The organism is Pseudomonas sp. LBUM1669 (genome assembly GCF_059695705.1).
In genome coordinates this window covers 4,999,929-5,055,630 of sequence record NZ_CP166784.1, presented here as the reverse complement: position 1 = coordinate 5,055,630, position 55,702 = coordinate 4,999,929, and the positions used below count along the sequence as shown (strand labels likewise).

Annotated in this window: 56 protein-coding genes (2 of these 56 only partly in view); 22 read left to right on the top strand and 34 right to left on the bottom strand. The window is 58.5% G+C overall.

The genetic code is table 11. The features are described from left to right. The 6 genes from ACA051_RS23495 to ACA051_RS23470 all read right to left on the bottom strand — a co-directional run. Positions 1-409, bottom strand: the 5' portion of a protein-coding gene (locus ACA051_RS23495; protein WP_219094577.1) for an amino acid ABC transporter ATP-binding protein. 326 nt of this gene lie to the left of the window's left edge; 409 of the gene's 735 nt are visible here — the first part of the coding sequence; its start codon is at positions 407-409; its stop codon lies beyond the left edge, outside the window. Continuing rightward, positions 406-1,077 carry an amino acid ABC transporter permease gene (locus ACA051_RS23490; RefSeq protein WP_497305110.1) on the bottom strand — a complete coding sequence of 224 codons (672 nt, stop codon included), beginning with the start codon at positions 1,075-1,077 and terminating at the stop codon, positions 406-408. Before ACA051_RS23490 ends, ACA051_RS23495 begins: the two co-directional genes overlap by 4 nt. Next, entirely contained in the window at positions 1,077-1,823 is a 747-nt protein-coding gene (locus ACA051_RS23485; protein ID WP_497305109.1) for an amino acid ABC transporter permease, read from the bottom strand. Before ACA051_RS23485 ends, ACA051_RS23490 begins: the two co-directional genes overlap by 1 nt. 193 nt (positions 1,824-2,016) lie before the next feature. Then, positions 2,017-2,931 carry a glutamate/aspartate ABC transporter substrate-binding protein gene (locus tag ACA051_RS23480; RefSeq protein WP_497305107.1) on the bottom strand — a complete coding sequence of 305 codons (915 nt, stop codon included), beginning with the start codon at positions 2,929-2,931 and terminating at the stop codon, positions 2,017-2,019. A gap of 287 nt (positions 2,932-3,218) precedes the next feature. After that, positions 3,219-3,629 carry a DUF4440 domain-containing protein gene (locus ACA051_RS23475; protein ID WP_497305105.1) on the bottom strand — a complete coding sequence of 137 codons (411 nt, stop codon included), beginning with the start codon at positions 3,627-3,629 and terminating at the stop codon, positions 3,219-3,221. Then, the gene (locus ACA051_RS23470; RefSeq protein WP_497305104.1) at positions 3,610-4,977 is read right to left on the bottom strand and encodes an MFS transporter; all 1,368 of its coding nucleotides are present in this window, start codon (positions 4,975-4,977) and stop codon (positions 3,610-3,612) included. The genes ACA051_RS23475 and ACA051_RS23470 overlap by 20 nt, the downstream gene beginning before the upstream one ends. A 105-nt stretch (positions 4,978-5,082) precedes the next feature. Here ACA051_RS23470 and ACA051_RS23465 point away from each other — a divergent pair, with 105 nt between their 5' ends. Next, entirely contained in the window at positions 5,083-5,970 is an 888-nt protein-coding gene (locus ACA051_RS23465; RefSeq protein ID WP_497305102.1) for a LysR family transcriptional regulator, read from the top strand. A gap of 76 nt (positions 5,971-6,046) precedes the next feature. Here the strand turns inward: ACA051_RS23465 and glpD are convergent, their stop codons facing one another. The 4 genes from glpD to ACA051_RS23445 all read right to left on the bottom strand — a co-directional run bounded on the left by glpD (position 6,047) and on the right by ACA051_RS23445 (position 11,179). Continuing rightward, complete coding sequence (gene glpD / locus ACA051_RS23460) at positions 6,047-7,585, bottom strand: glycerol-3-phosphate dehydrogenase (protein ID WP_497372107.1); 1,539 nt, start codon at positions 7,583-7,585, stop codon at positions 6,047-6,049. A gap of 311 nt (positions 7,586-7,896) precedes the next feature. Next, positions 7,897-8,652: a DeoR/GlpR family transcriptional regulator gene (locus ACA051_RS23455; RefSeq protein WP_010457697.1), complete on the bottom strand. Its 756-nt coding sequence runs from the start codon at positions 8,650-8,652 to the stop codon at positions 7,897-7,899. Positions 8,653-8,746: 94 nt separating this feature from the next. Then, positions 8,747-10,252 carry a glycerol kinase GlpK gene (gene glpK / locus ACA051_RS23450; RefSeq protein WP_497305099.1) on the bottom strand — a complete coding sequence of 502 codons (1,506 nt, stop codon included), beginning with the start codon at positions 10,250-10,252 and terminating at the stop codon, positions 8,747-8,749. Positions 10,253-10,327: 75 nt separating this feature from the next. After that, positions 10,328-11,179: an MIP/aquaporin family protein gene (locus ACA051_RS23445; RefSeq protein WP_497372105.1), complete on the bottom strand. Its 852-nt coding sequence runs from the start codon at positions 11,177-11,179 to the stop codon at positions 10,328-10,330. Between the two features lie 370 nt (positions 11,180-11,549). Between ACA051_RS23445 and ybaK the strand changes: the two genes are divergently transcribed. Continuing rightward, on the top strand, positions 11,550-12,020 hold the full coding sequence (ybaK, locus tag ACA051_RS23440; protein ID WP_497305096.1) for a Cys-tRNA(Pro) deacylase: 471 nt from the start codon (positions 11,550-11,552) through the stop codon (positions 12,018-12,020). A 15-nt stretch (positions 12,021-12,035) separates the two neighbouring features. Next, positions 12,036-12,818 carry a PhzF family phenazine biosynthesis protein gene (locus ACA051_RS23435; protein ID WP_497305094.1) on the top strand — a complete coding sequence of 261 codons (783 nt, stop codon included), beginning with the start codon at positions 12,036-12,038 and terminating at the stop codon, positions 12,816-12,818. A gap of 181 nt (positions 12,819-12,999) precedes the next feature. Here the strand turns inward: ACA051_RS23435 and ACA051_RS23430 are convergent, their stop codons facing one another. Together ACA051_RS23430 and argF are read right to left on the bottom strand one after the other, a co-directional pair. Then, positions 13,000-14,109 carry an ABC transporter ATP-binding protein gene (locus tag ACA051_RS23430; RefSeq protein WP_497305093.1) on the bottom strand — a complete coding sequence of 370 codons (1,110 nt, stop codon included), beginning with the start codon at positions 14,107-14,109 and terminating at the stop codon, positions 13,000-13,002. After that, a complete protein-coding gene (gene argF / locus ACA051_RS23425) occupies positions 14,106-15,026 on the bottom strand; it encodes an ornithine carbamoyltransferase (RefSeq protein WP_497305091.1) in 921 nt (306 codons plus the stop codon). Before argF ends, ACA051_RS23430 begins: the two co-directional genes overlap by 4 nt. A gap of 447 nt (positions 15,027-15,473) precedes the next feature. Between argF and ACA051_RS23420 the strand changes: the two genes are divergently transcribed. The 5 genes from ACA051_RS23420 (at position 15,474) to grxD (ending at position 19,123) form a co-directional block, all read left to right on the top strand. Next, a complete protein-coding gene (locus tag ACA051_RS23420) occupies positions 15,474-15,680 on the top strand; it encodes a hypothetical protein (RefSeq protein WP_094470898.1) in 207 nt (68 codons plus the stop codon). Then, the gene (locus ACA051_RS23415) at positions 15,661-15,996 is read left to right on the top strand and encodes a hypothetical protein (RefSeq protein WP_497305089.1); all 336 of its coding nucleotides are present in this window, start codon (positions 15,661-15,663) and stop codon (positions 15,994-15,996) included. The genes ACA051_RS23420 and ACA051_RS23415 overlap by 20 nt, the downstream gene beginning before the upstream one ends. A 156-nt stretch (positions 15,997-16,152) precedes the next feature. Further along, entirely contained in the window at positions 16,153-16,443 is a 291-nt protein-coding gene (gene plzR / locus ACA051_RS23410) for a PlzR type 4 pili assembly inhibitor (protein WP_497305087.1), read from the top strand. Positions 16,444-16,575: 132 nt separating this feature from the next. Beyond that, entirely contained in the window at positions 16,576-18,684 is a 2,109-nt protein-coding gene (locus tag ACA051_RS23405) for a molybdopterin oxidoreductase family protein (protein WP_497372103.1), read from the top strand. 97 nt (positions 18,685-18,781) lie between these two features. Further along, positions 18,782-19,123 (top strand): Grx4 family monothiol glutaredoxin, encoded by a 342-nt coding sequence (grxD, locus tag ACA051_RS23400; protein WP_497305083.1) that lies wholly within the window; start codon positions 18,782-18,784, stop codon positions 19,121-19,123. A 174-nt stretch (positions 19,124-19,297) separates the two neighbouring features. On the opposite strand, the gene bfr is transcribed toward grxD, so the two are convergent. Next, complete coding sequence (gene bfr, locus ACA051_RS23395; RefSeq protein WP_064679481.1) at positions 19,298-19,771, bottom strand: bacterioferritin; 474 nt, start codon at positions 19,769-19,771, stop codon at positions 19,298-19,300. Positions 19,772-19,970: 199 nt separating this feature from the next. Next, the gene (locus ACA051_RS23390; RefSeq protein ID WP_497305082.1) at positions 19,971-20,189 is read right to left on the bottom strand and encodes a bacterioferritin-associated ferredoxin; all 219 of its coding nucleotides are present in this window, start codon (positions 20,187-20,189) and stop codon (positions 19,971-19,973) included. A gap of 315 nt (positions 20,190-20,504) precedes the next feature. Here ACA051_RS23390 and ACA051_RS23385 point away from each other — a divergent pair, with 315 nt between their 5' ends. Further along, the gene (locus tag ACA051_RS23385) at positions 20,505-21,107 is read left to right on the top strand and encodes a peroxiredoxin (protein ID WP_109634439.1); all 603 of its coding nucleotides are present in this window, start codon (positions 20,505-20,507) and stop codon (positions 21,105-21,107) included. A 76-nt stretch (positions 21,108-21,183) separates the two neighbouring features. Here the strand turns inward: ACA051_RS23385 and rnt are convergent, their stop codons facing one another. After that, on the bottom strand, positions 21,184-21,861 hold the full coding sequence (rnt, locus tag ACA051_RS23380; RefSeq protein WP_064679478.1) for a ribonuclease T: 678 nt from the start codon (positions 21,859-21,861) through the stop codon (positions 21,184-21,186). Next, the gene (gene pyrC, locus ACA051_RS23375; RefSeq protein WP_497372101.1) at positions 21,858-22,904 is read right to left on the bottom strand and encodes a dihydroorotase; all 1,047 of its coding nucleotides are present in this window, start codon (positions 22,902-22,904) and stop codon (positions 21,858-21,860) included. The genes rnt and pyrC overlap by 4 nt, the downstream gene beginning before the upstream one ends. A 157-nt stretch (positions 22,905-23,061) precedes the next feature. Here pyrC and ACA051_RS23370 point away from each other — a divergent pair, with 157 nt between their 5' ends. Together ACA051_RS23370 and ACA051_RS23365 are read left to right on the top strand one after the other, a co-directional pair. Further along, entirely contained in the window at positions 23,062-23,970 is a 909-nt protein-coding gene (locus ACA051_RS23370; RefSeq protein ID WP_497305078.1) for a flagellar protein MotY, read from the top strand. 129 nt (positions 23,971-24,099) lie between these two features. Next, on the top strand, positions 24,100-25,317 hold the full coding sequence (locus tag ACA051_RS23365; protein WP_088422930.1) for an argininosuccinate synthase: 1,218 nt from the start codon (positions 24,100-24,102) through the stop codon (positions 25,315-25,317). 185 nt (positions 25,318-25,502) lie between these two features. On the opposite strand, the gene ACA051_RS23360 is transcribed toward ACA051_RS23365, so the two are convergent. Then, complete coding sequence (locus tag ACA051_RS23360) at positions 25,503-26,069, bottom strand: hypothetical protein (protein ID WP_497372099.1); 567 nt, start codon at positions 26,067-26,069, stop codon at positions 25,503-25,505. Positions 26,070-26,667: 598 nt separating this feature from the next. Here ACA051_RS23360 and ACA051_RS23355 point away from each other — a divergent pair. Beyond that, positions 26,668-27,294: a response regulator transcription factor gene (locus tag ACA051_RS23355; protein WP_007943575.1), complete on the top strand. Its 627-nt coding sequence runs from the start codon at positions 26,668-26,670 to the stop codon at positions 27,292-27,294. A gap of 91 nt (positions 27,295-27,385) precedes the next feature. Here the strand turns inward: ACA051_RS23355 and ACA051_RS23350 are convergent, their stop codons facing one another. The 8 genes from ACA051_RS23350 to metG form a co-directional block, all read right to left on the bottom strand. After that, positions 27,386-27,565 (bottom strand): PA3496 family putative envelope integrity protein, encoded by a 180-nt coding sequence (locus ACA051_RS23350; protein WP_339556444.1) that lies wholly within the window; start codon positions 27,563-27,565, stop codon positions 27,386-27,388. Between the two features lie 107 nt (positions 27,566-27,672). Beyond that, complete coding sequence (gene nth / locus ACA051_RS23345; RefSeq protein ID WP_497372097.1) at positions 27,673-28,311, bottom strand: endonuclease III; 639 nt, start codon at positions 28,309-28,311, stop codon at positions 27,673-27,675. A gap of 25 nt (positions 28,312-28,336) precedes the next feature. Then, positions 28,337-28,846 (bottom strand): Rnf-Nqr domain containing protein, encoded by a 510-nt coding sequence (locus ACA051_RS23340; RefSeq protein WP_497372095.1) that lies wholly within the window; start codon positions 28,844-28,846, stop codon positions 28,337-28,339. Beyond that, positions 28,839-29,450, bottom strand: a complete 612-nt coding sequence (locus tag ACA051_RS23335; protein ID WP_497372093.1) for an RnfABCDGE type electron transport complex subunit G — start codon at positions 29,448-29,450, stop codon at positions 28,839-28,841. The genes ACA051_RS23340 and ACA051_RS23335 overlap by 8 nt, the downstream gene beginning before the upstream one ends. After that, on the bottom strand, positions 29,447-30,430 hold the full coding sequence (locus ACA051_RS23330) for an RnfABCDGE type electron transport complex subunit D (RefSeq protein WP_497372091.1): 984 nt from the start codon (positions 30,428-30,430) through the stop codon (positions 29,447-29,449). Before ACA051_RS23330 ends, ACA051_RS23335 begins: the two co-directional genes overlap by 4 nt. Next, positions 30,417-31,433: an electron transport complex subunit RsxB gene (gene rsxB / locus ACA051_RS23325; RefSeq protein ID WP_497372089.1), complete on the bottom strand. Its 1,017-nt coding sequence runs from the start codon at positions 31,431-31,433 to the stop codon at positions 30,417-30,419. Before rsxB ends, ACA051_RS23330 begins: the two co-directional genes overlap by 14 nt. Then, the gene (locus ACA051_RS23320) at positions 31,430-31,999 is read right to left on the bottom strand and encodes an Rnf-Nqr domain containing protein (RefSeq protein WP_497372087.1); all 570 of its coding nucleotides are present in this window, start codon (positions 31,997-31,999) and stop codon (positions 31,430-31,432) included. The genes rsxB and ACA051_RS23320 overlap by 4 nt, the downstream gene beginning before the upstream one ends. Before the next feature lie 143 nt (positions 32,000-32,142). After that, the gene (metG, locus tag ACA051_RS23315; RefSeq protein ID WP_497372085.1) at positions 32,143-34,194 is read right to left on the bottom strand and encodes a methionine--tRNA ligase; all 2,052 of its coding nucleotides are present in this window, start codon (positions 34,192-34,194) and stop codon (positions 32,143-32,145) included. Between the two features lie 368 nt (positions 34,195-34,562). Here metG and apbC point away from each other — a divergent pair, with 368 nt between their 5' ends. Continuing rightward, positions 34,563-35,657, top strand: coding sequence for an iron-sulfur cluster carrier protein ApbC (gene apbC, locus ACA051_RS23310; RefSeq protein ID WP_497372083.1), 1,095 nt, complete (start codon positions 34,563-34,565; stop codon positions 35,655-35,657). A 131-nt stretch (positions 35,658-35,788) separates the two neighbouring features. Here apbC and ACA051_RS23305 read toward each other — a convergent pair whose 3' ends face one another. Then, the gene (locus ACA051_RS23305; protein WP_077749886.1) at positions 35,789-36,547 is read right to left on the bottom strand and encodes an SDR family oxidoreductase; all 759 of its coding nucleotides are present in this window, start codon (positions 36,545-36,547) and stop codon (positions 35,789-35,791) included. 166 nt (positions 36,548-36,713) lie between these two features. Here ACA051_RS23305 and ACA051_RS23300 point away from each other — a divergent pair, with 166 nt between their 5' ends. From ACA051_RS23300 to groL, 4 genes are all read left to right on the top strand, one after another. Further along, a complete protein-coding gene (locus tag ACA051_RS23300; protein ID WP_497305060.1) occupies positions 36,714-37,445 on the top strand; it encodes a HugZ family pyridoxamine 5'-phosphate oxidase in 732 nt (243 codons plus the stop codon). A 66-nt stretch (positions 37,446-37,511) separates the two neighbouring features. Next, on the top strand, positions 37,512-37,988 hold the full coding sequence (locus ACA051_RS23295) for an FxsA family protein (RefSeq protein ID WP_010457646.1): 477 nt from the start codon (positions 37,512-37,514) through the stop codon (positions 37,986-37,988). 247 nt (positions 37,989-38,235) lie between these two features. Beyond that, a complete protein-coding gene (locus tag ACA051_RS23290; protein ID WP_007948593.1) occupies positions 38,236-38,529 on the top strand; it encodes a co-chaperone GroES in 294 nt (97 codons plus the stop codon). 49 nt (positions 38,530-38,578) lie between these two features. Next, a complete protein-coding gene (gene groL, locus ACA051_RS23285) occupies positions 38,579-40,222 on the top strand; it encodes a chaperonin GroEL (RefSeq protein WP_162439429.1) in 1,644 nt (547 codons plus the stop codon). Positions 40,223-40,391: 169 nt separating this feature from the next. Here the strand turns inward: groL and ACA051_RS23280 are convergent, their stop codons facing one another. Continuing rightward, complete coding sequence (locus ACA051_RS23280; protein ID WP_497372081.1) at positions 40,392-41,135, bottom strand: phosphatase PAP2 family protein; 744 nt, start codon at positions 41,133-41,135, stop codon at positions 40,392-40,394. 218 nt (positions 41,136-41,353) lie between these two features. On the opposite strand from ACA051_RS23280, the gene colR reads away from it, so the two are divergent. The 5 genes from colR to ACA051_RS23255 all read left to right on the top strand — a co-directional run bounded on the left by colR (position 41,354) and on the right by ACA051_RS23255 (position 45,078). Continuing rightward, entirely contained in the window at positions 41,354-42,037 is a 684-nt protein-coding gene (colR, locus tag ACA051_RS23275) for a two-component system response regulator ColR (RefSeq protein WP_054045155.1), read from the top strand. Then, positions 42,027-43,301, top strand: a complete 1,275-nt coding sequence (locus ACA051_RS23270) for a sensor histidine kinase (protein ID WP_497305057.1) — start codon at positions 42,027-42,029, stop codon at positions 43,299-43,301. The genes colR and ACA051_RS23270 overlap by 11 nt, the downstream gene beginning before the upstream one ends. 160 nt (positions 43,302-43,461) lie before the next feature. Continuing rightward, positions 43,462-44,130: a class I SAM-dependent methyltransferase gene (locus tag ACA051_RS23265; protein ID WP_304816620.1), complete on the top strand. Its 669-nt coding sequence runs from the start codon at positions 43,462-43,464 to the stop codon at positions 44,128-44,130. Between the two features lie 4 nt (positions 44,131-44,134). Beyond that, positions 44,135-44,848 (top strand): lipopolysaccharide kinase InaA family protein, encoded by a 714-nt coding sequence (locus tag ACA051_RS23260; protein ID WP_497305056.1) that lies wholly within the window; start codon positions 44,135-44,137, stop codon positions 44,846-44,848. 2 nt (positions 44,849-44,850) lie between these two features. Beyond that, the gene (locus tag ACA051_RS23255) at positions 44,851-45,078 is read left to right on the top strand and encodes a hypothetical protein (protein ID WP_461955462.1); all 228 of its coding nucleotides are present in this window, start codon (positions 44,851-44,853) and stop codon (positions 45,076-45,078) included. A 174-nt stretch (positions 45,079-45,252) separates the two neighbouring features. Here ACA051_RS23255 and ACA051_RS23250 read toward each other — a convergent pair whose 3' ends face one another. From ACA051_RS23250 to ACA051_RS23220, 7 genes are all read right to left on the bottom strand, one after another. Next, complete coding sequence (locus ACA051_RS23250) at positions 45,253-48,288, bottom strand: multidrug efflux RND transporter permease subunit (protein WP_497372079.1); 3,036 nt, start codon at positions 48,286-48,288, stop codon at positions 45,253-45,255. A gap of 13 nt (positions 48,289-48,301) precedes the next feature. Next, on the bottom strand, positions 48,302-49,450 hold the full coding sequence (locus ACA051_RS23245; RefSeq protein ID WP_497372077.1) for an efflux RND transporter periplasmic adaptor subunit: 1,149 nt from the start codon (positions 49,448-49,450) through the stop codon (positions 48,302-48,304). Between the two features lie 234 nt (positions 49,451-49,684). Continuing rightward, positions 49,685-50,782, bottom strand: a complete 1,098-nt coding sequence (locus tag ACA051_RS23240; RefSeq protein WP_497305053.1) for a DUF1513 domain-containing protein — start codon at positions 50,780-50,782, stop codon at positions 49,685-49,687. A gap of 14 nt (positions 50,783-50,796) precedes the next feature. Then, positions 50,797-51,861, bottom strand: coding sequence for an imelysin family protein (locus ACA051_RS23235; RefSeq protein ID WP_497372075.1), 1,065 nt, complete (start codon positions 51,859-51,861; stop codon positions 50,797-50,799). Between the two features lie 26 nt (positions 51,862-51,887). Next, positions 51,888-53,315 carry a di-heme oxidoreductase family protein gene (locus tag ACA051_RS23230; protein WP_497305051.1) on the bottom strand — a complete coding sequence of 476 codons (1,428 nt, stop codon included), beginning with the start codon at positions 53,313-53,315 and terminating at the stop codon, positions 51,888-51,890. Between the two features lie 279 nt (positions 53,316-53,594). Then, a complete protein-coding gene (locus tag ACA051_RS23225; protein WP_497305050.1) occupies positions 53,595-54,932 on the bottom strand; it encodes an imelysin family protein in 1,338 nt (445 codons plus the stop codon). 235 nt (positions 54,933-55,167) lie between these two features. Continuing rightward, positions 55,168-55,702, bottom strand: the 3' end of a protein-coding gene (locus ACA051_RS23220; RefSeq protein WP_497305048.1) for a putative bifunctional diguanylate cyclase/phosphodiesterase. The gene runs 1,517 nt beyond the window's last position; 535 of the gene's 2,052 nt are visible here — the last part of the coding sequence; its start codon lies off the right edge, out of view; the stop codon is at positions 55,168-55,170.

Sequence of the window (55,702 nt, the reverse complement as noted above, 5' to 3'; positions counted from 1 at the left end):
GCTGGCCCGGGTGCTTGTGGGCGTGAGCCGAGAGGCCGACGCGTTCAAGCAGTTGCAGGCCTTTCTTGGTGGCTTCTTCCTTGCTACGGCCCAACACCTTGATCTGCGCGATGGTCAGGTTTTCGGTGATGGTCAGGTGCGGGAACAGTTCGAAATGCTGGAACACCATGCCCACGCGCGAACGCAGTTTCGGCAGGTCGGTCTTCGGGTCAGCGATGGACGTGCCATCGACCACCACGTCGCCTTTCTGGAACGGTTCCAGGGCGTTGACGCATTTGATCAGGGTGGATTTGCCGGAGCCGGACGGCCCGCACACCACGATCACTTCGCCTTTTTTGACCTCGGTGCTGCAGTCAGTCAGCACCTGGAAGTCGCCATACCACTTGTTGACATTCTTGATAGAGATCATACGGCAAACCTTTTTTGCAGACGCTTGACCAGCAGCGAGGCGGCAAAGCTGATTGTGAAGTACGTGAGACCTGCAAAGATCAGGAACTCATTGGAGCGACCGATGATGTCGCCACTGGCACGCGAGGCATTGAGGAAGTCCACCAGGCCGACCGCGTAGACCAGCGAAGTGTCCTGGAACAGGATGATGCTCTGTTGCAGCAGCAGCGGGGTCATCTTGCGGAACGCTTGCGGCAGGATGATCAAACGCATCATCTGGCTATACGTCATGCCCAAAGCCTGGGCAGCACCCATCTGACCCTTGGGAATCGACTGCACGCCGGCCCGGACGATTTCGCAGAAGTACGCCGCTTCGAACATCATGAAGGCCACGATGCAGGAGGCGAACGCGCCGATCGGGGTGTCTTCGCCGGTGATCCAGCGCAGCACGAACGGCACCGCCAGGTAGAACCAGGTGATGACCAGCAGCAATGGAATCGAACGGAAGTAGTTGACGTAGGCGCCGGCGATGTTCGACAGCAGCTTGCTGTGGGACAGGCGCATCAGGGCCAGGATCGTGCCGAGGATGATCCCGCCGACGACGCCCAGCGCCATCAGTTGCAGGGTCATGACCATGCCGTTCCACAGGCCCGGCAGGGACGGGACGATGCCCGAGAAGTCGAATTCCATCATTTACCCCCTACGGAGATCAGGCCCGGTACGGCGACTTTCTTCTCGACCCCACGCATCAGCAGCATCAGGCTCATGTTCAGGGTGAAGTAGATCAGGGTGGCCAGGGTGAACGCTTCGAACAGGTTGGCGGAGAACTCGGCGGTCTGTTTGGTCTGCGCGAGCAACTCCATCAGGCCGATCAGCGATGCCACGGACGAGTTCTTGAACACGTTCAGGAATTCCGAGGTAAGCGGCGGAATGATGATCCGGTAGGCCTGGGGCAACAGCACGTTCCAGTAGATCTGCGGCAGTTTGAAACCCATGGCGCGAGCGGCCGCTTCCTGGCCACGAGGCAGCGCCTGGATGCCGGTACGCACTTGTTCGCACACGCGGGCGGCGGTGAACAGGCCCAGGCAAACGACAACGCTCAGGTACGCCGAGGTGGTCGGGTTCAGATCCTGCTTGTACCAGTCCTGCAGGTTTTGCGGCAGCAGATCGGGCACCAGGAAGTACCAGATGAACAGCTGAACCAGCAGCGGCACATTACGGAAGAGTTCGACGTAGCAGGTCGCGATGCCCGATACGATGCGATTCGGCACGGTGCGCATGACACCCAGAATCGAGCCCAGCATCAGGGCAATGATCCAGGCCACGACGGCGATGGCGATGGTCCAGCCCAAACCGGAGAGGTACCAGTCGAAATAAATTTCGCTGCCCACGCCGGTGGACTTGAAGAACACGCTCCAGTCCCAGTTGTAATTCATTAGGGTCTCCCCTCAGATCGTTCGATGTACAAGTGCCCGCCTGGGGAAGCTCCGTTCCCGCCCTAACCTTGACGGTCAGGCACACACGAGCGGCTCGACAGCCACCGGTTCGAGTGTTTCCAAAAATGCCAGCAGGGAGTGACTATCCCCCGAAAGGGCAGTGGCCCTCTCAGGAGATAAGGTTAGTCAGAAATCAGGATTTCTTGTCGTCAGCCGCTTTATCGGTCGGATTGGCAATCAGGGCCTTGAGCTCGTCGCTCATCGGGAAGTTCAGGTTCAGGCCTTTTGGCGGGATTGGCGCCATGAACCATTTTTCGTAGATCTTGTTGATCTCGCCGGACTTGTAGGTCGCAACGATCGCGTCGTCCACGGCTTTCTTGAACGGTGCGTCGCCCTTGCGGACCATGCAACCGTAGATTTCGTAGGACTGTGCAGTACCGGTCACGGACCAATCGGTTGGCTTCTTGGCCTTGGCCATTTCACCGGCCAGCAAGGCGTCGTCCATCATGAAGGCAACGGCACGGCCCGATTCCAGCATCTGGAAGGACTCACCATGGTCTTTGGCGGAGATGACGTTCATGCCCATTTGCTTGTCGGCGTTCATCGACTTGAGGATGCGCTCGGACGTGGTGCCGGCGGTGGTCACGACGTTCTTGCCTTTGAGGTCGGCAAAGTCTTTGTAAGGCGAATCTTTCTTGGCCAGCAGCTTGGTGCCGATTTCGAAGATGCCGACGGAAAAGTCAACTTGCTGCTGACGTTCGACGTTGTTGGTGGTGGAGCCGCACTCGACGTCCACGGTGCCGTTCTGCACCAGCGGGATACGGGTTTGCGAGGTGACCAGGTTGTATTTGACCTGGAGGTTGGGCATGTCCAGGTCTTTCTTGATGGCTTCGACGATTTTCAGCTGGATATCGTGGGAGTAGCCGACTGGTTTGCCGGAAGCATCAGCGATATAGGAAAACGGGATGGAAGCGTCACGATGCCCGAGGGTGATCACACCGGACTCTTTGATCTTCTTCAGTGTGCCGGTGAGCTCGGCAGCGAAAACTGGAGTGCTAATCAGAGCGGCAGCAATGGCTGCGCCCAGGATATGGGGAACGATGCGCATCAAATTTTCCTCGACATTGTTTTTTTTATGGAGCCAGTTCATCGGCCCTTTTGTGCTTCGAATGCCTGACGGCTCCTGAAGGGGGCGTAAGGGCATTCGTCCAAGAGTGTAGAGCATGACTCGTGCCAGGCCAGGCTGGCAAGGTCAGGTTATTGATTTATAAGGGTATTAAATATTTATAGCGTTCTTTTTTTGCGAAGGATAATCCGGTTAACCGAATCGACCGACAGGTCGCGTTCGGAAAACCGAATAGTGTTTGGGGGGGCTGCCAGCTGTTCATACGAGAATCAGCTTTCCTGGCTTGACTGCGTTTCATGCAGGTAGATCCATTGGGCGTTGTGGTGATGCAAACCAATGATCGCCACCGAAACCCGTGAGCTCTCGCTTTGGTCGAGGCGATGGGTTTCCGTGTAGCGGATCGCCACGCTGTGGCCTTCCTGCCAGACCGTCTGCAGGTCGCTGATGACGATCTCCAGGCCGGGCTTGGCGCCGACTGCACCCTTGAACATCTGTTCGACCATCGCCCTGCTGACAATGGCGGCCGAGGTGGTGACCATCGTGAAGTGCTCGGCGAATGCCGACATCAGCGGCTCGAGCGCGGCCTGCCCCTGTTCGTTTGCGTCGGTGAACAGGGTGTGGATCAACTCGTGCACGTGATGAATGCTGTGGTGCGCCTGTTCAACTATTTTGTTGTGCATGACAGTCCTTTTGAGTGTTCAACTGACTCAGTTGAAAGAGAGGAAACAGGCCCACCAGCGCGGCGATGGCGAAGGTCACGTGATAGGCCTGGGTGGTATCGAAATGCTTCAAGAGCAGGTTGAAAACCATCAGGAAGAGGGCGGCGCCGATGCTGAATGACATCTGTCGGTTGATGTTCCAGATGACACTGGCCTTGTGGGTGTCATTGCCCTCGAAGTCCATCAGCGACGTGGTTTGTGCGGTGTTGGCACCGATGCCACCGCCAATCCCCATCAAGCTGTAGGCGATGACGATCACCCAGAGGTCCGAGGGATCGTTGACCATTAACAGGGTGGCGATGCCGGCGCTGTGCAAGAGCATGCCGAGGGCAAACAGCCGCTTGGCGCCCATCCGGTTGTAGACCCGGCCACAGATCAGCATCGCGATGAATGCGCCGATGGCGTAGAGGATCATGAACATCCCTGTCAGTCGGGCGCTGAAGTGCAAGGTGTTTTGCAGGAAGAAGATGCTCATCAGGTTGACCCCCGTGAACACACCGGGAATCGCGTAATAGATAAAGATAGAGGTGCTGAGCTTTTTGCTTTTGAGCAGGCTCAGTTCAATGATCGGGTTTTTGCAGCTGCGGTAGTGCAGCCCGTACAGCACGACAAACGTAACGCCGGCCATGACGAAGAGGGTGGCCACCCAGGCCGGAGCGTCGCCGCCATACAGCGACATGCCCATCAGCAGGCTGCCGAGTGCGGCGCTGACCAGCAGTAAGCCCTTGATGTCGGGACGGGGCAAACTTATGGGCCGCGCTTCGTTAATCCAGCACCAGGACAGCAATGCCGCGATCAGCGAGAACGGGATGTTGCTGTAGAACACCCAGCGCCAGGAACTGCTGTCGACGATGATGCCGCCGATGGTCGGTGAAATGGCGGGCGCTATCAGGGCAACAGCCATGACCAGCGTGGATATTTTCGCCCGCTGCTCACCGTTGAACAGGTTGAATGTCAGCGCCTGGCCGACCGGAATCAACAGGCCGCCGCCAATCCCCTGGACGAAGCGCCAGATCACCAGCTCGTTGAAACTGTCGGCTAGCCCGCACATCCACACCGAGGCTGTGAACACGATCATCGAGGCGGTGAGGATTTCCCGACTGCCAAAACGACCGGCCAGCCAGGTGCTGACCGGAATGATCAGTGTCAGCCCCAGAATATAAGCGTTAGCCACCCAGGCAACGTCTGAAGTACTAACATGCAGCGCCGCCGATATACTCGGTAGTGCGACCGCCGACATAAAGATGTTAATGCAGTCTATAAAAAAGCCGATCAGAAATATCAGTGCAACTTTGTAGCGATAGGTCATGTTATTTCCCCTTTGCCGCAAAGCATAGGGGCGTTGGACTTGAACTGTCGATACGACTATCCTTGAAACAATGTTTGACGGGATTTAACAGTGAGTTCTATTGCTATGCACACTCATCTTAATCGGGTTCAGACATTCCTGGCGGTGGTCGATTTTGGTTCTTACACCAAGGCCGCCAATTACCTGAGCATCAGCAAGGCCATGGCCAGCCTGCATGTCAAGGCGCTGGAGGACGTGCTGTCCGCGACGTTGTTGATTCGAAATACCCGAAATATCTCCCTCACTGAAATAGGTCTGGATTTTTATGAAGAGTTCAAAGGTATTGTCGCGGACATCGATAATGCTTTTGATAATGTATTAAAAGGTCATGATCGCGTTACCGGAAAGTTGCGTTTCAGTTCCACCAGTGAATACGGCGAGGCTTATATTCTTCCGTTGATACCGCAATTTATAGAGCGCTATCCGGAAATAAAGCTCTGCTATAACTTCAACTCTTCACTCAATGACCTGGTGGCGGAAAAGTTAGACCTGGTTATTCGTCTGGGCAGCTTGGCGGACTCGGCTTTCAAGAGCCGTAAACTGGCGGATTATGAAATTGTCCTGGTGGCTACGCAGACGTTTTTTGCACGTCACCCGGTGCAAACGCCTCAGGACCTGAACTCGGTCCCGTGGATCGCCAACAGCAACCTGCAGGCACCGACCCAGTGGACGTTGCGTCATCCGCACCTGGGGACTGTCGAGATCAACGGGATCAATCAGTTTGAATCCAACTCTTCCACGGCCATTCGCTCCATGACGTTGTCGTCGCTGGGCGTCTCGGTGCTGCCCGCCTGGGTGGTCAAGGACGACATTGCCAACGAGCGGTTGATTCGTCTGTTTCCCGACTATTCTCTGCCCTCGCAGTCCGTCAACGTGGTGTTTCCCAACAGCCCGCATTTGCCCCACAAATCGAGGGCATTCATTGATTTCCTGTTGCTGCATCTGGCGCAATGAACACCTGCAAAAAAGCCCCTGAATCGTCGAATTCAGGGGCTTTCGTTCAAGCGGCTTTCGTTTAGACGGATTGCGATCAGGCCGCTTCGATCTTGCTGCGGCTCTGCTCGACCTTGCTCAAGTAATCCACCAGTTTCTGCTGTTCGGCAGGCGTGGTGAACAAGCCCAGCTTGCTGCGACGCCACAGAATGTCGTGCGCGGTTGTCGCCCACTCATCGCTGCACAGATAGTCGACTTCGCGGGTGTAGAGACCGCCGCCGATGTGTTCGCCCAGGTCGCTGAGGTTCTGCACGCCTTCCATCATGCGCCAGGTGCGGCTGCCATAAGTGGTCGCCCAGCGGCGTGAGATCTCAGTCGGGACCCAGTCGAACTTGTCGCGAATCAGCGAGCTCAGCGCCTGCGGGGTGGTCATGTCTTCGCCGCCCGGCAGGGTGGCGCTGGCGGTCCAACTTGGCTTGATGTGCGCAAAGTACGGCGCCAGTTGTGCCAGCGCCGACTCGGCCAGTTTGCGGTAGGTGGTCAGCTTGCCGCCGAACACCGACAGCAACGGCGCTTCTTCACCAGTGCCCGAGAGCGCCAGGGTGTAATCGCGGGTGACGGCCGACGGGTTGTCGGATTCGTCGTTGCACAGCGGACGAACACCGGAATAGCTGTGCAGGATATCGTCTCGGCTGATCTGCTTCTTGAAGTGGGCGTTGACCACTTTCAGCAGGTAATCGGTTTCGCCTTCGGTGATCGCCACTTTGGCCGGATCGCCGGTGTACTCACGGTCGGTGGTGCCGATCAGGGTGAAGTGGTTCAGGTACGGAATGGTGAAGACGATGCGCTGATCTTCGTTTTGCAGAATGTGCGCGTGTTCGCCTTCATACAGTTTCGGCACGATCAGGTGGCTGCCCTGAATCAGGCGGATGCCGTAGGGCGATTCCATCTTCAGGTCATCACGAATGAACTTGGCGACCCATGGGCCGGCGGCATTCACCAGGGCCTTGGCGCGGATCGAAAACAGACTGCCATCGGCGCGTTCCAGGTGCAGATGCCACAAGCCTTTGGTGCGACGGGCGCTGACACAACGGGTCTGGGTGTGAACGTGGGCGCCTTTCTCGCGGGCAGCCATGGCGTTCAGCACCACTAGACGCGCATCGTCGACCCAGCAATCGGAGTATTCGAAGCCTTTGGTGATTTCGCTTTTCAGCGGGCTGTCTGGACCGAACTTCAGGCTTTTCGAGCCTTCGAGTTTTTCCCGCTTGCCAAGGTGGTCATACAGAAACAGGCCGGCGCGGATCATCCAGGCTGGACGCAGGTGCGGACGGTGCGGCAACACGAAGCGCATTTGCTTGACGATGTGCGGCGCCTTGGCCAACAACACTTCGCGCTCGGCCAGGGCTTCTCGCACCAGGCGGAACTCGTAATGTTCGAGGTAGCGCAGACCACCGTGGATCAGCTTGCTGCTGGCCGACGAGGTATGGCTGGCCAAGTCGTCTTTTTCACAAAGGAACACCGAAAGGCCGCGACCGGCGGCATCCGCTGCGATCCCCACGCCATTGATCCCACCACCGATGACGGCGATGTCGTAGACCTCAGCGAGAGGGGGCGTAGGCAAGGTAGAAGTGGGCATCGGCTGGCCTCGGGCTCTTTTGATTTTCTGTATTGGAATTCGAACATTAATGTTCATTTGCGAAAATGGTAGCCCATAAAGCCGTCCACAGCCAGTCAACTTCGATTGAAAATACTGATCGAAGGGCTGGGAAAGGAAAATTTACGAACATTTAAGTGCGCGATCAGGCGCGAAAGGTGTGCCGAATGGGCGACCGTATTCGCGAGCAAGTCGAATCGTCGCACCGCCGCTCCCGCAGGGTATGCACATAACCTGTGGGAGCGAGGCTTGCCCGCGAAGGCGCCAGAACAGGCACCCAATATGTGGGGGGGTTAAACGACTTCCAGCCGAATCTTGTGCTGACTCAACAACTGCGCCAGCGCTGGCGAAGGCTGCTGATCGGTCACCAGGCAATCAATCAGACTGATCGGACCCAGGCGAATCATGGCGTTGCGCCCGAACTTGCTGGAGTCAGCCGCCAGAATCACTTTCCGGGCATTGGCAATGATCGCCTGTGACACCCGCACTTCCTGATAGTCGAAGTCCAGCAGGCTGCCGTCTTCATCGATACCGCTGATGCCGACCAAGGCAAAGTCGACCTTGAACTGGTTGATGAAGTCGACACTCGCCTGACCGACCACGCCGCCATCGCGCCGCACATTGCCACCGGTCAGCAGAACGTCGAAGTCGTCCTTGGCGCTGAGCATCGAGGCCACGTGCAGGTTGTTGGTGATGATTTTCAGGTGGTTGTGGTTGAGCAACGCCCGGGCAATCGATTCGGTGGTGGTGCCGATATTGATGAACAGCGAGGCGTGATCAGGGATCTGAGCCGCAATGGCTTCGCCGATACGCTGCTTCTCATCGCGCATCTGGTCGGCGCGCATGGCGTAGGCGGTGTTTTCGACACTGGAATCGTAGGCGGCGCCGCCATGGTAGCGACGCAACAAATTGGCTTCCGCGAGCTGATTGATATCGCGGCGGATGGTTTGCGGTGTAACGACGAACAGCGTAGCCATTTCCTCGATACTGACGTAGCCGCGTTCGCGGACCAGTTCGAGGATTTGCTGCTGACGGGGAGGCAGATTCATGGGGCTTCCTTTGGCTGCCGTGCAAAATTTGCCCATGATGCCGCAGGAATCTGCTCCCTACCAGTTACATACCGATACGAGTACTCAGGTTGGCTTATTCAGCGCCTTCATGTGGTTCCCAGTCGCGGGTGCGGCTGACGGCTTTTTTCCAGCCGGCGTAGAGTTTTTCCTTGGCGGTTTCGTCCAGGGTCGGTTCGAATTCGCGCTCGATTACGGCCTTGCCGCGCAACTCGTCCAGGCTGCCCCAGAAACCACACGCCAGGCCGGCCAGGTAAGCGGCGCCCAGTGCGGTGGTCTCGCGCATTTGCGGACGCTCGACCTGAGTGCCGAGGATGTCGGCCTGGAACTGCATCAGGAAGTTGTTCGCGACCGCGCCGCCGTCCACGCGCAGGGATTTCAAACGTTCGCCGGAATCCTGTTGCATGGCGTCCAGAACGTCGCGGGTCTGGTAGGCAATCGACTCCAGGGCTGCACGAATAATGTGATCCACGCGCACGCCGCGGGTCAGGCCGAACAGGGCGCCACGGGCATACGGGTCCCAGTAGGGAGCGCCGAGACCGGTGAAGGCTGGCACCAGGTACACGCCGTTGCTGTCCTTGACCTTGTTGGCGAAGTATTCGGTGTCGTGGGCGTCGTTGATGATCTTCAGTTCATCACGTAGCCATTGAACGGTGGAACCACCGTTGAACACTGCGCCTTCGAGCGCGTAAGCCACTTCGCCGCGCGGGCCGCAAGCGATGGTGGTGAGCATGCCGTGCTTGGACTTAACGGCTTTGTCGCCCGTGTTCATCAGCAGGAAACAACCGGTGCCGTAGGTGTTTTTCGCCTGGCCTGGCTCGACGCACATCTGGCCGAAGAGGGCCGCCTGCTGGTCGCCGGCGATGCCGCCGATAGCGATGCCGCTTTTGGTGTGGCCATAGATTTCCGACGAGGACTTAACTTCCGGCAGCATCTCGCGCGGAATATCCAGCACCTCCAGCATCTTCGCGTCCCACTCCAGGGTGTGGATGTTGAAGAGCATGGTGCGCGAGGCGTTGGTGTAGTCGGTCACATGGACTTTGCCGCCGGTGAATTTCCAGATCAGCCAGCTGTCGACCGTGCCGAACAGCAACTCGCCGTTGCGCGCACGCTCGCGGCTGCCTTCGACGTTGTCGAGGATCCACTTGAGTTTGGTGCCGGAGAAATACGGGTCGGTGACCAGGCCGGTGGTCTCGCTGATGTATTGCTCATGGCCATCGCGCTTGAGCTGCTGGCAGATCTCGGTGCTGCGGCGGCACTGCCAGACGATCGCGTTGTAGATCGGGCGGCCGGTGGTCTTGTCCCAGACCACGGTGGTTTCGCGCTGGTTGGTGATGCCGATGGCTGCGACCTGGTCGTGATGCAGACCGGCTTGAGCCAGGGCCTCGACCATCACGGCACTTTGGGTGGCGAAGATTTCCATCGGGTCGTGTTCAACCCAACCGGCTTGCGGGTAATGCTGGACGAATTCGCGCTGGGCGGTGCAGACCACGTTCGCATCGCGGTCGAAAATGATCGCGCGGGAGCTGGTCGTACCCTGATCGAGGGCAATGATGTAGTTCTTATTCTGAATGTCGGTCATGTCGATTGCCTTGGACGAAAAAAGGGAGAGAGGTCCGGCGCGCGATCTTATGGGCAGGATCACGCGCCTACGGTATCAAGAAGTTCTTGGTTTGCCGTCAATGGCCGGTGTTACGTCCTTTGTAGCAGGTATGGCGCTGGGCAGATGACGGGCAATCAGCCCGCGATACGCTGCAGCGCCGAGGCAGGCACCGACAATCGGTGCAAAAATCGGAATCAGGAAATACGGGATATCGCGGCCGCCGGTGAAGGAAATTTCACCCCACCCAGTGAAGAAAGTCATCAGCTTCGGACCGAAATCACGTGCCGGGTTCATCGCGAAACCGGTCAGCGGGCCCATCGAGCTGCCAATCACGGCGATCAGCAGGCCTATCAGCAGCGGTGCCAGAGGCCCTTTCGGCAGACCATTGTTGTCATCGGTCAGGGACATGATCACGCCCATCAGGATGGCGGTGATGATCACTTCAACCAGGAAAGCCTGGGCGGTGGACAGGGCCGGATTGGGGAAGGTGGAGAACACCGACGCCAATTCGAGGCTGGCCTGAGTGCCACGAACCATATGGTGAGTTTGTTCGAAATCGAAGAATAGATTGCTGTACAGCGTGTAGACCAAAAATGCGCCACAGAAAGCGCCGGCCACTTGAGAGAAGATATAGAACGGCAGTTTGCGCTTTTCGAAGTCAGCGAAAATACTCAGTGCGATGCTCACGGCAGGATTGAGATGAGCACCGGAAACGCCGGCGGTCAGGTAGATCGCCATGCTCACGCCGATACCCCAGATGATGCTGATTTCCCAAAGGCCAAAGCTGGCACCCGCGACCTTGAGCGCGGCAACACAACCGGTGCCGAAAAAGATAAGCAGTGCAGTGCCCAGAAACTCGGCCATGCATTGGCTTGAGAGCGACGGTTGTTGTAAAGCAGTTGTCATTGAAAACCTCGTTTTTGTTGTTGTCTGGCGCTTCTTTCGTCATGGCCAAAGCGCGTTTTCCACCAAGGCAGAATCCCCATCCTGTTCTCGGTCTGCTGCTGGGTGCTGCGATGACACATTCGTACAGTATTCAGATTCGAAAAAATATAGACAAGAAACGCTGCTGTCAAAGGTCGAAAGTGAACCATCAGTCACAATTCAACTATTAGTCACGTGAATGATCGTATCGTTCACACGGCGGGTCGATCACGGACGAGTGGCAGGCGGCGCTGCCAAGCCATTGAAACAGTTGCGCAATAGAGTCTTTTGCCGATCAATGTCCTAGAATCCAGCGCAGAATTTTTCTACTGCCGCCCAGTCTGGAGCTGCCATGACCCCCGCATTGGATTTGTTGAAAAAAGTTCGAGCCGAACATCGCGTGCACAGTTATGAACATGATCCTAAGGCCGCTTCCTATGGGCTGGAGGCTGCGGAGAAACTGGGGCTGAACCCGACGCAAGTGTTCAAGACGCTGCTGGCGGCCAGTGAGAAAGGTGAGTTGCTGGTGGCGGTGGTGCCGGTCGTCGGAAGTCTGGACTTGAAGCACCTGGCTCACGCGGCGGGCGTGAAAAAAGTCGAAATGGCCGATCCTGCCGCTGCGCAACGTGCGACGGGTTATCTGTTGGGCGGGATCAGTCCGTTGGGGCAGAAGAAGCGCTTGCGCACGTTTATCGATAACTCTGCTCAGCCCTTTTCGACCATTTTCGTCAGCGCCGGTCGGCGCGGTCTGGAAGTTGAATTGGCGCCGGCGGTGCTGGCCGAGCACACTCAGGCAACGTTCGCCGATATTGGCCGCGCCTGAATCAGGGAGAAGGTTATGCAGCTTGAGTTCCATCAAGTCGATGCGTTCAGTGATCGACCGTTCAGTGGTAACCCGGCGATGGTGTATCGGCTTGAGGCCTGGCTCGCCGATGAGTTGATGCAGAAGATTGCCGCCGAGCACAATCTGGCCGAGACCGCCTTCTTGGTGCGCGAAGGGCAGGGCTGGCACATTCGCTGGTTTACCCCGACGACTGAAGTGCCGTTGTGCGGTCATGCGACCCTGGCCAGCGCGTATGTATTGTTTGAAATCTATAAGGAGCCGGTGGAGCGCCTGGAGTTCATCTGCAAGTCCGGCCCATTGAGTGTGAGCCGTGAGGGTGGGCGCCTGTGGCTGGATTTCCCGGCCATCGTGCCGTCTGAAGTGGGTGTGACACTGGATGTCGAGCGCGCCTTGGGCGTCGAAGTGGTCGATGTGCTGGGTTCAAATGAATTGTTTGTCGTGCTGGAGTCCGAGCAGGCTGTGCTCGATTGTCAGCCCGACATGATCGCCCTGGCCAAACTGCCGTGGCCGGGCGCAATCGTCACCGCCAAGGGCGGCAAGCATGATTTTGTGTCGCGGTACTTCGCTCCGGCGATCGGTATTCATGAGGACCCGGTGACCGGTTCGACCCATTGCAGTTTGATTCCGTATTGGTCGAGGCGATTGGGCAAGTCAAGCCTCACGGCGTTTCAGTGCTCGAAGCGAGGCGGGGAGTTGTTTTGCCGGCTGGAAGGGGATCGGGTGAAGATTGGCGGGAATGCGACGCTGGTTGCGAGTGGAGCGCTAATGCTCGGATGATTTTCTGATTTTCTGATTTTCTGATTTTCTGATTTTCTGATTTTCTGATTTTCTGATTTTCTGATTTTCGATCGATTTCTGTAGGAGCGAGGCTTGCCCGCGAAGGCGTCGTGTCAGTCGACACCTTTTTTGGCAGGCCTGACGCCTTCGCGGGCAAGCCTCGCTCCTACAGATTTTTTAGTCAGCTGGCGGTGCTGTAGCGGCGGACACCGGACTCTACCGCCGGAATCTGCGCCGCCGTGCTGCCCGATGCCTGGAACAACACCAGGTGTTCGGCCGCGACTCGAATACCCACCTCGGCGCCGACTTGATGATCGGCATGGCTCGGGAAAATCGACTCCAGCTGCGCCCCGGTCGGCAATTGCAAACGGTACAACGTCGAGGCTCCCTGGAAGGACTTGCCGACAATCCGCGCCTTCAAACTGCTGTCGGGTGCATAAACGATATCGTCCGGTCGCAGCAACACGTCCACCGCACCGCCCACGGGCCAGGTGTAGGCACGATTACCGCGCAACTCACCTAATTCGGTCTGCACCGACTCGGGGCTGCTCAGCTGGCCGCGGATGAAATAACCCTGGCCAATGAAGCTGGCCACAAACGGCGTCAGTGGTTCGTGGTACAGGTTGTAGGGCGTGTCCCATTGTTCCAGCCGACCTTCCTTGAACACCCCGACGTGATCGCTCACCGCGAACGCTTCTTCCTGGTCGTGGGTCACCAGAATTGCGCTGGTGCCACGGGCTTTGAGGATGTCGCGCACCTCATGGCTGAGCTTGCGTCGCAGTTCGCCATCGAGGTTGGAGAACGGTTCGTCGAGCAACAGCAATTGCGGTTCCGGTGCCAGTGCGCGGGCCAGTGCGACACGCTGCTGCTGGCCGCCGGACAACTCGTGCGGGAAGCGCTTGCCGAGGTTTTTCAGGTTGACCAGTTCCAGCAGTTCTTCGGTGACGCGATCCTTTTGCGGGTGCTTGCGGATCCCGAAGGCGATGTTCTCGGCCACGCTCAAATGCGGAAACAGCGCGTAGTCCTGGAACACCATGCCGATCCGGCGTTTTTCCGGGGCGAGGGTGAAGCCGGGGCGTGAGAGGGTCTCGCCCGCCAGGGTGATTTCACCTTCGTGCACCGGTTCGAAACCGGCAATCGCCCGTAGCGTGGTGGTCTTGCCGCAGCCCGAGGAGCCCAGCAGGCAACCGATGTCACCGGCATTCAAATGCAGGTTGAGGTTCTGCACGACTCGCTGGTCCTGATAGCCGCAGGCGAGGTTGCGCAGGTTGAGCAGTAATGGATGGCTCATGCGTGGTGATACGAAGGCGGGACGAGAAATTCGAGCAGGGCCTTTTGTGCGTGAAGACGGTTTTCCGCTTGATCCCACGCGACGGAGCGCTTGTCATCGAGTACGTCGAGGCTGATTTCCTCGCCACGGTGGGCCGGCAGGCAGTGCATGAACAGCACATCCTCGGCAGCCAGGTCGAGCAGGGCGCGGGTCACCTGGAACGGCGCGAACAGCTTCAGGCGCTTGGCGGTTTCTTCTTCCTGGCCCATGGAGGTCCAGACGTCGGTGCTCACCAGGTGGGCACCGCGCACGGCGTCCTTCGGATCGCGGACGATGGTGACCCGATCGCCGGCCTTTGCCACAAACTCGGGGCTGGGCTCAAAACCTTCAGGGCAAGCAATGCGCAATTGGAAGTCGAACTGGATCGCCGCTTCTATATAGCTGTTGCACATGTTGTTGCCGTCGCCGATCCAGGCCACGGTCTTGCCCTGGATCGAGCCGCGATGTTCGAGGAACGTCTGCATGTCGGCCAGCAACTGGCACGGATGCAGGTCATCGGACAGGCCGTTGATCACTGGAACGCGGGAATTGGCGGCGAATTCGGTCAGGGTGCTGTGGGCAAAGGTGCGGATCATCACGGCGTCGAGCATGCTCGACATCACGATGGCGCAGTCGCCGATCGGCTCGCCACGGCCCAGTTGCGTGTCGCGTGGTGACAGGAAGATGGCCTGGCCACCGAGCTGGATCATGCCGGCTTCGAACGAAATACGGGTGCGGGTCGAGGACTTCTCGAAAATCATCCCGAGTACGCGGTTTTTCAGAGGCTCGAACAGTACGCCGCGGTTACGCAGGTCCTTGAGCTCAACGCCTCGACGGATCACGCTGACCAGCTCTTCGGGCGTGCAATCCATCAGGGAGAGAAAGTGCCTTGCGCTCATCATTGACTACCTTTTTGCAACAGACCGCAGATACTCAAAGCCTTGTTTAACTGAAAAGCGGGCGAGACCTGCGGCGTAAGCCGCACGGGGCGACGAAATAGGGGGAGGCGCGATATTGACATTAAATGTCGCGTTTTTCCAATAGGAGGCTTTTTTTACGGCGTCCAACATGTTTCAAGCTTTACAACGCGATCCGCGCTGCGAGGTGGAGAGCAGCATTTGTACACGTTGCCGAAGCTCGATTGCAATAAATGCCGTGTCTGGCTCGATATCCGGCGAAGGATGAAAGACCGCCGGACATCGGTCTCCGGGCCCCGTTACAAACTCGAGGAGTTGTTTGCTGTTACGTTTTCGGGTGCCGGGTATCGGACTGCGCTCAGGTATTATCTGCCCCGTTGCGGATTCTCGACTGAGCAAAGTCAAACACTCCCAGGGAGGGAGCGCTGTATGGCGATCAATAAACCCAGACACACTGGCCTTACACGTCTTCGTCGTGTTTCACCGGCGTTCGATATGGCTGTGATTTCTACGGTCATGGGCTTCGCGATTATCGCAAGTACGATTTACCCAGGCGTTCCGAGCGCAGTGGTTGGCGCCATCGTCGGCGCTTTTATCGGCGTGAAGAATTTCAGGGATGACGCGATTGCAGATTGATTCGACCCAGCTTTTGGTAGTGGGGGGATTGGTCGCAATTGGAATCTACCTGGGGGCTTCGCTACTCGCGCGATCGACGCCGGACCTGAAGCATGGAGCTGCTCTGGTGGTGGCGTGGTTCACCGTGGTGAGCGTCGTTGATATCGCTTTGCAGGTCTATCAAGCCGAGCCTCATCAACTGGGCATCCTGGCAAACCAGAAAGCGATCATCCTGATCGGGTCCGGCGTGATGCTTTGGCTGGCGGTCGGCGGAATCTGGACGGCCTTGACCTCACCTCTAAAAAAGAAGGCGTCGAAGATTTCTCAACCGCAGTAAGTCTGTCTGTGTGCTCGTACGCATTTTTTGACAAGGTCGTTTCGTGTCTTTTCTGTTGTTCAAGGCGCCGGCGGTCACCGTGTCTTGGATGAAACATTTGCTAATGCAAAGTGCTGGGTTATAACTAACTCACGAGTGACGCAGGAAGCCTTCGGAATGGAATCGAAAGAACCGCTATTAATGGAATTACTTGGCCTCACGGCCCGCTCCTTGACCCACCTAACCGCTTCCATGACGTCGATGTCCTTCGAATTGATGCGCAGTGAAGACGAAGTGACCAAGGCGGCCGGTCGACGCATGATCGATCGCATGGCAACCATCAGCACCGGGCTCGACGAGCATTGGCGACTGATCGGCGAGCTCACCGGCATACACATCGCCCAGGAACAGATCGAAACCATTCAGGAGATCCAGTTGCAGGCGCCGCCCAGGTTGCCGCCGAACTGAGGGTGCGTGGTCATCGGCTGGCCTGATGGTCGCCGATTCACAAGACGAACGTCGCTGGCGCAGTCGCGGGTCAGGCGCCATAGTTTTGTTCCCGCGGCCGATATTGCCCGCCCAGAACAAAAGAGACTGGCCATGACCAAGACTCTCCATCACCGTGCCTGCCACCTGTGTGAAGCCATCTGCGGCCTGACCATCGAGACCTCCGAGGTCGAAGGCAATGGCGTGCAGATCACCTCAATCAAGGGCGACCCGCTGGACACGTTCAGTCGTGGGCACATCTGCCCCAAGGCGGTTGCCCTGCAAGACATCCAGAGCGATCCGGATCGCCTGCGTCAACCGATGTTGCGAGTGGGCAGCGAATGGCAGCCTATCGAGTGGGACGACGCCTTCAGCCTTGTCGCCGAACGTCTGGCGGCGATTCAGGAGCATCACGGCCAGAACGCGGTGGCGGTTTATCAAGGCAACCCCAGCGTGCACAACTATGGGTTGATGACCCACAGCAATTATTTCCTGGGCCTGCTGAAAACCCGCAATCGGTTTTCCGCGACCTCGGTCGATCAGTTGCCTCATCACCTGACCAGCCATTTGATGTACGGCCACGGTCTGCTGCTGCCGATTCCGGACATCGACCACACCGATTTCATGTTGATCCTCGGTGGCAATCCCCTGGCCTCCAACGGCAGCATCATGACCGTGCCGGATGTGGAGAAGCGCCTGAAGGCAATTCAGGCCCGGAACGGAAAAGTGGTGGTGGTCGATCCGCGCCGCAGCGAAACGGCAGCGATGGCCGATCAGCATCTGTTCGTGCGCCCCGGTGGCGATGCGGCGCTGTTGTTCGGGTTGCTCAATACCTTGTTCGCCGAAGGCCTGACCCGCGACAGCCATTTGCCGGTAGACGGTCTGGATGAAGTCCGTCAGGCGATCGCCACATTCACTGCCGACACCATGAGCCCATTGTGCGCGGTGCCAGCAGAACAGATTCGCCAACTGGCCCGGGATTTCGCGGCGGCGCCGACAGCGGTGTGCTATGGCCGGATGGGGGTTTCGACCCAGGCCTTCGGCACGCTGTGTCATTGGCTGGTCCAATTGATCAATCTGGTCACCGGCAACCTCGACCGCGTCGGCGGTGCGTTGTGCACCGAGCCTGCGGTGGACCTGGTGGCCTCGACGTCGGGCGGGCATTTCAATCTGTGGCAGAGCCGCGTGTCCGGGCGTCCCGAGTACAGCGGCGAGTTGCCGGTGTCGGCGCTGGCTGAAGAGATGCTGACGGGCGGGGAAGGGCAGGTCCGTGCGCTGATCACCGTGGCCGGCAATCCGGTGCTGTCCACGCCCAATGGCCGGCAGTTGGAGCAGGCGCTGGACGGTCTGGAGTTCATGGTCAGCATCGACCTTTACATCAATGAAACCACGCGTTACGCCGACCTGATCCTGCCGTCGACTTCGGCACTGGAAAACGACCACTACGACACCACGTTCAACATGTTCGCGGTGCGAAACGTAACCCGTTTCAATCGGGCGATTTTGGCGAAACCAGAAGGCGCGTTGCATGACTGGGAGATCTTTGTCGGTCTGGCCCAGGCGTTCGCGGCGAAGACCGGCAAGGAGCTGAAACCGACCATTGCACCGGCGCAGATCATTGATCGTGGGCTGCGGATGGGGCTGTATGGCGATGCCTCGGAGCACAAGCTTTCGTTGGCGACGCTGTTCGATCACCCGCACGGCGTCGATCTGGGCGCGCTCAAATCAAACCTGGCGCTACGCCTGAAAACTGCCAACCAGCGAGTCCAGGCCGCGCCGGCTGCGATTCTCGCCGACCTGGCACGCTTCGCCGCGCTGCAAGCGCCGGCTGCCGACGAATTGCTGATGATTGGTCGTCGCCATGTGCGCAGCAACAACTCGTGGATGCACAACTATCACCGTCTGGTGAAGGGCAAGCCGCGTCATCAATTGCTGATGCACCCGGATGACCTGGCTAGCCGTGGACTCGGTGATGGGCAGCGCGTGCGTGTCAGTTCGCGGGTCGGCGTGATCGAAGTGGAGGTGGTCGCCAGCCTGGACATGATGAAAGGCGTGGTCAGCCTGCCTCACGGCTGGGGCCATGCGCGTCCGGGCGTGCAGATGACGATCGCCAGTAGTCAACCGGGCTCCAGCGCCAATGACTTGACCGATGAATGTCAGCTCGACGAGTTGTCGGGGAATGCGGCGTTGAACGGTGTTCCGGTAACGGTGGCGGCGGCTTGATTGTGTCTATCGGGGAGACCGAGCATGGCGCTCGGGTTTCCGTTACAATGCGCCACCGTGCCGACCTCTGAGTCGGAAAGTTCAGCCGAGGTGCTCCATGGATATCATCGAAACGATTAAAGAGCAGATTGCTAACAACACCATTCTGCTTTACATGAAAGGTTCGCCGAATGCCCCGCAGTGTGGCTTCTCCGCGAAAGCCGCGCAGGCCGTGATGGCATGTGGTGAAAAGTTTGCTTACGTGGACATCCTGCAGAACCCGGAAATCCGCGCCAACCTGCCGAAATACGCCAACTGGCCAACCTTCCCGCAACTGTGGGTCGGTGGTGAGCTGGTCGGCGGTAGCGACATCATGACTGAGATGGCTGGTGACGGTTCGTTGCAGACCACGATCAAGGCGGCTGTTGAAGCGGCTGCTGCCAACAAGACCGAAGCCTGACCCGGTACCTGTAGGAGCGAAGCTTGCTCGCGAAAGCGGTACAACATTCAGCACATAAGTTGACTGGACTACCGCTTTCGCGAGCAAGCTTCGCTCCTACAGGGGCATTAAAAAGCCCCGCCTCTATAAAAGAGTGCGGGGCTTTTTTATGTCTCGAGTTCAGCAGGCGCTAACTTACTCTTCGCCCATCTGCGATTGCAGATAGTTCTCAAGACCGACTTTATCGATCAGGCCCAGTTGGGTTTCCAGCCAGTCGATGTGTTCTTCTTCGGACTCAAGGATATCTTCGAGCAATTCACGGCTACCGAAGTCACCAACGGTTTCGCAATGAGCGATGGCAACCTTGAGGTCGGCATGACCGGTTTTTTCGATACGCAGGTCGCACTCAAGCATTTCCTGGGTGTGTTCGCCGATCTGCAGCTTGCCTAGGTCCTGGACGTTCGGCAGGCCTTCGAGAAACAGGATGCGCTTGATCAGCTTGTCCGCGTGTTTCATCTCGTCGATGGATTCGTGGTATTCGTGCTTGCCGAGCTTGTTCAGACCCCAATCTTCGTACATGCGCGCATGCAGAAAGTATTGATTGATCGCGACCAGCTCATTGGCAAGGATCTTGTTGAGATGCTGGATGACTGTAATGTCGCCTTTCATGATGGGGTCCTGCCCTGTATTAGCTGTCTATAAAGCAGAGTTTGAGCCGCACAACTAAGAGTGTCAAACCTAAGTTATTGAAACTTAAGTGAAAATTAATCGGAATAAGAATGTTTGTGTTCCGCGTCTAGAGCGTAAGCGGTTGATTTCCAGACATAAAAAAACCGGACATCAAGTCCGGTTCTTTGGAATACGGTATTTACGCGGCAGTAAATTCTACAGGGAAAGGAATCGCAGCCTGGGTCGATTGCAATTTGGTCAGGGTTTCACGCACCACTTCCTTGGCAAGGCAGGCGCATTTACCGCATTGGCTGGCTACGCCGGTAGCCTGACGGACTTCCTTGTAGCTGCAGCAACCTTCATAGATTGCATCGCGGATTTGACCGTCGGTGACGCCAGTGCAGAGGCAAACATACATAAGCTAAGAACCGTCGCTGGTGGTGACTCAGTTGCGATGGATCTTAATGTTAACGAGAATGATTGTCAAAGTGGTTTCTGAAAGCTTTGCGTTATAAGCGCGTATGACTGACGAACGGTTTTCATCCAGGCATCTGCCATTACCTGCCGCGATGGCCAATTTGGTGCGCCGATGAAAAACCGTTGAGGACAGCTGAAAAACGCCGTGTATGATGGTCGGTCCTTGCGAAGGGGGTCGTGTCACAGGGCTGTCGCCTGAGGGTGGCAGGCTGACGCGAACCCAGTTCTTCACGATATATAGACCAGGAGATATTCAATGAGCGTACTCGTAGGCAAACAAGCCCCGGACTTCACCGTACCTGCCGTCCTCGGCAATGGCGAAATCGTAGACAGCTACACCTTGTCCTCGGCCATCAAAGGAAAATACGGCCTGGTGTTCTTCTACCCACTGGACTTCACTTTCGTTTGCCCATCCGAGCTGATCGCTCTGGACAACCGTATGGCTGACTTCAAGGCGCGTAACGTAGAAGTGGTCGCGGTGTCGATCGATTCGCACTTCACCCACAACGCATGGCGCAACACCCCGGTGAACAATGGCGGTATCGGCCAGGTTCGTTACACCATGGCTGCCGACATGAAGCACGAAATCGCCAAGGCCTACGACGTTGAGTCCGAAGGCGGTGTGGCTTTCCGTGGCGCGTTCCTGATCGACGACAAAGGCATTGTCCGTTCGCAGATCATCAACGACCTGCCGCTGGGCCGTAACATGGAAGAGCTGATCCGTCTGGTCGACGCGCTGCAATTCCACGAAGAGCACGGCGAAGTTTGCCCTGCCAACTGGAAAAAAGGCGACAAAGGCATGACCGCTTCGACCGAAGGCGTCGCGGCTTACCTGACCGAGAACGCTGCGGCGCTGTAAGCCCAAGCGTCAGGCATAAAAAAACCGGCCGATGAGGCCGGTTTTTTTATGGGCGGGATAAACCCAGCGACCGGAATCAGTCGTTGAAGTCTTCCCAGCCGCCCATTTGTTTCCAGCGATTGACGATGCCGCAGAACAGCTCGGCCGTCTTCTCGGTGTCGTAGCGCGCCGAGTGAGCCTCTCGACCGTCGAAGTCGATGTCCGCCGCCTGGCAAGCCTTGGCCAGCACGGTTTGACCGTAAGCCAGGCCAGCGAGGGTCGCGGTATCGAAACTGGAGAATGGATGAAACGGGTTACGTTTCATGTCCAGGCGTGCGACAGCAGCGTTAAGGAAACCCAGGTCGAAGCTGCTGTTGTGCCCGACCAGAATCGCCCGTTTGCAGCCGTTGGCTTTCAGGGCCTTGCGGATACCGCGGAAAATATCGGTCAGGGCTGCTTCCTCGCTCACCGCCATGCGCAGCGGGTGATCGAGTTTGATCCCGGTGAACTCCAGCGCGGCCGCTTCAATGTTCGCGCCTTCAAAAGGTTCGACACGGAAGAAATAGGTGTGATCGGGGTACACAAAGCCTTTTTCATCCATGGCGATCGTGGTCGCGGCGATCTCCAGCAGGGCGTCAGTGGCAGAGTTGAAACCACCGGTTTCAACGTCGACAACAACTGGCAGGTACCCACGGAAGCGCTCAGCCATCGGGTGGCGCGAACCACCTCCGCCGCCTTGACCGTCCTGTTCGTCGTCGAAATGGTCTTCACTCACGCGTGTTCCTCCAGCAGGCGCCAGCGCAGTTTTTCACCGGCGCGCAGCGGGATTACGGTCAGCTCGCCAAATGGCAGGCTGGTTGGGGCGGTCCACTCATCGCGGACCAGGGTGATGCGATCGGTGTTCACCGGCAGGCCGTAGAAGCGCGGGCCGTTGAGGCTGGCGAAGGCTTCGAGCTTGTCCAGCGCGTTGCGTTGTTCGAAGGCTTCGGCGTACATCTCGATCGCCGCATAAGCGGTGTAGCAGCCGGCACAGCCGCAAGCCGCTTCTTTGGCGTGCTGGGCGTGAGGCGCCGAGTCGGTGCCGAGGAAGAACTTGTCGCTGCCGCTGGTGGCGGCGTCGAGCAGGGCTTCCTGGTGGGTATTGCGCTTGAGTATCGGCAGGCAATAGAAGTGCGGCCGAATCCCGCCCACCAGCATGTGATTGCGGTTGTACAGCAGGTGATGCGCGGTGATGGTCGCGCCAACGTTGGCCGAAGCCTCATTGACGAACTGCACGGCGTCCGCGGTGGTGATGTGTTCAAACACCACTTTGAGCGTCGGGAAACGCTCGACCACACGACGCATATGCTCATCGATGAAGATTTTTTCGCGGTCGAACACATCGACATCGCCGCGGGTGACTTCACCGTGAATCAACAAGGGCATCCCGACGTCGGCCATGGCCTCGAGTGCAGGGAAGATCTTGTCGATACTGGTGACGCCAGAGTCCGAGTTGGTGGTCGCGCCGGCCGGGTACAGCTTGGCAGCGTGAATGAAGCCGCTGGCCTTGGCCTCGCGAATTTCTTCGGGCTGGGTACGATCGGTCAGGTACAGCACCATCAACGGTTCGAAACGACTGCCGGCCGGGCGTGCAGCGAGAATCCGCTGGCGATAGGCGTCGGCTTCAGCGGCGTTACGCACCGGAGGTACCAGGTTGGGCATGATGATGGCGCGACCAAAGGTGCGCGCGACATCCGCAACGGTATTGGTCAACACAGCACCATCGCGAAGATGAATATGCCAGTCGTCGGGACGCAGCAGGGTCAGGCGGTCGGACATGAGGGGATTCCAGGCGGGTCAAACTCTGGGGAATGCTACCGGAAAAGACTCTCTCAGGCACTCGCTATCAAGTTTTGCAGGAAGCTTCCGATATCCAACAGGTATGCCGGAAATATGTGTGTCGGTCTTTTTGTTGTAGAAGCCAGTGGAGCCTCCCGTGCGCCAGCGTTATTTAGCCTTGCTCAGTGTGTTTGCCAGCCTCCCTGCGATGGCGCTCACTTTCCAGACACGTCTGGAGAGCATCGAGTGGACGGTCGAAGGTGACAAGTTCGAATGCCGCCTGACTCAACCGATCACCGATTTCGGTTCGGGTGAATTCGTGCGCCGCGCCGGCGAGCAGGCGACGTTTCGTCTCAAAGCCTACAACGCGATGATCGGCGGCGGTTCAGCGACCCTGCTGGCGGCCGCTGCGCCGTGGCAACCGGGACGTGGCGACATCAACCTGGGTTCGGTGAGAATCGGCAGCGGCAACGTGTTGTTCAACAGTTCGCAAGTTCAGGCCGGACGCCTGATCAGCGGGTTGATGGACGGCCGCAGTCCGGTCATCCGGCATTCCTCTGGCGATGGCCGCGTCTCTGAAGTGCGCCTGTTGCCGGTCAAGTTCAGTAAGGCCTTCAACGACTATCAGGGCTGCGTGGCGAAACTGCTGCCGAAGAATTTCGAGCAGGTCAAACAGTCCGAGATCGGCTTCCCGGGTGAAGGCTTCGATCTCGATCCGCAAGCCAAGGCGCAGTTGCAGGTGATGCTGGAGTTCATGAAGGCGGATCCGACGGTCAATCACATCGAACTCGACGGACACTCCGACAACAGCGGCAATCGCCTGACCAACCGCGAGCTGTCACGCCGTCGGGCGTTGGCGGTAATGGACTATTTCAAAGCCAATGGCATTCAGGAATCGCAGGTCACCCTGCGTTTCCACGGTGAGCGCTACCCTGTGGCGCCGAACACCAACGCGACCAACCGCGCGAAGAATCGTCGGGTCGCCGTGCGCCTGGAGCGGGTGGCCCCGACCGAGAAAGTCGCGCCTCAAACCACGACGCCGGGAAGCTCTTCGGCGACCTCCTGAGTTCGCTGAATTCGTCGCTCGCTCGACAGAATCTGTCGCTTCGTCGTCATAAGCTGTCGCGCCTCTGTAAATTATTCCGTATGACCGGTAGACTTCACGGCTTTCCGTAGAACCCCGTGGAGTGATGGCATGGCGGACGTAAACAAGGTCGTTCTGGCGTATTCCGGCGGCCTGGACACTTCGGTGATCCTCAAGTGGCTGCAGGATACTTATAACTGTGAAGTGGTGACCTTTACCGCTGACCTGGGTCAGGGCGAAGAGGTCGAACCTGCACGCGCCAAGGCTCAGGCCATGGGCGTGAAAGAGATCTACATCGACGATTTGCGCGAAGAATTCGTGCGCGATTTCGTTTTCCCGATGTTCCGCGCCAACACCGTTTACGAAGGCGAGTACCTGCTGGGTACTTCCATCGCTCGTCCGTTGATCGCCAAACGCCTGATCGAAATCGCCAACGAAACCGGCGCTGACGCCATTTCCCACGGCGCCACCGGCAAGGGTAACGACCAGGTTCGTTTCGAACTGGGCGCCTACGCCTTGAAGCCCGGGGTGAAAGTGATCGCTCCGTGGCGCGAATGGGACCTGCTCTCCCGTGAAAAGCTGATGGATTATGCTGAAAAGCACAACATCCCGATCGAGCGCCATGGCAAGAAAAAATCTCCGTACTCGATGGATGCCAACCTGCTGCACATCTCCTATGAAGGCGGCGTGCTGGAAGACACCTGGACCGAGCACGAAGAAGACATGTGGAAATGGACCGTCTCTCCGGAGAACGCTCCTGACAAGGCACAGTACCTGGAACTGACCTACCGCAACGGCGACATCGTGGCACTGGACGGCGTCGAAATGACCCCGGCCACCGTGCTGGCGACCCTGAACCGTATCGGTGGCGAACACGGTATCGGCCGTCTCGACATCGTCGAGAACCGTTACGTGGGCATGAAGTCCCGTGGCTGCTACGAAACCCCTGGCGGCACCATCATGCTGCGCGCGCACCGTGCGATCGAATCGATCACCCTGGACCGCGAAGTGGCTCACCTCAAAGACGAGCTGATGCCTAAATACGCCAGCCTGATCTACACCGGTTACTGGTGGAGCCCTGAGCGTCTGATGTTGCAACAGATGATCGATGCGTCCCAGGCACACGTGAACGGCGTTGTGCGCCTGAAGCTGTACAAGGGCAACGTGATCGTCACCGGTCGCAAGTCCGACGAATCGTTGTTCGATGCCAACATCGCGACCTTCGAAGAAGACGGCGGCGCCTACAACCAGGCCGACGCGGCGGGCTTTATCAAGCTCAACGCCTTGCGCATGCGCATTGCTGCGAACAAAGGCCGGAAGCTTTTCTGAGACCTTTGAAGCTGCAACGACGGTAATGGAAATGTGGCCTTGTCGGTGACAAGGCCACAATTCTGAAAAGAGGGATTTATCCTGCCGGGTATCATGTTTCAACTTTCTTGTTGTTGTTACAAATAAGCTTTCGTCTGCTTTTGCTCTCCGATTGTCCTTCGAGAGCTTTCTTCTGCTATCGGTACTCAAGCCATAGTCGTCATGCCATGTGAGCTCAGATTGTAAGCAACCCAGAACGTCGTGCTGCTGCGTTTCCTGGTCTGTTTCGAATGCTTGTGTGCGCCTTCCTTCAACAATGCTTCTGAATCAGTACACGTGAGAAACACGATCACGCGCGCAGGATTTTCCTGTGGTTGCTGGGCCTTTTCAATCAAGGTGTTGAAGTCCATTTTGTTGCTCATCCATCGTGCATCGACGATGTGCAGATCCTTTAGCAACACCGTTGCGCGTAAGTGGTGCTCCAAATGCTCGGGTGTATTGACTTGCGAGTGATCGACATCGGCCATGGCCTTGATGAAATGCTTGCCTTTCTCAAAATCAGAGGGCGCGTAAAGCGATCGATAGTTGAAGTTGAGTGTGACGAAGAATAGAAAGAGCAAGTAAAAGGGGAAACTGATAAGAAACCAGATGTAGAACTCTCGTTCCTTATTGTCGAGAAAGGGAAGAGAAATAGCCGCTGAAGTTTCAGACAGTGTTGCGAATATCGCAATGATTGTCATGGGGTTGGAGATTCTTGTTTTGAGTTTGCTCATGTTGTTTGCTCATGAAAGATTGTCTGTTCTCGATCGATTTATGGAGAGGTTTCGGGTTTTGGTAAATCGCTGTAGTCGGGAAGATAGTCTGCTGTTTTGGTGACGTCCTTTTAGTTGGTTTATTAATGGGTGTCATAGTAGCTGTATTGTTTTAGCTTCGGGTATTTTTGTTGTTCTTGTTTTAATAAGTTTAAGGTTAAATGCTGTTTCTGAAGTGTTGCTTGATGTAAGGCCTGTTGTAATGGGTTTAGTGGGTAAGTCTGGATTTTAACGAACAGGTGTGAATGTTGGCTTGACAATATCGGTTACTTTTTAAGCGTAGCTCAATCGCCAGCGTTTGTCGGACCCTTCGGCCAGCCGCTGGTTTCTTTGATTTCCTGATGTAAATCGATACAAAAACAGTTTTAAAAGCACCGCGCTGACGGGGCGGTAAAATTTAAGACACACAGTATTCGTGTGATTTTTGTAAGACATGTCCTGCTTGTTTGTAGGGAATGTCTCTCGCTGCGGGTGGCCGAGGGGGCCGGCATGCCATGGATGAAACGACTAGGCTATTGTGCGGGCTCTAAAAATTCGAACAGCGGAATTGGACTTGCCCATGAATAAAGTGCTGATCGTGGATGATCACCCCGTCATTCGTCTTGCGGTACGTATGCTGATGGAGCGCCATGGCTACGAAGTCATTGCAGAAACAGATAACGGTGTGGATGCGTTACAACTTGCCCGCGAACTTATGCCGGATATTGTCATTCTGGATATTGGAATACCGAAGCTGGACGGGTTGGAAGTCATTGCGCGTCTGACATCAACGGCGATGCCTCTTAAAGTGCTGATATTGACCTCTCAGGCCCCTGGACATTTTTCCATGCGTTGCATGCAATCGGGGGCCGCCGGGTATGTCTGCAAACAACAGGATCTCACTGAGTTGCTCAGTGCGATAAAAGCCGTACTCTCGGGCTACAGCTACTTTCCGAATCAAGCGCTGCACACCGTTCGCTCCAGTCTCGGGAATGCCAGTGAAGCCGATATGGTGGATCGTCTGTCCGGGCGCGAAATGATGGTGTTGCAACAGTTGGCTCGAGGAAAGACAAACAAGGAGATTGCCGATGGAATGTTTCTCAGCAATAAAACGGTCAGTACTTACAAGACACGCCTGTTGTTGAAACTCAATGCTCGCTCTTTGGTTGATCTGATCGAACTCGCTCAACGTAATGGACTGGTATGAATCCACTGGCGATTGACGAGGCGCGATGAAAGGGCGTTCATCAGGGATCGGCACTCAGTAAAAAGCCTCCGTTTCGGGAGGCTTTTAGGTGTCAAAGGTCAAAATCGTAATCGGCCAATTGCTTTTGCAGTCGGCGCTCCTCCAGCAGATTGTCGATGGTGCGGCGTTTGCTCAGGTTGGTCTTTGCCACTTCAACCACCGGTTCAGCTTCATCGGCCTCAACGGGTGTGAAGTCGTCTTCTACGTCCAATTGCTCTTTGCCAGTGCTCATAAAGTTAACTCCAGGCTAAGACTGCCTTTGGCGCTCCTTATATCGACAAACTCCCGGCGGGTAAAAAAGATTTTTTCAATCGATGGATCAATAAATCTAATAGCGCCTCAATCGTCCGAGGTCTTTTGCTTGTATTCGCACAGGTCTTCGATCCGGCAGCTCCCGCAACGAGGCTTGCGGGCCAGGCAAACGTAGCGTCCATGAAGGATCAGCCAATGGTGTGAATCGAGCAGGTATTGCTTGGGGACAAACTTCATCAGCTTCATCTCCACCTCGACCACGTTTTTGCCCGGTGCAATGCCTGTGCGGTTGCTGACCCGGAAAATGTGGGTGTCCACGGCCATGGTCAGTTGCCGGAAAGCAGTATTGAGCACCACGTTGGCGGTCTTGCGGCCGACGCCGGGCAGCGCTTCCAGTTCCTCTCGGGTTTGCGGAACCTCGCCGCCATGGCGCTCCACCAGCAAACGACAGGTTTCGATCACGTTTTTCGCTTTGCTGTTGAACAGGCCGATGGTCTTGATGTATTCCGACAGCCCTTCGACCCCCAAGGCATGAATCGCCGCCGGCGTATTGGCCACCGGGTAGAGTTTGGCGGTGGCCTTGTTCACGCCGACATCGGTCGACTGGGCGGACAGAATGACGGCAATCAGCAATTCGAACGGCGAGCAATAAGCCAGTTCGGTCTTCGGTTCCGGGTTGTCTTCGTGAAACCTGCGGAAAATTTCCAGGCGTTTTGCGGCATTCATGGACAGTGCGTTTCCTCGAAGTCGGTCAGTGTGAGGGAGTCGGTCGGTGCCAGGCCTGCCAGGCGGCGATCAGCAGTCCCAAGAGAATGAATCCGCCAGGGACCAGCGTGGCCAGGTGCAGGCCACCGTTGCCAATGACCTCGCGCAGCAGGCCTAGGCTCACCATCAGCGCGCCAAACAGGCCACACAAGCGCAGGCGATCAAGCCGCGACTCCTGGAAAAAACCATTGTGTTCCAGCGCCACGCATTGCACGGCGATCAATCCTGCATAAATCCCCACGTGCTGATGCCATTGAAGTGACCCGACCTGCGCGGCCAGTTCCGCGCAACTGGTTAACGTGGCGGCCAACAGGATGCTCGCAAGCAAGCGAGTAGACGGGATCAGCCGTGATCGCAAGGCGGCCATGCTGACGTCATAGGCATTGATCACCACGAAGAACATCAACCACAGGCCGAGGGCGGTCAGCCAGGCGTCCGTAGCGCCGATCAGAGGCGCAAGCATCAGAGAGTTGCGCAGTGTCGATGTCTTATTCATGCGCGCTGCTCCCGATCAGCTGTTGCGGGTGTTCGTCGAAGAAACGCAACGCGTCATGAACGGCGCTGATCACCGCTCGTGAAGTAATGGTCGCGCCCGCTATCTGATCAAATTGGCCCTGGTCTTTTTTCAAGGCCCAGCCCGTGTCACCGGGGTCGGCTCGGGACTTGCCGGTAAACACCTGGAGCCAGGCATTGGGCCAGTCTGCGATCTTGCCGCCCAGTGCAGGGGTTTCCGATTGCTTGAGGGTCTTGACCCCCAGCAACTTGCCATTTGCGCCGATGGCGATCAGCAGCTCGATAGAGCCCTCGTAACCGAGGGTCTGGCTGCGCAGCAATACCACGCTCGGTCGGCCGGCCTTGGTCGCCAGATAGCCGCCCAGCAGCGCGCTGTTGGGCAGCCGGATGCTTTCGAGGGCGAGTGGCTGGTCCAACGGTTGATTGTCGTAGCTGTCTGGCGGTAGCAGGTCCAGCAGGTTGCGGCTGTCGATCGAGCGCTGTTGCGCACTGATGCGCGGTTCGCTGGCGTGCTGCACGAAGTACGTCACGCCAATCCCCAGCCCGGCCAGCAGCACCAGACACACAACGCTCGTCGCTCGGTTCATGGGGCAATCTGCTCCTGCCTGGACGCCACTAACCGCTCCAGCGCCGGGACGCAAAGGTTCATCAGCAACACGGCAAACGCCACGCCGTCCGGGTAACCGCCCCAGGTACGAATCAGGTAGGTCAGTAATCCCACGCCGGCACCGAACAACAGTCGGGCACCGGGGCTTTTCGCGCCGGACACCGGCTCGGTGGCAATAAAGAATGCACCCAGCATGGTCGCGCCGGTTAGCAGGTGAAACAGCGGCGAGCCATGGGAGTCGGAGCCCGAACCGTTCCAGCACAGCAGGCTGATGATGAACAGGCTGGCGAGCATGCCGACCGGGGCGTGCCAGGTGAACACCCGCCGTTGCAGAAGAAACGCGCCGCCGGCGAGAAAGGCCAGATTGACCCATTCCACACCGCGTCCGCCAAAATGGCCAAACGCCGCGTTGCTCACGAAGAGTTCATCCATGGTCAGGCTTTTGTTGATCCGCAGGCTGTCCAGCGCCGTGGCCTGGACCCAGGCATCTGGCGCCTGGCCGAAGCCGAAGATCTGTTGCAAGCCACCGAGCAGACTCATGCCGTGGGACGACGGCCACAGGGGCATGTGCTGGGGAAAGGTCACCAGCACCAGGGCAAAACCGAGCATCGCCGGGTTGAACGGATTCTTGCCGACGCCACCGTATAGGTGTTTGCCGAGCAACGCGAACGCCACCGCACTGACCGTCAGCCACCATGGGCAATAAGGAGGCAGGGCCAGGGCCAGCAACGTCGCGCTGACGAGGGCGCTGCCGTCGCTCAAGGTCGGTTTGATCGATTGCTTGCGCAGTTGCAATACCGCGGCTTCAACCGCCAATGCGGTAACGATCGCCAGCATCAGGTTGATCAATACGCCCCAGCCATATAACCAGAACAACGCCAGCATCCCCGGCACCGTGGCCAGCAACACCAGCTTCATGGCCTGCTGAAGGCGTTCGTCCACCGATTCAAGGGGCGACATAGGCATCCACCTGACGCTCGGCGTCCGTCACCGCGCGTTCCAGCGCTGCAATCTGTTCAGCCGAAGCTTCGCCGGTTCGCGCCTTGTTGAGTTCGGCGCGGCGCATGGCCAGCTGGATCTTCGCCCGTTTCAGTTCGGCATCCTTCGCTGGTGCGGCCGGTGCCGGTGCCGGGATTGACGGCGCGCTGCTTTCCAGCTTCGCCAATGCTTGCTCCGCCACTTCGAACTGCTGTTGCAGCACGATCAGTTGCGACTGCTGCTCGAAGGTCGGCGGATGTCCGAACGCCTTGAGCGACTTGTTCAGTTGCGCACGACTCATCGCCAGGTCGATCTTGGCTTTTTTCAACGCTGCATCGGCGTTTGCCGCTTTCTGCGCGCGCACTCGCTCAAGCGCGGCCTGAACCGGGTCGAGCGTCGGCACTTCGTTGTGCTGCACGGCGCGTTGGGCGCGGGCCTGGCGTTCGGCGAGCTTCTGCTCTTCCTCACGGCGCAAGCGGGCGTTGCGCTGTTCGAAGCGACGCCGCGCATGATTGCGTTTGGCGGTGCGCGCCTGTTGTTCCTCAAGGCTGAACGCCAGGCCACCGACAATCGGCAGCACCGTGGTCAAGGGCAGTGGCCGCATTTCGATGCAATCCACCGGGCACGGCGCGACACACAGGTCGCAACCGGTGCATTCGTCGATGATCACCGTGTGCATCAATTTGGCAGCGCCGACGATGGCATCCACCGGGCACGCCTGGATGCACTTGGTGCAACCGATGCATTCGGCTTCGCGGATGTAAGCGATCTGCGCCGGTGCCGAGCCGCGACTGACGTCCAGTTCCAGCACCGGTACTTTCAGCAACGCAGCCAGCGCCGAGATGGTTTCGCTGCCCCCAGGCGGGCACTTGTTGATTGGCTCGCCGCTGGCGATGCCTTCGGCGTAAGGCTTGCATCCGGGATGGCCGCACTTGCCGCATTGGGTCTGGGGCAAGAGGGCGTCGATGCGTTGAATCAGACTCATGTTTTGATCAGCCCGCTGAATCCGAGAAAAGCCACTGCGATCAGTCCGGCGCCGATCAACTCGATCGGCAGGCCACGAAAGGGCAGGGGGACATCGTTATCGAGAGTGCGCTGGCGCAAGTCGCTGAACAGACTCAGCACCAGCCAGAACCCCAGCCCGGCGCCGAGGCACAGGGCAGTGGCATGAAAGAATCCCTGGTCGTGCGTGGTGTTGAACAATGTCAGCCCAAGCACGCCCGCATTGCCCAGCAGCAGCGGCCAGAGGCCATCGAACGCAATCCTGGGCAGTAACCGCGACAGCAACTTCAGCAGTGGGCCAATCAACAGGACGCTCAATGGCAGGAACACGAAAAGGCGCAGCGAGGTCAGTTCCAGCGGCACCAGCAGCCAGTGATAGGCCGAGTAGCTCAACATGCCGACAATCAGCATCAGACACGTCGTCGCAATACCCAATGCATGAACCTGACCGCGCTCGCTGCCCAGCAGCGGATCGACGCCCAGCGGCCAATGCAACACGAGGTTGTTGATCAGGGCAGCGCTGATAAGCGTAAGAAACATCTCGGTCATGATCGTGCCGGTAGAAAGAGGGCTTTTTAACGGAGCGGTCTAAAAAGCTTAGGCATTATCCGGGAAGGAAGGAGGGTGGGGCCAGATATGAAAATCCCACAGCCGCGCCAGGCACGACTGTGGGATCGATTTACCGCAGAACCTTACTTGATGCGCTGACCCGGCTTGGCGCCGCTGTCGGGGCTGAGCAGGTAGATTTCTTCCCCGCCAGGGCCAGCGGCCATCACCATGCCTTCGGAGATGCCGAACTTCATTTTCCGTGGCTTGAGGTTGGCGATCATCATGGTCAGACGACCATTGAGCTTGGACGGATCCGGATAAGCACTCTTGATCCCGGAGAACACGTTGCGTTGCTCGTCACCGATGTCCAGGGTCAGGCGCAGCAGTTTGTCCGCTCCTTCCACGTGTTCAGCCTTGACGATCAAGGCGACGCGCAGGTCGACCGCTGCAAAGGCGTCGAACTCGATCTCCGGTGACAGCGGATCCTTGGCCAGTTCACCGTTGCCGGCGGGCGCAGCATCGCCAGTGTCGGTTGCGCTGGCGGTCAGGTCTTCTTTCGAGGCATCGCTCATGGCTTGCACTTTTACCGGGTCGATACGGGTCATCAACGGCTTGAACTCGTTCAGCTGATGGTTGCTGAGCAAGGTCGCGTGGTCATTCCAGGTCAGCGGCGCGACGTTGAGGAACGCCTCTGCGTCGGCGGCCAGCAACGGCAGCACCGGTTTGAGGAAGATCACCAGTTGGCGGAACAGGTTGACGCCCAAGGCGCAGATCGCCTGGACTTCGTCCTGCTTGCCTTCCTGTTTGTTCAGCGACCACGGCGCCTTGTCGGCGATCCAGGCGTTGGCACGGTCGGCCAGGCCCATGATCTCGCGCATGGCACGGGCGAAGTCGCGAGCCTCATAGGCTTCGGCGATGCTCGGCGCTGCGGCGAGGAACGCTTCGGTCAGTTCTGGTGCGGCGTTGCCAGCCACCAGCACACCGCCGTTACCCTTGTGGATAAAGCCGGCGCAACGGCTGGCGATGTTGACGACTTTGCCGACCAGGTCGGAGTTGACCTTCTGCACGAAATCTTCGAGGTTCAGGTCCAGGTCATCAACACCACGGCTCAGCTTGGCCGCGTAGTAGTAACGCAGGTATTCCGGCGACAGGTGGTCCAGGTAAGTCCGGGCCTTGATAAAGGTGCCGCGGGATTTGGACATTTTCTGACCGTTGACGGTCAGGTAGCCGTGCACGTTGATGCCGGTCGGCTTACGGAAACCGGCGCCTTCGAGCATGGCTGGCCAGAACAGGGCGTGGAAGTTGACGATGTCCTTGCCGATGAAGTGGTACAGCTCGGCGGTGGAATCCTTGCCCCAGAACGCGTCGAAATCCAGTTCCGGACGGCGGGCACAAAGGTTCTTGAAGCTGGCCATGTAGCCGATCGGCGCGTCCAGCCAGACATAGAAGTACTTGCCCGGCTCGTCGGGGATTTCGAAGCCGAAGTACGGCGCGTCGCGGGAAATGTCCCACTGTTGCAGGCCGGCATCCAGCCATTCGGCGATCTTGTTCGCCACGGCTTCTTGCAGGGTGCCGCTGCGGGTCCAGGCCTGCAGCATTTCCTGGAAGTCCGGCAGCTTGAAGAAGAAGTGCTGGGAATCCTTGAGCACCGGGGTGGCGCCAGAGATCGCCGACTTCGGATCCTTCAGGTCGGTCGGCGCGTAGGTTGCACCGCATTTTTCGCAGTTGTCGCCGTATTGGTCTTCAGTGCCGCATTTCGGGCAGGTGCCCTTGATGAAGCGGTCGGCCAGGAACATTTTCTTTTCCGGGTCGAAGTACTGCGTGATCGAGCGCTGGGCGATGTGCCCGGCGTCGCGCAGCTTCAGGTAGATCTGGCTCGACAGCTCACGGTTTTCTTCAGCGTGAGTGGAGTGGAAGTTGTCGAAGTCCACCAGGAACTCGGCAAAGTCGGCGCTGTGTTCAGCCTGGACGTTGGCGATCAATTGTTCCGGGGTGATGCCTTCCTTTTCCGCGCGCAGCATGATGGCCGAACCATGGGCGTCGTCGGCGCAAACATAAATGCATTGGTTGCCGCGGTGCTTCTGGAAGCGCACCCACATATCGGTCTGGATGTATTCCAGCATGTGGCCAAGATGGATCGAACCATTGGCATAGGGCAGGGCGCTGGTGACGAGGATCTTGCGTGGCTCGGACATGGGGCTCGGCTACTTGATGAAACGGAGGTCGGCCACTATAAAGCGCCGGCGCATATTTTTCACCCCGTGCGCCTGTATCCATATGCGGCAATCGCAAAAAACTGCAGTTATGGATTAGTTGGATGCTGAGGAGCTTTTGTGGCGAGGGAGCTTGTTCCCGCTGGGTGGCGAAGCCGCCCCAAACCCTATAGCCCGGCTCTGTCAGGAGGATCGCGTCAACCTGATTGCGACTGCTGCGCAGCCGAGCGGGAGCAAGCTCCCTCGCCACAGGGATGTGTTTGCCACAAATCATCGGCGGGCATGCCGTCCATGACCTAGAACGGTTAGGATACCCCCCTGATTTTCCAGTCTTGCTATCGGAGTTGCCCATGAGCGCCGTCAATCGCGCAGCGGTGGAAGCCGTCCTTCGCCAATACACCGACCCTTATTTGGACCAGGACCCGGTCAGCGCCGGGTGCGTGCGCAGCATCGACATCCAGGGCGATCGCGTCAGCGTGCAACTGGAACTGGGCTACGCCGCCGGTCTGTTCAAAAGTGGCTGGTCGCAGATGCTGCAGATGGCGATCGAAGGCCTCGATGGCGTGACAAGCGCTCGCGTTGACATCACCAGCGTGATCGCCGCGCACAAGGCTCAGGCGCAAATCCCGGGCCTGGCCAACGTCAAGAACGTGGTCGCCGTGGCGTCCGGCAAGGGCGGCGTGGGTAAATCCACCACTGCCGCCAACCTCGCGCTGGCCCTGGCCCGTGAAGGCGCCAAGGTCGGGATTCTCGACGCGGACATCTACGGTCCAAGCCAGGGCATCATGTTCGGCATCCCCGAAGGCACCCGGCCGAAGATCAAGGATCAGAAGTGGTTCGTGCCGATCGAATCCCATGGCGTTGAAGTGATGTCGATGGCGTTCCTGACCGACGACAACACGCCGATGGTCTGGCGCGGGCCGATGGTCTCCGGCGCGTTGTTGCAGCTGGTCACGCAAACCGCCTGGGGCGACTTGGATTACCTGGTCATCGACATGCCGCCAGGCACCGGTGACATCCAGCTGACCCTGGCGCAGAAAGTCCCGGTGGCCGGTGCCGTCATTGTCACCACCCCGCAAGACCTGGCGCTGCTGGACGCGCGCAAAGGCGTGGAGATGTTCCGCAAGGTCAACATCCCGGTGCTGGGCGTGGTGGAAAACATGGCCGTGCACATCTGCTCAAACTGCGGGCATGCCGAGCATTTGTTTGGTGAGGGCGGTGGGGTGAAGCTGGCCAACCAGTATGGCGTCGAGTTGCTGGCGTCGTTGCCGCTGGCAATGGCTATCCGCGAACAGGCCGATGGCGGCAAGCCAACGGTGATCGCCGAGCCGGACAGCCCTATTGCGCTGGTGTATCAGGAACTCGCCCGCCACGTCGGCGCGCGGATTGTGTTGCAGGAAGCGGCATCACCGGCAATGCCGAACATCACCATCAGCGACGACTAAATCACTGAAGAAACGCAATCCCCTGTAGGAGTGAGCCTGCTCGCGATAACGGTGTACCAGTCACCATCAAGGGTGAATGTTAAGCCCTCATCGCGAGCAGGCTCACTCCTAGAATTGGTTTAGGGGTGGCCTTAGATCCGCAACCCGCCATCCATTTCCAGAATCCGGCCGGTGTAGTAGTCGTTCTCGAAAATGTACGCCGCCGAATGGGCGATCTCTTCCGGTTTGCCCATGCGCTTGAGCGGAATCCCGGCCGTCATCTTCTCCAGCGCTTCCGGCTTCATGCCCAACGTCATCTCGGTTTCAATAAAGCCCGGTGCGATGCCCGCCACGCGAATGCCATATCGCGCCAGTTCCTTGGCCCAGGTCACGGTTGCCGCGGCCACGCCAGCCTTGGCGGCGGAGTAGTTGGTCTGGCCGACGTTGCCGGCTCGGGAGATCGAGGAGATATTGATGATCGCGCCGCTGTTGTTCAGCTCGACCATTTTTGCCGCGACTTCACGGGTGCACAGGAACACGCCGGTCAGGTTGACGTCGATGACCGCCTGCCATTGGGCCAGGCTCATCTTGGTCATTTCGCCATCCTTGACCTTCAGCAGCAGGCCGTCGCGCAGGATGCCGGCGTTGTTGATCAGGCCATGAATCGCGCCGAAATCTTCGGCCACTTGGGCGACCATATGCGTCACTTGCTCTTCGTTGGCGACGTTGCACAGGTAAGCCCGGGCCTCTACGCCCTTGGCTTTGCACGCCGCGACGGTGTCGTCGAGCTTTTCCTGGTTCAGGTCCACCAGCGCCAGCTTCGCGCCTTTACCCGCGAAATACTCGGCCATGGAACGGCCTAAACCCTGGCAACCGCCAGTGATAATGATTACTTTGTCAGTGAGTTGCATTCGCATGCCCCAATAGCAGGTTCAGAGTGGTTTCCTTCCTAGAGGGCCTCTCGATCTGCACCTGACGTGGCCTGGTTGCACATGAGAACTGCCCCGATGGCGTACTGGAACTTATCCCCAGGCGCCTGTCCGTTTTTTCGACGGATTCTATATAAGGAGTCATAAATTGAGCGTTGAAGCGGCCAAGAATGCCCGAGAATTGCTTCTCAAGGAATACCGCGGGGTGCTGTCGACGCACTCCAAGTCGATGCCCGGTTTCCCGTTTGGCTCCGTGGTTCCGTATTGCCTGGACGAGCAGGGCCGGCCGCTGATCCTTATCAGCCGCATCGCCCAGCACACCCATAACCTGCAGAAAGATCCGAAATGCTCGTTGTTTGTGGGCGAGCGAGAGGCCGACGATGTGCAAGCCGTTGGTCGCCTGACTTACCTGGCCGAAGCGGAAAAGCTCGAAGACGAGGCCGCGATTGAAGCGGCGGCCGAGCGTTACTACCGCTATTTCCCTGAGTCGCAGAGCTACCACAAGGCCCACGATTTCGATTTCTGGGTACTCAAACCGGTGCGTCACCGCTACATCGGCGGTTTCGGTGCGATTCACTGGGTCGATCAACTGACCCTGGCCAACCCGTTCGCTGGTAAAGCCGAAGTGAGCATGGTCGAGCACATGAATGCCGATCACGCCAAAGCCATCGCCCACTACGTCGACCTGGCGGGGCTGCCGAAAACCGAACCGGCGCAACTGGCGGGTATCGACACCGAAGGCATGCACCTGCGCATTGGTCAGGCGCTGTACTGGCTGCCGTTCCAAGCAACTTGTAATACGCCGACACAAGTGCGCGAAGCCTTGGTTTTCCTGGCTCACGCCGAGCATTGGCCGAAAAATGAAGTGGCTGACGCTTGAATTCACGAAACGGCGACGTCATCTAGGGAAGACTGGCAAGGCATTCTTGCGTTGAGGAACCATTTGATGCGCCCTTTTTTATTGCTCTTTGTACTGTTTCCGGTGTTGGAGCTGTTCGTATTCGTCAAGGTCAGCGGGGCCATCGGGTTTTTCCCGGCCCTGCTGCTGATCATTCTCGGCTCGATGCTCGGCGTGTTCGTGCTGCGTATCGCCGGTCTGGCCACTGCGCTGCGTGCGCGTGAAAGCCTGAACCGCGGCGAGCTGCCAGCGCAGACCATGCTTGAAGGTTTGATGCTGGCGCTGGCGGGCGGTCTGTTGATTCTGCCGGGCTTCGTCACGGACGTGCTGGGTCTGATCATGCTGCTGCCGATCTCCCGTCGACTGCTGGCCAATAAAATGCGCCAGCGCGCTGAAGAGGCGGCGATCCGTCAGCGGGCGTTTGCCGATGATCTTCAACCACGTGGCGGTCCTGCTCCGCAGCAGCCGCTGGGCCGCGAGCCTAATGTGATCGAAGGCGAGTTCGAACACCGCGATTCCAAGTAAAGCGTTTCAGCTGCACGGCACCTTCGGGTGCCGTGTTCGTTTTCGGGGCATTGATGCAAAAAATTTCGATCCCCGCCCTTGTAATAAGCTTATGCGCCCTTATGTAACGGTCACCGCAAGGTTTCTGGCGATCACGCCAGACAGACTTCCGCGGTTCGCTTGACGAACCGCACCCGGCACCGCCGGATTTGTTAAACCCGCCGGGAATACACCGGCCGATGAAAACCACAATTAGGAGAGATCGACAATGAAGCTTCGTCCTCTGCATGACCGCGTCGTCGTCCGTCGCAGCGAAGAAGAAAAGAAAACCGCTGGCGGTATCGTCCTGCCAGGTTCGGCTGCTGAAAAGCCAAACCAGGGCGAAGTCCTCGCTGTAGGCCCGGGCAAAGTTCTGGACAACGGTGAAGTGCGTGCGCTGTCCGTGAAAGTGGGTGACAAGGTTGTGTTCGGCCCTTACTCCGGCAGCAACACTGTGAAAGTTGACGGCGAAGACCTGCTGGTCATCGGCGAGAGCGAAATCCTCGCCGTTGTCGAAGGCTGATTCCCCGCTCATTTTCCCGCTACTACAAAGTATTTAAGGAATATCGATCATGGCTGCTAAAGAAGTTAAATTCGGCGATTCCGCCCGTAAGAAAATGCTCGCCGGTGTCAACGTCCTGGCTGACGCAGTAAAAGCGACCCTGGGCCCTAAAGGCCGTAACGTGATCATCGAGAAGAGCTTCGGCGCTCCGACCATCACCAAGGACGGCGTGTCCGTTGCCAAAGAAATCGAGCTGAAAGATCGCTTCGAAAACATGGGCGCGCAGCTGGTCAAAGACGTTGCCTCCCGTGCCAACGATGACGCAGGCGACGGCACCACCACCGCTACCGTTCTGGCTCAATCGATTGTCAACGAAGGCCTCAAAGCCGTCGCTGCCGGCATGAACCCGATGGACCTGAAGCGCGGCATCGACAAAGCGACCATCGCCATTGTCAAAGAGCTGAAAGCCCTGTCCAAGCCTTGCGCTGACACCAAGGCCATCGCTCAGGTAGGCACCATCTCGGCCAACTCCGACAGCTCCATCGGCGACATCATTGCCGAAGCCATGGAAAAAGTCGGCAAAGAAGGCGTGATCACCGTTGAAGAAGGCTCGGGCCTGGAAAACGAACTGTCGGTTGTTGAAGGCATGCAGTTCGACCGTGGCTACCTGTCCCCGTACTTCGTCAACAAGCCAGAGACCATGACTGCCGAGCTCGACGGTCCGCTGATCCTGCTGGTCGACAAAAAGATCTCGAACATCCGCGAAATGCTGCCAGTACTGGAAGCCGTTGCCAAAGCCGGCCGTCCACTGCTGATCGTGGCCGAAGACGTTGAAGGCGAAGCCCTGGCGACTCTGGTTGTGAACAACATGCGTGGCATCGTCAAAGTTGCAGCCGTCAAGGCTCCAGGCTTCGGCGACCGTCGCAAGGCCATGCTGCAGGACATCGCTGTTCTGACTGGCGGTACCGTTATCTCCGAAGAGATCGGTCTGAGCCTGGAAAGCACGACCCTGGAACACCTGGGTAATGCCAAGCGCGTGATCCTGTCCAAAGAAAACACCACCGTGATCGACGGCGCCGGCGTTGAAGCTGATATCCAGGCTCGCGTTCTGCAGATCCGTCAGCAAGTGGCTGACACTTCGTCCGACTACGACCGTGAAAAACTGCAAGAGCGTCTGGCCAAGCTGTCCGGCGGCGTTGCAGTGATCAAGGTTGGCGCGGGTTCCGAAGTTGAAATGAAAGAGAAGAAAGCCCGCGTTGAAGACGCCCTGCACGCTACCCGTGCAGCCGTTGAAGAAGGCGTGGTACCTGGCGGCGGCGTGGCACTGGTTCGCGCTCTGCAGGCTATCTCCGAACTGAAAGGCGACAACGCCGATCAGGACGTTGGTATCCAGTTGCTGCGTCGCGCTGTTGAAGCGCCACTGCGCCAGATCGTTGCCAACTCCGGCGACGAGCCAAGCGTTGTGGTCGACAAGGTCAAGCAGGGTTCGGGTAACTACGGTTACAACGCTGCTACCGGCGAATACGGCGACATGATCGAAATGGGTATCTTGGACCCGGCTAAAGTGACTCGTTCGGCTCTGCAGGCAGCGGCTTCTATCGCCAGCCTGATGATCACGACCGAAGCCATGATCGCCGAGATCAAGGAAGACGGCCCAGCTGGCGGCGGCATGCCAGACATGGGCGGTATGGGCGGCATGGGCGGCATGATGTAAGCCAGCCTTACCCTGTACGAAAAAACCCCGCCGGCGATGAGCCTGCGGGGTTTTTTATTGCGCGGCATAAAGTGGTGTGGTTTTTGATGGCCTCTTCGCGGGCAAGCCTCGCTTCTACAGGTCCAGCGAAATCCCTGTAGGAGCGAGGCTTGCCCGCGAAGGCGTCAGCTCAGGCGCTGACGGGGTCTGCTTTGATGACCTTTTCAGCCTTGGAAGCCGGTCGATACAGGATGTAGTAGTAAGACCCCAGACAAATCAGCCAGCAAAAAATCGCCGTCCACACGTTATGTGAAAAGAAGTGCGCCCCCTGCATCATCCGGCTCACCGAAAACACCGTCCCCAATGCAAACGCAAACACAAATGCCTGGCGAGCCAGGCGCGGACGACGGTCACGCAACGCAAAAAACAGCGCGAACAAGGTAAACCCGGTCGCCGCATGACCCCCGGGCCAGCAACGGCCAGGCTTATCGGTGGGCGGACGCGGACTGAGCAGTTCGCTATAGGTTTCGTGACCGCCGAATTGCTCGAGGCTCCACGGGCATTGCACCGCCGTCACCGCTTTGACCGGGGTCACGAACGAGGTCGCAAGTGCCAGCGACATCACCAGACAACCCAGTTCGCGTTTGAACGGCTTGAGCCTGGCGATGAAAAACGAGCCGATAAAGCCGATGATCGCAAACACCGAAAACGCGATGACCACCTGCTTGGCGCGGTCATGCAGAATGTTTTCAAGAAAGTAACTGTGGCGCCCGATGAAATCCCCGGCGACCGGGTCGTAGAACAGTTTGGCCAGGTCCATGTCCAGGGACGTCAGTTCGAGCAGCAGCAAAATGATCGCTGTGATAGCGGGCACACCCAGGCACACCCAAAAGTTGAGCGGTCTGGAAGCGGGGCGGGCGGCGGTCGAAGCCATGGCAGTTCCTTGGTCGGTAAAGGGGTCTGGAGAGCGCATCCGCGCGGAGTCTGAGCCCGGCGCTGTTGTCAGCGTGTGAATCGATAGTGAAAAACTTGTTAAGCCGTCATAGGTTTTTCTATCGGATTGACAACTGCACGCAGCCCTAGCCCTGAGCCACACTTGGCCTTAAGCTGCGCGGGCCATGACGGCCGTTACTGTGTGCGGAGGAGGTGCCCATGCGAATTCTATTGGTTGAAGACAACCGCGATATCCTGGCCAATCTTGCCGATTACCTGGGGCTCAAAGGCTACACCGTGGATTGCGCGCAGGACGGTTTGTCAGGCCTGCACCTGGCGGCCACCGAGCACTATGACTTGATCGTGCTCGACATCATGTTGCCCGGCATTGACGGCTATACGCTGTGCAAACGCCTGCGCGAAGACGCCCGCCGTGACACACCGGTGATCATGCTCACCGCGCGCGATCAGCTGGATGACCGGCTGCAGGGCTTCAAGTCCGGTGCCGATGACTACCTGATCAAACCGTTCGCCCTTTCCGAACTGGCGGCGCGTATCGAGGCGGTCATGCGTCGTGCCCAGGGTGGCGGTCGACGCGCCTTGCAGGTGGGTGATTTGAGCTACGACCTCGACACCCTGGAAGTGACCCGCGAAGGTCGTCTGCTCAAACTCAACCCGGTCGGCCTGAAGTTGCTGGCCGTGCTGATGCAGAAAAGCCCGCATGTTCTGCGCCGCGAAATTCTCGAAGAAGCCCTCTGGGGCGATGACTGCCCGGACAGCGACAGTTTGCGCAGCCACGTCCATCAATTGCGTCAGGTGATCGACAAGCCCTTCGCCAAGCCCTTGTTGCAAACCGTGCACGGTGTGGGTTATCGCTTGGCCGAGGGTCGCGATGGAGTTTAAGCAGAGCCTTGCCCAGCGGATCATCATCGCCTTTGCGCTGATGAGCGCACTGGTGGCAGGCGCCTTCGCCATGGGCATTGTGGCGACCGTGCACCTGGTCGAAGAAAAGCTGATTTCGGCCGGGCTGGGCGGTGATTTGCAACGGCTCCTGCTGATGGACAGCGTCTCTGACTGGAGCCATCGCCCCGAGCCGGACCAGCTGTTTTATTTCAGTGGTGGGCCGGGGGACTTCGAGCTGCCCAAGGATTTGCGGCACTTGGACTCCGGATTCCACGAGGTCTTTCGAGAGCAGCTGTCGTATCACGCGATGGTCGAAGTCGTTGATGGCCGGCATTACGTATTGCTTCAGGACCAAAGCGATTTCGAAGAGCGTGAGCGGGTGCTGTTTGCGGTGGTGCTGGTGGGCTTCGTGCTGAGCCTGGCGCTGGCGGTCTTTCTCGGCTGGATTCTGGCGCGCAAGGTGATGGCGCCAGTGGTGCGACTGGCCCGCCAAGTGCGACATCGCGATCAATTGCTGGGTCTGGCGCCGCCTTTGGCGCCGGATTATGCCGCTGACGAGGTGGGCGAGTTGGCCGTTGCCTTCGACGCCACCCTTGGGCGTTTGCGCCAGGCGTTGACCCGTGAGCGATTGTTTACCAGTGACGTCAGCCACGAATTGCGCACGCCGTTGATGGTGCTGGCCAGTTCCTGTGAACTGCTGTTGGAAAACCCCGGTATCGACCAGCGCGGCCGTGCCCAGGTCGAGCGAATTGCCCGTGCGTGCGCAGAGATGCGCGAGTTGGTGCAGACATTCCTGATGTTGGCCCGGGCCCAGCGTGAAGACGCCAGCATGGCGCCGCAGCAGACGCTGAGCCAGGTCGCCGATGGGCTGCTCAACCAGTGGCGCGAACCTATTGAAGCCAAAGGGCTGAGCCTGATCTTCGAGCAGGGCAATCCGCTAGGCACTTGCTACAATGCAACCCTTTTGCACGCCGTCATGGGCAACCTGTTGCGTAACGCACTGCATTACACCGAACGCGGGTTTATCCGCTTGACCCTCACGGCCACGGGTTTCACGGTCGAGGACAGCGGTGTGGGCATTCCCGAGGAAAAACGCGAGGCAATGTTCGAACCTTTCGTGCGTGGCAGCGAAAAGCGCGGCGAGGGCCTGGGGCTTGGGCTGTCACTGGTGCAGCGGATCTGCGAGAACCAGGGCTGGAGCGTCAGCCTGACCAATATGGAACCTAATGGCTGTCGTTTTCAGGTGGAATTGGGCCAAAGTTAGCGGTTGCTTTAACCGACGGGGCTCCGAGCCATGGCGGTCAACCTGAAAAATCTTGTAATGATTGAGCATTTCCTTAACAATTTTTTCACAAAGGTATGACCTGACGCTGACACTACGCTACCTATGGTGCTTGGTATCAGAAGTTAAGGAGACCTGAATGATGGACGGCCCGATCAAACTCGATTTTTCCGAAAAGTACGACGACCAACACGCTCAAAGGTATTTGCAGAAGCACCAGGATGGCCTCGGCCGTAAACTTTCCCACTGGCGTGACGTGCAGTTGGCGCGAAAGGCCCTGAAGCTGGTCGGTGAGCCAGGGCTGGTCCTCGATTTGCCGTGTGGGGCAGGGCGTTTTTGGCCAATGCTGGCGGAAAAAGCCAATCGCGCCATCATCGGGGCCGACAACTCCGAGTCAATGTTGAAGATTGCCACCCAGGCGCAACCTGCCGACGTGGTCAAACGGGTACAACCCTTGCACACTTCGGCATTCGACATTGCCTTGCCTGACAACGCCGTCGACAGCATTTTCTGCATGCGTTTGCTTCATCACATCGGTGAAGCCGAGCATCGACTGGCCATTCTGCGCGAATTTGAACGCGTCACGCGTGACAGCGTGATCCTTTCGTTGTGGGTCGACGGTAATTTCAAGGCCTGGAAACGCAAGCGCTCAGAGAAACGGCGTGGGCAGGAAGGCTACCAAAATCGGTTTGTGTTACCGGCTGCCACGGTAGAAAAAGAGTTTGAACAAGCAGGGTTCCGTATTCAGGAACAACTGGACTTTTTACCGCTCTATGCCATGTGGCGAGTTTACGTATTACGTAAGAGGTAACAGGATGGCAGTGCAATGTGCAGCAGAAACGGACGTCGCTTCTCAGGACCGCTTCGACTATTTCTGGAATCAGCGCGGTGAATGGGTAGAAGAACCGAATGTCCGTCGCGGTGGAGAAAGTGGCGTGCAGCGTGTCATGGGCAGCGATGGTCAACTGCTTTATGCCAAGCGGCAGACCGGGCATATCTATCGCAGCTGGCTGCATCCGTTCGGCCGCCCGACGGTATTGCGCGAGCGTGACGCGCTCATTGGCCTGCAATTGCTTGGCGTGAGAGTTCCGGAAATCGTTTTCTGCGGCGCACAGCGCGACCCCGTGCACAAATGGCGCGCATTGCTGGTGACCAAGTCGCTGGACGGCTTTGAGGAAATCGAGCACTGGTACGCCGGTGGCGGTCGCGAGCGTCACGGCGAAGCGGTGCATGACCGCGTGTTGAAGGACCTGGCCGAGAACCTGGCCCGCATGCACAAGGGTCGTTGGCAGCACAGCTGCATCTACATCAAGCACGTTTTCGTGCGGGTTACCGGTGAAGGCGAGTCGGCCAAGGTCGAGATTGCCTTGATCGATCTGGAGAAGTGCCGGCAACGCCTGACCGCCTATCGTGCGGCGGCTCATGACCTGAAGCAGCTGCGTCGCCACTCGTCGTTCAGCACGGCGGACTGGCGCAAACTCGTCTACTTTTATGAGACGGCGTTTGGCAGCGCTATCAAAGGTTTATAGCAATGAAACTAGAAATTGCACGAGGTGTGTTTCTGATAGGAGCCTTGGCAGTTGCTTCATTGGCGGTGGCGGCGTGGGAGCAGCCCCGCACGCAAGTCCTCAGTTCAGTGAGCGCAGATGCTCACTGTCCGTTGCCACGGGTAGCCAAGGCCTCCGTGGCATCCCAACCCGATCATGATTTATTGCTGTTCATGTTCGGACTTTCTCAAGGAATGAGGCCGCAGAGTTGAACAGATTGAAGCCAAAATAAAAGGCCTCGCAAATGCGAGGCCTTTTTTTGTGCCTGAACTTCAAGCCTTGCACCAGGCCAATGTGGGAGCGGGCTTGCTCGCGAATGCGGTGTGTCAGTCAATGGATAAATTGACTGATACACCGCATTCGCGAGCAAGCCCGCTCCCACAGGGTTAGGGATGTTCTTTTGCGTCGGGTTTGGCTAGCAGGGTGTAGATGCACGGCAACACGAACAGCGTAAACAACGTCCCGATCGACATCCCGGTTGCGATCACCATGCCGATATCAAACCGGCTGACCGCGCCCGCGCCCGTGGCGATGATCAACGGCACCATGCCGAACACCATCGCCGCCGTGGTCATCAACACCGGACGCAATCGAATTGCCGCCGCTTCCTCCACAGCCTCACGAGGTGTCAGGCCTTTCTCCTTGCGCAACTGGTTGGCGAACTCGACGATCAGGATGCCGTGCTTGGTGATCAGCCCGATCAAGGTCACCAGGCCCACCTGGGTATAAATGTTCATGCTCGACCAACCCAGGAACAGCGGAATCAAAGCGCCGCAGATCGACAGTGGCACCGTCACCAGAATCACCAGCGGATCACGGAAACTTTCGAACTGGGCTGCCAGCACCAGGAAAATGATCGCCAGCGCCAGGGCGAAGGTCACCCATAGCGCGCTGCCTTCCTGAACATATTGCCGCGACGCACCGGCGTAATCGATGGCAAAACCTGCCGGTGCTTCTTCCAGCGTGATCTGGCGCACGGCGTCGATGGCTTCACCCATGCTGACCAGCGGCACCCCCGACAGGATGGCCGAGTTGAGCTGCTGGAACTGGTTCAACTGCCGTGGACGCGCCCGGTCGGTGACGGTGATCAGGGTCGACAGGGCCAGCAGTTCGCCTTGGGTGTTTTTCACGTAATAGTTGTTCAACCAGTCCGGGTTGTCCCGGAAAGGTCGTTCGACCTGAGCGATGACTTTGTAGCTACGGCCTTCAATGGTGAAACGGTTGATTTCCGCCTGACCCAGCAACGTGGCCAGTGTTCCACCCAGGTCCTGCATGGACACGCCCATCTGCGCGGCCTTGGCGCGATCAATGTCCACGACGACTTCGGGTTTGTCGAAGGCCAGGTCGACGTCGACGAAGGCGAACTTTCCGGACTCCATCGCCCGTTTTTTCACCCGATCCATCACTTGCAGCAGCGCCTTGTAATCGTTGGCCGTGTTGATGACGAACTGAAATGGCAACCCTTCACCCGTGCCGGGCAAGGAGGGCAGGTTGAAGCCGAAGACCTGCAGCCCGGAAATGCCCTCCAGTTTGCGCTGGACCTCGGGCAGGATGGCCATTTGCGTGCGGTCCCGTTCGTTCCACGGTTTGAGCAGGAAACCGCCAATCCCCGATTGCACGCCGTTGAATCCATTGATCTGGAACGAGGAGTAGTACTCGGGAAACTCCTTGAAGATCGTGATGAATTCGTCGGTGTAAGTGTTCAGGTAATCGAGGTTGGCCGGTTGCGGGGCGTTGGCCAGCATGAAAATGATGCCCTGATCTTCATCGGGCGCCAGTTCCGACTTGGTGAACTTGAGCAGCACCGGGATCAGGCACAACACGATCACCGCAAACACCAGCACCACCGGCCGGGTGTTGAGGGTGCCGTGGAGCATGCTTTGGTATCGGCGCTTGAGGCCTTCAAAAATCAGGTCCAGGCGATGGGCCAGGCCGCTGGGGTTTTCATCATGGCGCAGGAGCAGGGCGCACATCATCGGTGACAGGGTCAGCGCGACCACGCCGGAGATCACCACTGCGCCGGCCAGCGTCAGGGCGAACTCCTTGAACAGCGCTCCCGTGAGCCCGGTCAGGAAACCGATGGGCGCATAGACCGCCGCGAGGGTGATGGTCATCGAGACCACCGGCATGGCGATTTCCCGGGCGCCTTCGATGGCCGCATCCAGCGGCGTCTTGCCTTCCTCGATGTGTCGGTGAATGTTCTCCACCACCACAATGGCATCGTCCACGACCAGCCCGATCGCCAGCACCATCGCCAGCAGGGTCAGCAGGTTGATCGAGTAGCCCATCATCTGCATGAAGAACATCACGCCGATCATCGACAGCGGAATGGTCACCACCGGGATCACCACCGAACGCAGCGCCCCGAGAAACAGAAACACCACCACGATCACGATCAGCACGGCTTCGAAGAGGGTTTTCACCACTTCGTCAATCGAGGCCTGGATGAACAGCGTAGCGTCGTAGGCGATTTCACCCTTCAGGTTTGGCGGCAGCTGGGCTTCCAGCTCCGGCATGATCTTGCGCACTTCCTTGATCACGTCCAGCGGGTTGGCGCCCGGCGTGGCCTTGATGCCGATGTACACCGAAGGAGTGCCACCGAACGAACTGATCGAGTCGTAGTTTTCCGCGCCCATCTCAACCCGCGCCACATCGCTGAGCAGCACGCGACTGTCGCCATCGACCTTGAGCGGAATCGCGGCGAACGCTTCGGCGGATTTCAGCTCGGTGTTGGCGTTGATGCTGGTGACGACGTACTCGCCTTTCACTTCACCGGCGGCGGAGAGGAAGTTGTACTGGCGCACCGCGTTGGTCACGTCGCTGGCGCTCAGGCCGAACCCGGCCAGCTTCATCGGGTCCAGCCACAGACGCATGGCGAACACCTGGTTGCCGAGAATCTCGGCTTCAGCCATGCCCGGCAGGGTCGCCAGTTTTGGCTGGATGACGCGTGACAGGTAGTCGGTAATCTGCGGGTTGCTCAGTTCCTTGCTGAAGAAACTGATGTACATGAGTGCCGAGGCGTCGGCGGCTTCCTTGCTCAGCACCGGGTCTTCGGCATCCTGAGGCAGCTGGTTTTTCACCTCGTTGGCCTTGGCCAGCAGCTCGGTGAACAAGCGATCGCTGTTGGAACCGATGCGCGCGTAGATCGAAATCACCGAGAAGTTCTGGCGACTGACCGAGGTCATGTAGTCAATGCCCTCGGCGCTGGCCAGGCTTTGCTGCATCGGTTGGGTGATGTAACCCTGAATGGTTTCGGCATTGGCCCCGGGGTACGCGGTGGTCACCGTGATCAGGGCGTTTTCCATTTGCGGGTATTGGCGCAGCGGCAGCTTGCTCCAGGCCTGGAAGCCCAGCAGCACAATCAATAGGCTGACCACGGTGGCGAGCACCGGGCGGCGGATGAACGGGTCGGTAAAAGCCATGAGGATTCCTTGATCAGTCAGTACGTGGCTGACTGTTCTTATCGGTCAGGGTCTTGTCGTCGCTGATGGCAATTTGTGCGCCGTTGTCCAGTTTGATCTGGCCGGCCGTGACCACTTTTTCGCCGTTCTGCACACCTTTGGTGATCATCACTTGCCCATCGCGGCGTTCGCCGGTTTCGATGAAGCGCCGTTCGGCGATCAGGATCGGCTGGCCCTTATCGTCCTTTTCAACGCTGCCATCTTCGGCTTTTTTCTGCGCGACGACATACAGCGAGTTGCCGTATAGCGTGTAAGTGATCGCGCTTTCCGGCACGACGATGCGCGGCTGCGGGTCGGGCAGCATCACCTGCAGGCTGGCGAACATGCCCGGCAGCAGTTTGCCATCGGGGTTGGCAAGGGTCGCGCGGACCTGAACATTGCGGGTGCTGTTTTCGACTTTAGGGTTGATTGCGCTGATCGTGCCGGGGAAGGTTTGTGTCGGGTAGGCCGAGACAATGATCTGCACCGACTGGCCGATGCCGATCTTCGGTATCGACTGCTCGGGTACGAAGAAGTCGACGTAGAGGCTGCTGAGGTCTTGCAGGGTGGCGATCATGGTGCCGCTGGCCACGTAGTCGCCGACGTCCACCTGGCGAATACCGATGGTCCCGCTGAAAGGCGCGACGATGCTTTTTTTGCCGAGCGCCGCCTTGAGTTGGTTGACCGTGGCCTTGCTCTTTTTTTGTACCGCCGAGAGGCGGTCGAATTCGCCTTTGGAAATGGCCTGGCTGCCAACCAGTTGGCTACCACGACCGTAATCGAGTTGGGCCAGCCCGAGGTCGGCCTGAGCAGTTTCAAGCAAGGCACTTTCCACGGCGCTGTCGAGACGCAGGAGGGGTTGACCGGCCTTGACCTTCTGGCCTGACTCGAACTGCAAGTCGATGACGGTGCCGTCGGTCTCCAGACTCAGGTCCACGCCTTGCAGCGCCTTGAGCGTGCCGACGGACGGCAGGCGAGCTTGCCACGGACGTTCGATGGCAGTGGTCGCGGCGACACTGATCGGCGGTTTCGGCGCGGAAAAGCCTTGAATCATCGTGTAGATGGAGAAGGCTTTATAACCGGCCAGGACCAGCACGATCAGCAGAACAACACCCAACATGATCAGCATGCGGCGACGCAGCATATTTCCACTTCCTTGGAGAAAATCAGGTGAGACAGTGGGGCACATTACCCCGAGTCGGAGGGGGATTCCAACTGGTAGAAATTACAGGCAGGAATACGACGATCACAAAACCTGTGGCGAGGGAGCTTGCTCCCGCTGGACTGCGTAGCAGTCCCATTTTTCAGGGCCGCTGCGCAGCCCAGCGGGAGCAAGCGCCCTCGCCACAGGTAAGCTCGCCAACAGAGAAGGGAGAGGTCAGATGAGGTGCAGGTGGTTGTCCCAGAGCCCCGCCGGAAGCTCCAGGGGCTTTGCAACCAGATTTGTCTGGCGGCAATCGTAGTACCGGCAGCGGCCCTGACCCGACGTCACGACAAACCCATCGGCGACGGCGCCAACCCCGGCGCAATCGGGAAGCGGCGCATCCAGGCGCACTTCACCGCTGTCCATGTCCCAGATGAAAAAGCGGTTGCCGCGCGGCGCGGTCAACGCGACCAGGCGCAAGTCACTGTGGACCGCCACGCTGGCGGTGTAATGTCCCATCGCCTGCAACTGATGCTCCGGCACTGGGAACGCCACGAACGGTTGACCGGGACGCTTGATCGCTAACAGCTCCGAAGTCTCGTGGGACGGCCCCATGAATTGCTGGCCGGCGACGATGGTGCCATCGCTGGCGATTCCCAGATGACGCACGCTGTTCATCTGTTGGGCGAGGGTTTCCTTGCTCAGCAGGGTGCCGTCGCGTTGCATCAGCACCAGGCTAGGTTCCATGGCGTTGAGGTTCATCTCGACCCGGCTCTCCGCCTCGGTGCGAATGCCGCCGTTGGCCACCACCAGGGTCTCGCCATCCGGCATCCACGACACCTGATGCGGGCCGATGCCGTGGGTGGAAATCTCGCCGCTGTGCACCAGTCGCTCACCTTCGAACTTATACACACCCAACAACCCGCGACCCGGATCAGAGGTGTCATTCTCGGTGGCATACAGCCAGTCGCCGCTCTTGTGAATCACCGCGTGCCCATAGAAATGCCGGTTCGGCAGCGAGGTCACGGTTTGCAGAAGCGTACCGTCGCGCAGGTCGATCAGATAACTCTCGGTGCCCGGACGCCGGGCCACGAACAGCGCGATCGGCAACGTCGGATGATTGATGATGTCATGGCAGCGTTGGCCGACCTGGGTGGCGAACACCCGGGTGCCGTCCAGCCGATAACCGACGGCGTAATGCTTGCCGTCGCCATCGTCCCGCGCCGAAAGCAGCAGCGGGCTCTTGTCCTTTTGTTTGAACAGCGTCCAGCCGCCCAGTGTCACTGCTCCCAGCAGCAAACTACCTAAAGTCAGAGCCTGACGTCGCAGCATGGCACTCGCCCTCATCAGTCACCGTCGTTGGCGTTGAAGCCCAGTTGGATGCCCAGCGCCTTGGCCAGTTCGCCTTCGTGCAGGCGATGGACGACGTTGAGGCTGTCGTAGATGTCGTTGAGTTGCTGGCGACCGGCATCGTCGCTGAGCATTTCGGTCAGCGAGCGCTGGTTGCTGGCGAACAGTTTCAGGGACGCGGCGTAAGCGGCATCGATCTTGTCGGCCAAGGATTTCTGCTCGCTCGGCAACAGGCCGCGCAGGCCTTTGTTGTCGACACCTTCCCACACGGTTTTGGCGGCGGCGAGGCTGGCTTCCAGGCCGGTCAGGGACGACTGGCTGCGCCAGGCATCGGCCTGGAACGGTTGCGGCACGCCTTTGCTCTGGCGGCCCATCGGCGTGCCGAGTTTTTTCTTCAAGGTGTCGAGGGCGGTGACCTGGACACGCAACAGATCGGCGATGGCTTCGTGGGAGTCGGCGTAGCGCTGGTTCGGGAACTTGCTCATCTGCGCGAGCATGCCGTCGGTATTGTTCCAGCTTTGCAGAATCTCTTCGGCCAGCAGTTTCTGGCGCTCGCCAATCGCCTTCAACAGTGGGCAGTACTTGGCTTTTTGCGCGTCGTTGGCCACGTCCGGCTTACTGTCGAACAGGATGTATTCATAGGCCGAGAGGCCCTGCACCACGACGCTGGACTTGGCCAGGGCGGCGGCATCGATCTGCGGCTGCGCGGTGACCAATTGCTCGACCTGACGGCCGACCAGGTTTTTCTTGTCCGGCCAGAATTGCACCTGCCAGGCCCGATTGCCCTCGGCCAGCGGCCCGATTAGCAGCGGTTGCAGCTCGGCCCAGGCTTTTTGTGCGTGCAGGAAGTCGGCGCGGGCGGTGTCGAGGTTTTCCTTACCTTCGCAGTAGGCGAGGGCGCTGACGGCCAATTGGCGGTCGGCTTCAACCCAGCGGGTGTACGTCGGCAGGATCACCGATTTGGCGATGGCGGCCGAGGTGACGGCTTGCGGGTCCTGTGGCGAGCAAGCGCCGAGGGCGAGTGCGGCAAGGCTGGTGAACAACAATTTGGGACGGAACATGTCGGGCTCCCGCTATGGAATACGTATTAAAGGGAATTCAAAAACGCCAGCAACGCAGCGCGCTGCTCGGCATTGAAAGACAAAACCTGTTGCTGCGACGCTTTGGCTTCGCCGCCATGCCAGAGCACGGCTTCGAGCAGATTGCGCGCGCGGCCGTCATGCAAGAACTGGGTGTGGCCACTGACCGCCTGCGTCAGGCCGATGCCCCACAACGGCGGGGTGCGCCAGTCGCGGCCACTGGCCTGGAATTCGGTACGGTTGTCGGCCAGGCCGTCGCCCATGTCGTGCAGCAGCAGATCGCTGTAAGGGCGAATCACTTGATTGGCCAGTTCAGGTTCGGCGGCGTTGGCGGCGGTGGTGTATTTGGGTGTGTGACAGGACTGGCATCCGGCCTGGAAAAACAGGTTCTTGCCGGCCAGCACTTCGGGTGCATTGACGTCGCGGCGGGCCGGTACGGCGAGGTTACGGCTGTAGAACAGCACCAGGCGCAGGATGTTATCGCTGACCTCCGGCTCGCCATTCGGGCCGTTGCCGGTCGGCGCCTGTTTGCAGGCTGTTTGCGCCTCGGTGCAGTCGTCGAAGGGGCGCAGGCTGGTGGTCAGGCCCATGTCGCCGGAAAACGCGTGAACGTTCTGTTGATTGAGGTTCGGTTGCCCGGCTTTCCAGCCGAACCGGCCGAGGACGGTCTTCTGTTGCACGTCGTCCCAGACCCGGTTCGGCCGCCCGGCGATGCCGTTTTTGTCCTTGGCCTGAGCCTCTGCGTTGGCCAGGATCGCTTCGTCGGGGATGGCTTCGAGCAAGCCCAGGCCAATCATCGGCGGGGCAACGCGCGCCGAGAAACGGGTGTCGGGGTGCATCGGGCCATAACCCAGCTGGGTGATGTTCAGGCTCGGTTTGCGTAGCTCGATTTCAGTGCCGTCCTTGAAGCGAATCGGAACGGGCGTGTAATCGACGCGCACTTTGCCCTCCGGGGTCACGCCGGGGATGGCCATGTCCTGGAACTGGCCGCCGTAGACCGGCTCCGGGACCACACCGAGCTGTTCGATGACCTTGGCATAGGCCGGCGCGTCCGGGATCGACAGGCGCACCAACATCGATACCGCGTTCGCCGCATCGGGCGTCGGTGGATGACCGCGGCCGTCCTTGATGTGACAGCCCTGACAGGCGTTGGTGTTGAACAACGGACCGAGGCCGTCCCGGGCAGTGGTGGTCGAAGGGGCGATCACCCAAGGATTGCGGAAGAAACTGTTGCCGACGCTGAAATCCACGCGCCGTGACGGCGACAGGTTGGCGGAGGGCAGGGAGAAAGCATTTTGATCGGTCTTGCGCACGGTCGCTGCGCCACCGGACCGGGCTTCACCGGGTTCGGCCTTGGTAAAACGCGGGGCGTCATCGCAGGCACTCAGGCCCAGGGCCAGAAACAGTGCGGACAAGCGAAGAAGCAGCGAGGGCATCAGACATCCTGCAAGACGAGCAAAACAAGGGCGCAAAGTCTAACAGGGCAGGGGAGTTTGAATAAGAGGAATTATCGTTTGGTTGATGTGGGGCAGGGTTTCCTGCAAACCCGATCCCCTGTAGGAGCGAAGCTTGCTCGCGAAAGCGGTGTATTAGTCACCATTGTCATTGAATGTAATGCCGCCTTCGCGGGCAAGCCTCGCTCCAACGGGGCGGTGTTTGGTGGTATGAAAAAGGCGACCCGAAGGTCGCCTCTTTAGTCACTCAGCCAGCGTTGATCAGAATTCGTGATCAGCGTTGTCCGGGTTCAGGTCGCTGATGCCCAGTTTGCCAGCGGCGGCTTCGATCGAACCGGTCTGCTTGACCAGGGCGGCGATTGCGTCGCGCACGATCTGGTTGCCAGCGGTGTTACCGGCGGCGATCAGTTGGTCGTAGTGCTCACCCTTGTTGGCGTGATCGACGATGACCTGCATCTTGGCTTCGGTGGCAGCCAGATCGGCTTTCAGCGCGGTATCGGCAGCCGGGTCGGCTTTGGCCACCAGGGACGACAGGCTGGCGCCGGTCATTTTGGTGCCGTCTACGCGGGTGTATTCGCCCAGGTACACGTTGCGAATACCCTTGGCATCGTAAAACTGCGAGTTATGGGTGTTGTCGCTGAAGCAATCGTGTTCGTCTTCAGGGGAGTTGGCTTCCAGGGAAACCTTCATGCGCTCGCCCGCCAGTTCGCCCAGAGACAGGCTGCCCATGCCGAACAGCATTTTGCGCAGGCCGGAATCAACCGATTCCGCTTCCAGGGTGGCACGGTAGTTGTCGGCCACGTTCGGCTTCCAGTTACCGACCATTTCTTCCAGGTCGCTGACCAGCAGCTGGGTTACGGACTTCAGATAAGCGCGACGACGATCGTTGTGACCGCCGGTGGCGCCTTTGCCTTCCAGGTAGTCGGAGGCTGGACGGTTGCCGGCGCCAGGGCCGGTGCCGTTCAGGTCCTGGCCCCACAGCAGGAATTCGATGGCATGGTAGCCGGTGGCGACGTTGGCCTCGGAACCGCCCAGCTCGTTCAGGCTGGCGAGTTTTTCCGGGGTGATGTCTTTCACGTCGATTTTGTCTTCGCCGACTTGAACCTGGGTATTGGCGATGATGTTGGCCGTGGCGCCCGGGTTACCCAGTGCGTGCTCGTAGGATTTGTCGACGTAGTCGATCAGGCCTTCGTCCAGAGGCCAGGCGTTCACCTGACCTTCCCAGTCGTCGATGATGGTGTTGCCGAAGCGGAACACTTCGCTCTGCAGGTAAGGCACGCGGGCAGCGACCCAGGCAGCCTTGGCGGCTTTCAGGGTGTCGGCGTTCGGCTTGGCGAGGAAGGCGTCGACGGCGGTTTGCAGGGTCTTCGCGGTGGATTCGGCATCGCTGTAAACGGCGTAGACGATGTCGGCGTAATGCGCGACAACGGCTTTGGCGGCGGCTTCGTCGACTTTGCTGGTAGCAGCTGGGGCGGCAGCTGGAGCAGCAGCGGTGCTCGCCGCCGGCGTAACGGCGGTCTTGTCTTTGCCTTCGCCACAACCGGCGAGGGAAATAGCGATGGCCAACAGACTGGCGGTAGCCAGAGGCATACGAATCATGGCGAACATCCTGCTTCGAGAGGGGGTGGTATGGCGCAGCGGGTGCGCGAAACTGCGACATAATGCAAATCTTTCGCATTATGTGTAAAGGGTTGTAGCTGGAAATATTTCTTATTCAGGCGAGAGCTGTGTCGTGGATCAAAAGATCGCAGCCTCGTTTCACTCGACAGCGGCTACAGAAGCACTCGGGCCCGTAGCAGCTGTCGAGTGAAACGAGGCTGCGATCTTTTGATATCTACAAAATGGCCGCGTTACTGCGCTGGGCCTGTTTCAGGTAGGCGCTCAATTCCCGTGCCGGCAGCGGTTTGCTGTAGTGGTAGCCCTGACCTTCGTGGCAGCCTTCGGAGATGATGTAGGCCTCTTGCTCGGCGGTTTCCACGCCTTCGGCAATCACCTGCATGCCCAGGCTCTTGCCCAACTGGATGATCGCTCGAACGATGGTGGCATCGTCGTCGTCATCGAGCAGGTCCTGCACGAAGCTCTTGTCGATCTTGATCTTGTCCAGCGGCAGGCTTTTCAGGTAGCTCAAGGACGAATAACCGGTGCCGAAGTCGTCGATCGCAATCAATGCGCCGGAGCGGCGCAGGCTCAACAGGTGCTGGGCGGCGGTGCTGATGTCTTCCATCAGGCCGGTTTCGGTGACTTCCAGCTCCAGGCTGCGGGGTGGAAGGCGGTACATCTGCAACAGATTATTGACCACTCGCGGCAGCTCGGCGTGGTGCAGTTGCACGGTCGAAAGGTTCACCGCCATGCGCAGGTCCAGGAAACCC

Coding starts and splice junctions, on each gene's coding strand:
- ACA051_RS23490 (WP_497305110.1), bottom strand. CDS start 1,077: ATGGAATTCGACTTCTCGGGCATCGTCCCGTCCCTGCCGGGCCTGTGG.
- ACA051_RS23485 (WP_497305109.1), bottom strand. CDS start 1,823: ATGAATTACAACTGGGACTGGAGCGTGTTCTTCAAGTCCACCGGCGTG.
- ACA051_RS23480 (WP_497305107.1), bottom strand. CDS start 2,931: ATGCGCATCGTTCCCCATATCCTGGGCGCAGCCATTGCTGCCGCTCTG.
- ACA051_RS23475 (WP_497305105.1), bottom strand. CDS start 3,629: ATGCACAACAAAATAGTTGAACAGGCGCACCACAGCATTCATCACGTG.
- ACA051_RS23470 (WP_497305104.1), bottom strand. CDS start 4,977: ATGACCTATCGCTACAAAGTTGCACTGATATTTCTGATCGGCTTTTTT.
- ACA051_RS23465 (WP_497305102.1), top strand. CDS start 5,083: ATGCACACTCATCTTAATCGGGTTCAGACATTCCTGGCGGTGGTCGAT.
- glpD (WP_497372107.1), bottom strand. CDS start 7,585: ATGCCCACTTCTACCTTGCCTACGCCCCCTCTCGCTGAGGTCTACGAC.
- ACA051_RS23455 (WP_010457697.1), bottom strand. CDS start 8,652: ATGAATCTGCCTCCCCGTCAGCAGCAAATCCTCGAACTGGTCCGCGAA.
- glpK (WP_497305099.1), bottom strand. CDS start 10,252: ATGACCGACATTCAGAATAAGAACTACATCATTGCCCTCGATCAGGGT.
- ACA051_RS23445 (WP_497372105.1), bottom strand. CDS start 11,179: ATGACAACTGCTTTACAACAACCGTCGCTCTCAAGCCAATGCATGGCC.
- ybaK (WP_497305096.1), top strand. CDS start 11,550: ATGACCCCCGCATTGGATTTGTTGAAAAAAGTTCGAGCCGAACATCGC.
- ACA051_RS23435 (WP_497305094.1), top strand. CDS start 12,036: ATGCAGCTTGAGTTCCATCAAGTCGATGCGTTCAGTGATCGACCGTTC.
- ACA051_RS23430 (WP_497305093.1), bottom strand. CDS start 14,109: ATGAGCCATCCATTACTGCTCAACCTGCGCAACCTCGCCTGCGGCTAT.
- argF (WP_497305091.1), bottom strand. CDS start 15,026: ATGAGCGCAAGGCACTTTCTCTCCCTGATGGATTGCACGCCCGAAGAG.
- ACA051_RS23420 (WP_094470898.1), top strand. CDS start 15,474: ATGGCGATCAATAAACCCAGACACACTGGCCTTACACGTCTTCGTCGT.
- ACA051_RS23415 (WP_497305089.1), top strand. CDS start 15,661: ATGACGCGATTGCAGATTGATTCGACCCAGCTTTTGGTAGTGGGGGGA.
- plzR (WP_497305087.1), top strand. CDS start 16,153: ATGGAATCGAAAGAACCGCTATTAATGGAATTACTTGGCCTCACGGCC.
- ACA051_RS23405 (WP_497372103.1), top strand. CDS start 16,576: ATGACCAAGACTCTCCATCACCGTGCCTGCCACCTGTGTGAAGCCATC.
- grxD (WP_497305083.1), top strand. CDS start 18,782: ATGGATATCATCGAAACGATTAAAGAGCAGATTGCTAACAACACCATT.
- bfr (WP_064679481.1), bottom strand. CDS start 19,771: ATGAAAGGCGACATTACAGTCATCCAGCATCTCAACAAGATCCTTGCC.
- ACA051_RS23390 (WP_497305082.1), bottom strand. CDS start 20,189: ATGTATGTTTGCCTCTGCACTGGCGTCACCGACGGTCAAATCCGCGAT.
- ACA051_RS23385 (WP_109634439.1), top strand. CDS start 20,505: ATGAGCGTACTCGTAGGCAAACAAGCCCCGGACTTCACCGTACCTGCC.
- pyrC (WP_497372101.1), bottom strand. CDS start 22,904: ATGTCCGACCGCCTGACCCTGCTGCGTCCCGACGACTGGCATATTCAT.
- ACA051_RS23365 (WP_088422930.1), top strand. CDS start 24,100: ATGGCGGACGTAAACAAGGTCGTTCTGGCGTATTCCGGCGGCCTGGAC.
- ACA051_RS23360 (WP_497372099.1), bottom strand. CDS start 26,069: ATGAGCAAACTCAAAACAAGAATCTCCAACCCCATGACAATCATTGCG.
- ACA051_RS23355 (WP_007943575.1), top strand. CDS start 26,668: ATGAATAAAGTGCTGATCGTGGATGATCACCCCGTCATTCGTCTTGCG.
- ACA051_RS23350 (WP_339556444.1), bottom strand. CDS start 27,565: ATGAGCACTGGCAAAGAGCAATTGGACGTAGAAGACGACTTCACACCC.
- nth (WP_497372097.1), bottom strand. CDS start 28,311: ATGAATGCCGCAAAACGCCTGGAAATTTTCCGCAGGTTTCACGAAGAC.
- ACA051_RS23340 (WP_497372095.1), bottom strand. CDS start 28,846: ATGAATAAGACATCGACACTGCGCAACTCTCTGATGCTTGCGCCTCTG.
- ACA051_RS23335 (WP_497372093.1), bottom strand. CDS start 29,450: ATGAACCGAGCGACGAGCGTTGTGTGTCTGGTGCTGCTGGCCGGGCTG.
- ACA051_RS23330 (WP_497372091.1), bottom strand. CDS start 30,430: ATGTCGCCCCTTGAATCGGTGGACGAACGCCTTCAGCAGGCCATGAAG.
- rsxB (WP_497372089.1), bottom strand. CDS start 31,433: ATGAGTCTGATTCAACGCATCGACGCCCTCTTGCCCCAGACCCAATGC.
- ACA051_RS23320 (WP_497372087.1), bottom strand. CDS start 31,999: ATGACCGAGATGTTTCTTACGCTTATCAGCGCTGCCCTGATCAACAAC.
- metG (WP_497372085.1), bottom strand. CDS start 34,194: ATGTCCGAGCCACGCAAGATCCTCGTCACCAGCGCCCTGCCCTATGCC.
- apbC (WP_497372083.1), top strand. CDS start 34,563: ATGAGCGCCGTCAATCGCGCAGCGGTGGAAGCCGTCCTTCGCCAATAC.
- ACA051_RS23305 (WP_077749886.1), bottom strand. CDS start 36,547: ATGCAACTCACTGACAAAGTAATCATTATCACTGGCGGTTGCCAGGGT.
- ACA051_RS23295 (WP_010457646.1), top strand. CDS start 37,512: ATGCGCCCTTTTTTATTGCTCTTTGTACTGTTTCCGGTGTTGGAGCTG.
- ACA051_RS23290 (WP_007948593.1), top strand. CDS start 38,236: ATGAAGCTTCGTCCTCTGCATGACCGCGTCGTCGTCCGTCGCAGCGAA.
- groL (WP_162439429.1), top strand. CDS start 38,579: ATGGCTGCTAAAGAAGTTAAATTCGGCGATTCCGCCCGTAAGAAAATG.
- ACA051_RS23280 (WP_497372081.1), bottom strand. CDS start 41,135: ATGGCTTCGACCGCCGCCCGCCCCGCTTCCAGACCGCTCAACTTTTGG.
- colR (WP_054045155.1), top strand. CDS start 41,354: ATGCGAATTCTATTGGTTGAAGACAACCGCGATATCCTGGCCAATCTT.
- ACA051_RS23270 (WP_497305057.1), top strand. CDS start 42,027: ATGGAGTTTAAGCAGAGCCTTGCCCAGCGGATCATCATCGCCTTTGCG.
- ACA051_RS23265 (WP_304816620.1), top strand. CDS start 43,462: ATGGACGGCCCGATCAAACTCGATTTTTCCGAAAAGTACGACGACCAA.
- ACA051_RS23260 (WP_497305056.1), top strand. CDS start 44,135: ATGGCAGTGCAATGTGCAGCAGAAACGGACGTCGCTTCTCAGGACCGC.
- ACA051_RS23255 (WP_461955462.1), top strand. CDS start 44,851: ATGAAACTAGAAATTGCACGAGGTGTGTTTCTGATAGGAGCCTTGGCA.
- ACA051_RS23250 (WP_497372079.1), bottom strand. CDS start 48,288: ATGGCTTTTACCGACCCGTTCATCCGCCGCCCGGTGCTCGCCACCGTG.
- ACA051_RS23245 (WP_497372077.1), bottom strand. CDS start 49,450: ATGCTGCGTCGCCGCATGCTGATCATGTTGGGTGTTGTTCTGCTGATC.
- ACA051_RS23240 (WP_497305053.1), bottom strand. CDS start 50,782: ATGCTGCGACGTCAGGCTCTGACTTTAGGTAGTTTGCTGCTGGGAGCA.
- ACA051_RS23235 (WP_497372075.1), bottom strand. CDS start 51,861: ATGTTCCGTCCCAAATTGTTGTTCACCAGCCTTGCCGCACTCGCCCTC.
- ACA051_RS23230 (WP_497305051.1), bottom strand. CDS start 53,315: ATGCCCTCGCTGCTTCTTCGCTTGTCCGCACTGTTTCTGGCCCTGGGC.
- ACA051_RS23225 (WP_497305050.1), bottom strand. CDS start 54,932: ATGATTCGTATGCCTCTGGCTACCGCCAGTCTGTTGGCCATCGCTATT.